Source organism: Allorhodopirellula solitaria (genome assembly GCF_007859855.1).
GTDB lineage: Bacteria > Planctomycetota > Planctomycetia > Pirellulales > Pirellulaceae > Rhodopirellula > Rhodopirellula solitaria.
The window spans coordinates 173,015-230,685 of sequence record NZ_SJPK01000004.1 but is presented as its reverse complement, the minus strand read 5'-3'; the positions used below and the strand labels follow the sequence as shown (position 1 = coordinate 230,685).

Annotated in this window: 36 protein-coding genes (1 of these 36 cut by a window edge); 19 read left to right on the top strand and 17 right to left on the bottom strand. The window is 59.2% G+C overall.

All coding sequences use genetic code 11. The annotated features are described in order from the left end of the window. Nucleotides 1-275 precede the first annotated feature (275 nt). Nucleotides 276-3,647 carry a PVC-type heme-binding CxxCH protein gene (locus CA85_RS09675; protein ID WP_146391140.1) on the bottom strand — a complete coding sequence of 1,124 codons (3,372 nt, stop codon included), beginning with the start codon at nucleotides 3,645-3,647 and terminating at the stop codon, nucleotides 276-278. A gap of 991 nt (nucleotides 3,648-4,638) precedes the next feature. Then, nucleotides 4,639-4,839, bottom strand: coding sequence for a cold-shock protein (locus CA85_RS09670; protein ID WP_146391139.1), 201 nt, complete (start codon nucleotides 4,837-4,839; stop codon nucleotides 4,639-4,641). Between the two features lie 318 nt (nucleotides 4,840-5,157). Between CA85_RS09670 and CA85_RS09665 the strand changes: the two genes are divergently transcribed. Both CA85_RS09665 and CA85_RS09660 read left to right on the top strand, forming a co-directional pair. Then, nucleotides 5,158-6,447 carry a phosphotransferase gene (locus CA85_RS09665; protein WP_146391138.1) on the top strand — a complete coding sequence of 430 codons (1,290 nt, stop codon included), beginning with the start codon at nucleotides 5,158-5,160 and terminating at the stop codon, nucleotides 6,445-6,447. 97 nt (nucleotides 6,448-6,544) lie between these two features. Beyond that, a complete protein-coding gene (locus CA85_RS09660; protein WP_146391137.1) occupies nucleotides 6,545-9,283 on the top strand; it encodes a protein-disulfide reductase DsbD family protein in 2,739 nt (912 codons plus the stop codon). Nucleotides 9,284-9,362: 79 nt separating this feature from the next. On the opposite strand, the gene CA85_RS09655 is transcribed toward CA85_RS09660, so the two are convergent. Both CA85_RS09655 and CA85_RS09650 read right to left on the bottom strand, forming a co-directional pair. Beyond that, nucleotides 9,363-10,331 (bottom strand): peroxiredoxin family protein, encoded by a 969-nt coding sequence (locus CA85_RS09655; protein ID WP_186774842.1) that lies wholly within the window; start codon nucleotides 10,329-10,331, stop codon nucleotides 9,363-9,365. Nucleotides 10,332-10,541: 210 nt separating this feature from the next. Further along, the gene (locus CA85_RS09650) at nucleotides 10,542-13,124 is read right to left on the bottom strand and encodes a ComEC/Rec2 family competence protein (protein WP_146391135.1); all 2,583 of its coding nucleotides are present in this window, start codon (nucleotides 13,122-13,124) and stop codon (nucleotides 10,542-10,544) included. Nucleotides 13,125-13,338: 214 nt separating this feature from the next. Here CA85_RS09650 and CA85_RS09645 point away from each other — a divergent pair, with 214 nt between their 5' ends. Together CA85_RS09645 and CA85_RS09640 are read left to right on the top strand one after the other, a co-directional pair. After that, entirely contained in the window at nucleotides 13,339-13,680 is a 342-nt protein-coding gene (locus CA85_RS09645) for a hypothetical protein (protein ID WP_146391134.1), read from the top strand. A gap of 216 nt (nucleotides 13,681-13,896) precedes the next feature. Beyond that, complete coding sequence (locus CA85_RS09640; RefSeq protein ID WP_146391133.1) at nucleotides 13,897-15,324, top strand: sulfatase; 1,428 nt, start codon at nucleotides 13,897-13,899, stop codon at nucleotides 15,322-15,324. A 191-nt stretch (nucleotides 15,325-15,515) separates the two neighbouring features. On the opposite strand, the gene CA85_RS09635 is transcribed toward CA85_RS09640, so the two are convergent. The 4 genes from CA85_RS09635 to CA85_RS09620 form a co-directional block, all read right to left on the bottom strand. Continuing rightward, nucleotides 15,516-16,904, bottom strand: a complete 1,389-nt coding sequence (locus CA85_RS09635; protein ID WP_246112651.1) for a Gfo/Idh/MocA family protein — start codon at nucleotides 16,902-16,904, stop codon at nucleotides 15,516-15,518. A 17-nt stretch (nucleotides 16,905-16,921) separates the two neighbouring features. Next, nucleotides 16,922-18,094: a prolyl oligopeptidase family serine peptidase gene (locus CA85_RS09630; protein ID WP_246112650.1), complete on the bottom strand. Its 1,173-nt coding sequence runs from the start codon at nucleotides 18,092-18,094 to the stop codon at nucleotides 16,922-16,924. Nucleotides 18,095-18,170: 76 nt separating this feature from the next. Beyond that, nucleotides 18,171-19,379, bottom strand: coding sequence for a galactokinase (gene galK / locus CA85_RS09625; RefSeq protein WP_146391131.1), 1,209 nt, complete (start codon nucleotides 19,377-19,379; stop codon nucleotides 18,171-18,173). A 138-nt stretch (nucleotides 19,380-19,517) separates the two neighbouring features. Further along, nucleotides 19,518-21,632, bottom strand: coding sequence for a c-type cytochrome domain-containing protein (locus CA85_RS09620; protein WP_146391130.1), 2,115 nt, complete (start codon nucleotides 21,630-21,632; stop codon nucleotides 19,518-19,520). A 193-nt stretch (nucleotides 21,633-21,825) separates the two neighbouring features. Between CA85_RS09620 and guaA the strand changes: the two genes are divergently transcribed. The 3 genes from guaA to ettA are packed head-to-tail and all read left to right on the top strand — an operon-like array spanning nucleotide 21,826 to nucleotide 25,772. Beyond that, nucleotides 21,826-23,475, top strand: a complete 1,650-nt coding sequence (guaA, locus tag CA85_RS09615) for a glutamine-hydrolyzing GMP synthase (protein ID WP_456236670.1) — start codon at nucleotides 21,826-21,828, stop codon at nucleotides 23,473-23,475. A 34-nt stretch (nucleotides 23,476-23,509) separates the two neighbouring features. Then, nucleotides 23,510-24,043: a Uma2 family endonuclease gene (locus CA85_RS09610; RefSeq protein ID WP_186774841.1), complete on the top strand. Its 534-nt coding sequence runs from the start codon at nucleotides 23,510-23,512 to the stop codon at nucleotides 24,041-24,043. Nucleotides 24,044-24,092: 49 nt separating this feature from the next. Continuing rightward, nucleotides 24,093-25,772 carry an energy-dependent translational throttle protein EttA gene (gene ettA, locus CA85_RS09605; RefSeq protein WP_146391128.1) on the top strand — a complete coding sequence of 560 codons (1,680 nt, stop codon included), beginning with the start codon at nucleotides 24,093-24,095 and terminating at the stop codon, nucleotides 25,770-25,772. Between the two features lie 132 nt (nucleotides 25,773-25,904). On the opposite strand, the gene CA85_RS24820 is transcribed toward ettA, so the two are convergent. Continuing rightward, nucleotides 25,905-26,294, bottom strand: a complete 390-nt coding sequence (locus CA85_RS24820) for a hypothetical protein (protein ID WP_186774840.1) — start codon at nucleotides 26,292-26,294, stop codon at nucleotides 25,905-25,907. Between CA85_RS24820 and CA85_RS09595 the strand changes: the two genes are divergently transcribed. Then, entirely contained in the window at nucleotides 26,293-30,594 is a 4,302-nt protein-coding gene (locus CA85_RS09595) for a hypothetical protein (protein ID WP_146391126.1), read from the top strand. The two genes, CA85_RS24820 and CA85_RS09595, sit on opposite strands and share 2 nt — an antisense overlap. A 42-nt stretch (nucleotides 30,595-30,636) precedes the next feature. Here the strand turns inward: CA85_RS09595 and CA85_RS09590 are convergent, their stop codons facing one another. Then, a complete protein-coding gene (locus CA85_RS09590; RefSeq protein ID WP_146391125.1) occupies nucleotides 30,637-31,059 on the bottom strand; it encodes an RrF2 family transcriptional regulator in 423 nt (140 codons plus the stop codon). A gap of 280 nt (nucleotides 31,060-31,339) precedes the next feature. Between CA85_RS09590 and CA85_RS09585 the strand changes: the two genes are divergently transcribed. From CA85_RS09585 to CA85_RS09570, 4 genes are all read left to right on the top strand, one after another. After that, nucleotides 31,340-32,662, top strand: a complete 1,323-nt coding sequence (locus tag CA85_RS09585) for a GAT domain-containing protein (RefSeq protein WP_246112649.1) — start codon at nucleotides 31,340-31,342, stop codon at nucleotides 32,660-32,662. 398 nt (nucleotides 32,663-33,060) lie between these two features. Beyond that, a complete protein-coding gene (trpC, locus tag CA85_RS09580) occupies nucleotides 33,061-33,840 on the top strand; it encodes an indole-3-glycerol phosphate synthase TrpC (RefSeq protein WP_146391435.1) in 780 nt (259 codons plus the stop codon). A 33-nt stretch (nucleotides 33,841-33,873) separates the two neighbouring features. Next, nucleotides 33,874-35,556, top strand: coding sequence for a sugar ABC transporter ATP-binding protein (locus CA85_RS09575; RefSeq protein ID WP_146391124.1), 1,683 nt, complete (start codon nucleotides 33,874-33,876; stop codon nucleotides 35,554-35,556). A 215-nt stretch (nucleotides 35,557-35,771) separates the two neighbouring features. After that, on the top strand, nucleotides 35,772-36,758 hold the full coding sequence (locus CA85_RS09570; protein WP_146391123.1) for an alpha/beta hydrolase family protein: 987 nt from the start codon (nucleotides 35,772-35,774) through the stop codon (nucleotides 36,756-36,758). A 21-nt stretch (nucleotides 36,759-36,779) separates the two neighbouring features. Here CA85_RS09570 and CA85_RS09565 read toward each other — a convergent pair whose 3' ends face one another. Next, the gene (locus CA85_RS09565; protein ID WP_146391122.1) at nucleotides 36,780-37,553 is read right to left on the bottom strand and encodes a CAAX prenyl protease-related protein; all 774 of its coding nucleotides are present in this window, start codon (nucleotides 37,551-37,553) and stop codon (nucleotides 36,780-36,782) included. A gap of 173 nt (nucleotides 37,554-37,726) precedes the next feature. Between CA85_RS09565 and CA85_RS09560 the strand changes: the two genes are divergently transcribed. Then, complete coding sequence (locus tag CA85_RS09560; RefSeq protein ID WP_146391121.1) at nucleotides 37,727-38,809, top strand: endonuclease/exonuclease/phosphatase family protein; 1,083 nt, start codon at nucleotides 37,727-37,729, stop codon at nucleotides 38,807-38,809. A 277-nt stretch (nucleotides 38,810-39,086) separates the two neighbouring features. On the opposite strand, the gene CA85_RS09555 is transcribed toward CA85_RS09560, so the two are convergent. Together CA85_RS09555 and CA85_RS09550 are read right to left on the bottom strand one after the other, a co-directional pair. Further along, entirely contained in the window at nucleotides 39,087-42,236 is a 3,150-nt protein-coding gene (locus CA85_RS09555) for an efflux RND transporter permease subunit (protein WP_146391120.1), read from the bottom strand. A gap of 97 nt (nucleotides 42,237-42,333) precedes the next feature. Beyond that, on the bottom strand, nucleotides 42,334-43,701 hold the full coding sequence (locus tag CA85_RS09550) for an efflux RND transporter periplasmic adaptor subunit (protein ID WP_246112648.1): 1,368 nt from the start codon (nucleotides 43,699-43,701) through the stop codon (nucleotides 42,334-42,336). Nucleotides 43,702-43,984: 283 nt separating this feature from the next. Between CA85_RS09550 and CA85_RS09545 the strand changes: the two genes are divergently transcribed. The 3 genes from CA85_RS09545 to CA85_RS09535 all read left to right on the top strand — a co-directional run bounded on the left by CA85_RS09545 (nucleotide 43,985) and on the right by CA85_RS09535 (nucleotide 48,152). Next, on the top strand, nucleotides 43,985-45,817 hold the full coding sequence (locus tag CA85_RS09545) for a TolC family protein (protein ID WP_146391118.1): 1,833 nt from the start codon (nucleotides 43,985-43,987) through the stop codon (nucleotides 45,815-45,817). A 9-nt stretch (nucleotides 45,818-45,826) separates the two neighbouring features. After that, nucleotides 45,827-46,522, top strand: a complete 696-nt coding sequence (locus tag CA85_RS09540; RefSeq protein WP_146391117.1) for a phosphatase PAP2 family protein — start codon at nucleotides 45,827-45,829, stop codon at nucleotides 46,520-46,522. 232 nt (nucleotides 46,523-46,754) lie between these two features. After that, nucleotides 46,755-48,152 (top strand): outer membrane protein assembly factor BamB family protein, encoded by a 1,398-nt coding sequence (locus CA85_RS09535; RefSeq protein WP_146391116.1) that lies wholly within the window; start codon nucleotides 46,755-46,757, stop codon nucleotides 48,150-48,152. Nucleotides 48,153-48,174: 22 nt separating this feature from the next. Here CA85_RS09535 and prmC read toward each other — a convergent pair whose 3' ends face one another. The 3 genes from prmC to rpmE form a co-directional block, all read right to left on the bottom strand. Beyond that, nucleotides 48,175-49,068, bottom strand: a complete 894-nt coding sequence (gene prmC / locus CA85_RS09530) for a peptide chain release factor N(5)-glutamine methyltransferase (RefSeq protein ID WP_146391115.1) — start codon at nucleotides 49,066-49,068, stop codon at nucleotides 48,175-48,177. 242 nt (nucleotides 49,069-49,310) lie between these two features. Continuing rightward, nucleotides 49,311-50,393 (bottom strand): peptide chain release factor 1, encoded by a 1,083-nt coding sequence (prfA, locus tag CA85_RS09525; RefSeq protein WP_146391114.1) that lies wholly within the window; start codon nucleotides 50,391-50,393, stop codon nucleotides 49,311-49,313. Continuing rightward, the gene (gene rpmE, locus CA85_RS09520; protein WP_146391113.1) at nucleotides 50,390-50,638 is read right to left on the bottom strand and encodes a 50S ribosomal protein L31; all 249 of its coding nucleotides are present in this window, start codon (nucleotides 50,636-50,638) and stop codon (nucleotides 50,390-50,392) included. Before rpmE ends, prfA begins: the two co-directional genes overlap by 4 nt. Nucleotides 50,639-50,957: 319 nt before the next feature. Between rpmE and CA85_RS09515 the strand changes: the two genes are divergently transcribed. Continuing rightward, nucleotides 50,958-51,752: a 3-keto-disaccharide hydrolase gene (locus CA85_RS09515; protein WP_146391112.1), complete on the top strand. Its 795-nt coding sequence runs from the start codon at nucleotides 50,958-50,960 to the stop codon at nucleotides 51,750-51,752. Nucleotides 51,753-52,138: 386 nt separating this feature from the next. Here CA85_RS09515 and CA85_RS09510 read toward each other — a convergent pair whose 3' ends face one another. Further along, entirely contained in the window at nucleotides 52,139-52,963 is an 825-nt protein-coding gene (locus CA85_RS09510) for a PEP-CTERM sorting domain-containing protein (RefSeq protein WP_146391111.1), read from the bottom strand. 202 nt (nucleotides 52,964-53,165) lie between these two features. Between CA85_RS09510 and CA85_RS09505 the strand changes: the two genes are divergently transcribed. Next, nucleotides 53,166-55,520 (top strand): ATP-dependent helicase, encoded by a 2,355-nt coding sequence (locus CA85_RS09505; protein ID WP_146391110.1) that lies wholly within the window; start codon nucleotides 53,166-53,168, stop codon nucleotides 55,518-55,520. A 96-nt stretch (nucleotides 55,521-55,616) separates the two neighbouring features. After that, on the top strand, nucleotides 55,617-57,671 hold the 5' portion of the coding sequence (locus CA85_RS09500; RefSeq protein WP_146391109.1) for an NADP-dependent isocitrate dehydrogenase. 171 nt of this gene lie beyond the right edge of the window; only the first 2,055 of its 2,226 coding nucleotides appear in the window; it begins with the start codon at nucleotides 55,617-55,619; its stop codon lies beyond the right edge, outside the window.

The following is a 57,671-nucleotide window of genomic DNA, read 5'->3' as shown; positions in this document are numbered from 1 at the left end:
AAGGGGCGTGGAATTGGCCCGTTTGTTTAGTAGAGGTAGTTGTTGTTCCCGCGAAGTACGTCAAGATGAGAACAGCGGCGGTGCTCACGGCAGCGTACAGAATGAAGCTCACGAAGCTGGCCATGGTTTTTCTCCCGAAAGTGGAAATCAAATGTCTGATACCACTATCGCACGGGACCCTAAAGAACCGCTGAGTCTTCGATAAAGCTTTCTTTATTCTTTGTGGCACAGGCTAGAAGCCTATGCCACTGGGGGCCTGCCACGAATGAGAACAGCTAGCGAAGTGATCGTAGGTAGGCGACCACGTCACGTACCTGGCTCGCCGAGAGCACCTCGTCCATGGCGGGCATCAGGGATACTTTCTGCTCGACTTGAACTTCGATCTCCTCGGGATCGATCGTGATCAGCTTGCCCGCCGCATCGGCGATGACGATCTTATCATCTGCTTCCGACTGCACCACACCGCTCAACACGGTGCCGGAATCGAGCACAAAAGCAGAGGACTTGTACTTGGGATCAATATCAGCACTTGGCGAGACGATGGCACGCAGCAGGTAGTCGGCATCACGCTGCGAAGCAACATGCGTCAGCTCGGGGCCGATATCGCTGCCCTCTTTTCCAATCCGGTGGCAACGCACGCACTGGGCGGCAACGTTCGTATTGAAAATCCGCTTGCCGCTCGCAGCATCGCCGCCATCGCGTGAGTACACGTATTTCGCATTGGCCGGGTTGTCCTGGGATCGAGCGGCTGCGGCGTCTCGCAGTTGATCGGCTCGCTGCCGTAGGGCGAGCCCATCGTTGCTCTCACCGACGCCGCTGGCGATGGCCCTCTGTAGTGCGTCGACGACGTCTAGATGCAGTTGGGGATCGAGACTGCCACCGAGCACCTCGTCGGCCAAGCTAGTCAGCCATTGCCGACTACTGGGCTGTTCGAGCACGCCAAGTGCCTGGATGCTGGCCTGGCGAACTCGGAGGAACTTCGTCTGCTCGAACGCCTTCTTGATCGCGGCAGTCGCCTGCTGAGGAAACTCCTCTGTCAACAACTTCACACCTGCCAACTGCAGCTGCTGTTGCGACGACCCGATCGCTTCCAAGCACAGCGTTTCAGCATCATCACTAGCTGAACGGACGAGCGATCGCAGCGCTTCGATGCGCAACGGCGTGGCGAGTGACTCCGTGTGAAAAATACTCTGCAGCGCAACCGGTGACAGCGTGATGCGGAGCTTGCTCGCCGCAGCGATGCTGGCCGACTGCACGCGGTCATTGCCGCCGCTGGCGAGCTCGGCAAGTAGCGCTTCCGCAGTCTCGCTATCGATCGCGCGCTGCGTCACAGGGAGCTCTCGCCGGCGGCCTTCGACTCGGTCGAGCGCGGGCGGAAGCATCCAATTGGCAGCCGCGTCACAGGCCGCTACCCGCATCTCGGCGTTGACGTCGCCGCGTGATGCGAACTCGAGGACACGGCGGAAGCACTCTGCGGTCCCGATTCGATAATTCGCGTTAATGCTGCGTCGCCAGAACGCTTCGCTGCGTTTCGCGTTCGTTGACAGTGCCTCGGCGAGTGCGGGCAGCGCGTCCATGATCGAAAGGTCATCATGAATGGCGCGAGCCGCCGACGTGGCGATCCAGTCCGAGGGATCTGCGAGATAGACACTGACCAGCGGACTCGATTGACGGCGCAGTGCCAGCACAGCGCATAGCCGCTCCATCTCGTGATCACTGTCGTGTCGGTCGGCCAATGTGGGACTGGACGCACAGGCAGCCAACGCCGAGACAATCGCATGCCGCAAGTAGTGCTGATCCGCCTGCAAACGGCTGGCTGCGGAGAGCAGCTCTTCGGTCGCTGCCTCGACGGGGCATCTCGCCAGAGCGAGTGCCGCATGAACACGTACATGCAGATCATCATCGCCGAGTAGTGGAATCAATGGTTCCCCGCCGGTCTCATTGGTTTCGCCAAAAGTTTTCGCGGCCTGGCCTCGTACAACGGGAGAGATGTCCTTGAGGGCCGCCACGATACTGGCGAACGCTACCTGATGGTCCGCACGAGCAAGTTGCCCCATTCCCCAGACCGCATGCAGTTTGGCAAACACGTCGGAGTCCGGTGATTCGAGTACGGCCTGGAAGACATCAGTGTCCTCTCGCTTGACTAATTCAAACTGAGCGGCTTGGCGAATCCGCATATCGGGATGCGTCAACTGTTCACTCAGCTCAGCGATCGAGCGATCGCCCATGCCTCGGGCTAAGAGTGCAGCCACCTCTTGCCGCAGTGGATGCCGCAGCGACTTCTCAACATCGATTCGGATCACGGCCCCTTTTTGATCGAGTGGATAGCCGCCGTCCCAGTCCGCACCATACAGGGCTCCATCGGGACCAAAGGCAAGGCCGACAATCGCCGGCCCCTTGCCGATGAGATGGTCGTTGAACATCTCAAAGGAATCGCCTGCGGAGCGGACCTGGAACGCATACTGGTTCCCGTTGGGCGCCGACGTCAAAAAGAAGTAGTCCGCGTAGGCGGGACCCAGTGCTGTGCCGGGGTTGAATTTGAAACCAGCGGGACCGTCGACGTAATGACTGATAGGTGGAATGATGTACGCCGGATGGTGTTTTCGCGGCAGGTTCCAAAGGTTCTCGTCGGTCCACGGATTGTATTCTCCGCCGCGGAATTGGTAGTGCGACCGCCAGCCCGCATCCATGCCCTCGACGATGGCGACGAATCGTTCATGTTCGCCTTTTTGGTCGGCGTCGTTATCGACGCCGAAGAGATTGCCGTAGGAATCGAACGCGATCTCCTGCACGTTTCGCAATCCGTGCGCGAAGACTTCGAAATCGCTGCCATCGGGATTGCAGCGCATCACGCCGCCTTGGTTGGGATAGAAATAATGGCGCCCCTCACTGCTGGTGGCGTTGATGCCTTTGTCGCCGATTGACCAATAGATCTTGCCATCGGGGCCGACGGTCAGCCCATGCATGTCATGTCCGGCATAGGCGATGTGCAGTCCAAAACCGGTCGCGATGATATTTCGCTCATCGACAACACCGTCGTCATCGGTATCGGTCAACCGCCACAGGTCCGGTGCGACGGTAGCATAGACATCGTCACCCCAAGCCATCACGCCCGCAGCGATGCCGGTGACCTCCGTTTTGAAATCGTCATCGAAGACGACGATTTCGTCGGCTTTGCCATCGCCGTCCTCGTCACTGAGTCGGTAGATCACTTCCCCGATCACAGTCAGGTCACGCCAATCAAACTGGCCATCCTTGTTGACATCCGTCACGTGCTTTGCTTGCTCGGCTTGATCGCCTCCGATCCTCAGCCTGTCGTGATAGAACGCCAGCTTGTCTTCAATGCTCTGCAGTCCGATGTCGTCGGCAACCCAATCGCGATTGGCGCGAATATCGAGATCTTGGATCTTACGGCGACGGGTTTGCGTAACGAATACGCGCCCGCGGTGGTCCACACTGATCGCCACGGGATCGGGCACATTGATCTCACCGCTCCAGCGATCGTACTGCAGCGTGGGATGTTTGACGGCAGAGGATGGAGCCCCCGTTTTCCCATCGGCGGCAGGCAGGTCGGGGCCGCCCCATAGGACCGGTATGGTGATTGTCAGGGCGGCAAACAGGCGGGGTGAGATAAGTTGGCGTGACATGCGTACTTGTGAACGGAAGCGGGGCGGGGTCGCGACCGAGACTTCTGGGGCTCGGCGCAGACCGCTCAGTATAGATACTTGTCGATGCCCTTGGGTGGACTTTCGCGACCATGTTGATGCACCGGACCTAGCACGGGCTGTTAAGAAGTTGGTGTTGACAGCTTGTTTTCAAACGGCATTTTTATTGGCTCATCCGACGGAAGCGTGCGCGCGAGGTTTTCAAGGCATGGCTCCCGTATCGAAGGATTTATTTGTGGGATGTGATTATCAATGTTAGACTGGCACTGCCGGGAGAAACGGAGCCGAGCTTCTGCAGAGGTGCTGGCTTGGCAAGGGATATCTCGGTCGCCAGCGTTTCCCTGCAAAAGCCGTACGCCAATGGTGTTGTCGGTCCCTGGCGAGCGTTTGTGCGTCAGGGACGCATTTTTGAACGATCATCGGATACGAGAGCCAGGCCTCAAAAAACCTTCCGCTGTGCTCTGCGCACGCTTCCGTCGGATGAGCCTTTTTATTCCCCTATTGGGAAACCATGGAGTCTCTCCTCGCCCCCAGAGTTCGTGCGGCTTGGCGTTGGCTGACCGGGCTGTCGATTCATTGAGGTGAGACGCGTAAGCGGCCGGGTAGGCGACTGCCACAAAATTGGCATCAACACCCAGCTTTTAACATCGCAGCGACACGCACAATGCAGTTTTGATGTTTCCGCGCTCCAACGGCGGTCTCGATCCAAGAGAGAATGGATCGGGTTAGTGGGAAGGAGCGGTTCGCCGGTCGCGGATTCTGGTGAATCCACAGGAGGCGACTCGCTCCGCAACCACACGCGGCGAACTCAGAAGGCGTTCTACGAATAGACGCCGAGGGCGCCGCGTTGTTCTTTCGTCACTTCGGTATCTTCTTCAACGGCAGTACGTTTCATCATATCAATCACACAGAGGCGACTGTTCCGATTCACGGCCGCTGAGAATCCACCACTCGAATCGAATAATCGAGTCGACTACTCAGCGAGTGAGACGTTCTCAGCGCAAGGACCCTTGGGGCCCCGGCCTTCGGTGTAGGTCACTCGTTGTCCTTCGCGGAGGTCATCGAAATTAACTCCTTGAAGACTGGACGAGTGAAAAAACAAGTCTTTGCTACTTCCAGTGTCGATGAATCCAAATCCCTTATCGGTGACTCGTTTGATCGTACCCTCTGCCATCTGTTCATTCCTAAAAGGTGTCTTGTAGGCGAGCCCAAGGACAGTGCGCCCTCAGTACTCGACTACTGCGAGAGAGTATATCGCCGAACGAGCCCATTGGCGATGCTTGGCGGCGTCGGGAGACCATTCTGGTGCCCGGCAAACGCCGGTTCACCCCGCAATTCATGGCCAAAACGGGGCCTCAAGAAGTTTGACAAAATCTTGCTTTTCACGGTCGACATTGTGTATCTTGCCGCTCAATCGAGGTCGATTCCGTTATTTCGATAGTTTTCGAGTGGTCCCATCGATATTCCCTTCACCCCCAAACAACGATCCGCAGTGCTGGCGCATTGGGCGATGGCGGGTGAGATTGTTGGCCCAGACCGAGCGACGAGTGGATGCTCAGGCGTGCAAATCGGCCGAGCCGAATCGCGGCTTCGCACGACGCCCGTCGCATCAGGTTTCAGTGGCGGGAATATTTTTCGCGTCGACTCAGCCGTTAACGACGCAGCCGAGGACCTGTCCGGGCAGCGGGCAGCGTGTTCCCAGGGCCGTTGGGCATTGAAAGCCTGGCCAGCGTCCGTGACGGCTCCGAGAATATTGGGTGTGGCGGCGAGGATCCGGGCCGCCGCATCTGACTGCGACCTCCTGGCACCGCCGCTAGCCCGCGCAGATTTCGATTCCACCCTGGTCAGCGTCCACGGTCGTCACTGGGAACTGGCTCGCTGGATTCCCGGCGAGGCGTTGTCCGTCGACGCTCCCGAATCCGCGATCGCGAACGGGGCCGAGGCGATCGCGCTCGTTCACCAGGCGATGAATCCGACCGATTTCGTCGACCCCATGCCCGGGATTCCGGTCTCCTCCTCGGCTGCGGCCTGCTCGCCAATCTCGTTCTCGCCAACGGCAATGTCGACAGTGCCCCCGTCGATAGCGCCCCCGTCGACAACGCCACGCTGCCTGGCTGATCGAATCGAGCGGATCGAGCGGCTCAGCCCGCTGGTCAATCAAGCCGCTCAGTGCATGCCACCGGTGAGCGAACTGGCCGAACGATTGGCCGGGCAGCTTTCTGCTGAACAGACTGGCGACGCGGCCGTCTCTGCCGACCACTGCAACGAGCTCGCCAAACTGCTAGTTCACGCGTCCCAGTGGCTGGCTCGACAGTGGCCGGCAACCGCCCCGCTGCTGGTCGAGCGTCTCCGCCAGCACGCTGCTGAGAGATTGGCGTCGGCATGGGTGCTCCGGGACGTCCATCGAGCTCATGTGCTGTTCGATGTGGGGGGGCGTGTTCAGGGAATCCTGGATTACGATGCCGTCGATTGCGATTCTCCCGCAGCCGACCTGGCACGCTGGGCCGGGGACTTTGCCACTACGCCGCAATCGTCAGTCGGCGTCGCTGCGTCCCCGGATCACTCACCACTGCGTGCTGCCGTGGCGGGGTATCGCCGGATTCGACCATTTTCTCAGAGCGAATGGGAGCTTGCCCAAACCCTGATCGAGGTCAATCGATTGGGAGGGCTGGCGAACTGGGTCGTTTGGTTGGTTTTGGAAGGCCGACGCTTCCCTGTAGCAGCCCAGCAAATCGAAGGCCGGATTGCTCATTTAATCGCTTCGGATTGCCGAATCTGTTAAAATCGCTGGTCCCCTCGAAGGCATCCCTTTGGACCCCATTTCAACGACTCCATCCAATCTGCCCTTCTCTAAGCCCTTGTAGATGACGATTCCGCCGATGAAACGGACGAACTTGAAACGATTTCAACGCCCTCAATCCTCGCCGCGAGGCAGCGCAGTTGCACCGCGCGTCAGTTCTCCATTGCGTGCGCTCGGCACAGCATGGTTGGCTGCAACGATGGGGGTGGTGTTGTTGCTGGGCATGTCAGCCGGACCGCTGGTAACACCCACAAACGCTGATGAAGGTGATGCGGGGTTGTTCCCGTCTCTGTCTTTGGGGCGTTATGGGGAGTCCGATCCGGGCAGTTTCGGTCAACAAGATCCCGCCACGGCAAAGGCTTCGTTGCATTCGATCGCCGATCATCCGGACTCGGTTGTGATTGCCGTCGACGTGACTTTACAGTCGCCTTGGCACATCTATTCGCTGACGCAGCCAACCGGCGGGCCGCTGCCGACGAAGTTGAGCCTTGTCGACGCGGAGTCGCTGGAGATTGTCGGCGATTGGCGTAGCGACTCGGTGCCGAAGCGAAGCGTCTCGCAAGAGTTCGGTGGCATCACGATTGAGGAGCACGATGGAAACGTCCAGTTCTTTGCGTTGGCGAAGATCCAAGACGCCGATCTCACGGCCGAATCACTTCCCGAAATCCAAGTCGAGATCAACGCCCTGACTTGCTTAACCGGAGGGGCTTGCCAACCCTTTGATGAAACCTTGACGGCCACGTTCACCGGGCAAGCCGCTCCTGAATTACAAGCAGCCGCGCTGGCCAAAACAAGTGCTCAGGCAACTGCGAACCAGGTGACGGCGGCCGAGGTTGAGAAGGTCGACACGTCGGAAATGAAGTTGTTCCAAGAGGACGACTATGCCATTGAGTGGCGCGCCTACGTGACCCCGCCCACGCTGAGCCCTGGTCAGCAGGGGAAACTCGTTTTCACGGCGATCCCGGTGGGCGAGTATCACACATACCCCGGTGTGGCGGGCGATGATCCGCTCTCAACCAATTTCGCCATCGAAGACAAAGCGGGGCTCCGCATCGCTGCGCCAACTACCGATGCGGAAATTATCAAAGAGGAACCCATTCCAGGGCTCGTCAATCAATTCCACCACGGGGAAGTCACCTGGACGATGCCGATCGAGGTGCCGGCAGACGCGCAGTCGGGCGAACAGACTATCCGGGGAGCCATCGGCTACCAGGCCTGCACATCGGCGAGTTGCCTGGTACCGAAAGGTTTGCGGTTCGAAGCCATCGTCAACGTGCAGCCCGCTGGTGCGCCGGATAGCAGCGATGGTGCCAACGCGACGGAGATGAAGCTTGTCTCGGCGAAGTTCGGTGAAGTCAAATCGCTCGCAGGCAACACGAATTGGGTCGACACGATCGAGCCTGTCGCCCCACCCGCTCCCGACAGCGGTGCCGATAGCAACGCTGATACTGGAGTCGAGGCTACCGGTCCCGCAACGGTGGGCCAGAGCGATAGCGAGGCCGGCGTGTCGCCGATCGTGGTGGAAACATCCTCGGGTACGTCGATGACATTTCCCGTGATCCTGGCTTTCGCGTTGCTCGGTGGATTCATCTTGAATTTCATGCCTTGCGTCCTGCCGGTTGTCGGTCTGAAGGTGATGAGTTTTGTCCAACAAGCGGGCTCGGATCGGCGGAGGGCATTCCTTCTGAATTTCTCCTACGCCTCGGGCATCATGGCGATCTTCGTCTTGCTCGCCGTGTTGATGGTGATGTTCTCGATGGCGTGGGGTGAGATGTTCACGCACCCGGAGGTCCGCATCGCCATGATCGTGCTGATGTTCGCGATGGCGTTGAGCTACTTTGGCGTGTGGGAGTTACCCGCCCCCGGCATGGCGTCGAGCAAAGGGGCTCAAGATCTCCAGCAACGTGAGGGCTATACCGGAGCCTTTTTCAAGGGCATGTTCGCCACGGTGCTGTCAACGCCCTGTAGCGGTCCATTTCTCGGCGGGATCTTTGCTTTGATCGGCGGTAAACTGCCCCCACTGCAATCGACGATCGTGATTTTGGTCGTCGGCATCGGGATGTCGGTCCCCTACGTGATCATGGGGATTTGGCCCCGGTTGATGGCGTGGTTGCCCAAGCCCGGTCCCTGGATGGAGACGTTCAAAGAGTTCCTGGCGTTTCTATTCCTCGCCACGGTCGCCTTCTTTTTCTACACTTTCAATGACGCCGACAAGATGTGGGTCTTTGTGGCTCTGATGGGTGTCTGGTTCGGTTGCTGGATCATCGGCAAAACCCCGTCGTGGCAATCGGTCCAACGCCGGCTGATCGCTTGGGTATCTGGAATCGGTGTCGCGGTTGCGATCTCGGTGCTTGCCTTCAATTATCTGGGCCCCGTGCCCGCCGATCAGCAAGCCCAGGAGGAGTTGCTCGCGTGGGAACCGTACGATGAAGCCCGCTTGCAGGAACTGCAAGCCGAAGGCAAGACGGTCCTGCTCGACTTCACGGCTAAGTGGTGCGTCAACTGCATCATCAATCTAGGCGTTGCCATCGATACCCAACCGACGGCGGACCTCGTTGAAGAACTCGATGCCGTGGCGATGTACGCGGACTGGACCGACCGTAGCCCTGAAATCAAAGCAAAGCTCGACGAGCTGCAGAGCAAATCGATTCCCTTGTTGGCGATTTATCCGGGGGATAATCCAACGCAGCCCATCTTGCTCCGGGACCTTGTTACGCAGCAAAACGTGCTTACCGCCCTCCGCCAAGCCGGCCCGAGCCAGTCCAGTGGAATCGCCAATCGCAAGGTGTCCCAGCCCGAGACGCTCATCACCAGGTGAACTCTCCATAGCGGTCCAACCCCGCCCTGTGACGTCGATTGGATTGCGGAGATCCTTCGTCAATCCAATCGACACAGCACTACTTTTTCTCCTCGCCACGATCGCGGCCCGATTCAATCCGCTGCATCAGGTCCTTGGGCGGGTGTTGCTCGGTAAAGATCTTCACGTCGCTTGCCCTCGCGAATGGGGGAATCGCTGTTCGCTGCGTTTTGCCGCGATGCCCTCCACCGTCAGGTTCGTCAGCTGAATCGGTTTCTCCGGTGCTGTCTGATGCACTGGGTTGCCCGAGCGCCTGGGCGATAATCGCTCGCACCGCCTCGGCGTGGCGTCGATTTTCTGCTTCCAGCTTGCGAAGGATCTCGCTGCTTTGATCCTCAGTATCGGTGTCAGCAGTTCGCAGACTCCGCAACGCGTTGTTCCGCCTCCTGGCCGCCATTTGGAATTCGTACTCTTTCAAATAGGCGGGGCGATCCCAGTTTCCATCAACGATTGCTTTCAACGGTTTTGCCAGCTTCATCGGGTTTCCGATCCATTCGACGTTGCCCGTTTTGCCGACGATGAACGCACACGGGATGCTCGACTGCCGTGCTGCCATCAGGTAGTCCTTGCTAACTGAACCGTCGGGGTCACTCGTCAGGCAATAGTTGCTCGTCAATTCCTCATAGGTCTGGTCGTCTCTGCCGAGGACGGTTTTCTGAAGGAATTCCTGTACAGTTTCTGATGGCTCATCGCTGACACTGATGATCTGCACATTTCTGTCAGCATATTCGTCCTGGATTTCACTCAGGTGTGGCATCGCTACGAGACACGGGCCGCACCATGTCGCCCAGAATTCGATGACGTAGACTGATCCGGGTTGGAACTTGGTCGTGTGTTCGAGATTGCCATCCCCATCACTCCACCAGTTACTGATATCAATGTCGGGTGCTTTGGAGCCGGGTTTGAGGACGCCGTCGGCTGAAGCGTGGAGAACCAAGCACGTTGTCGTCAGTAGTGCAGCCGACAAAATCCGGTGCAGCGGAACTCGAAAGGGAGATGTGAATAGCATGTTATTCCTAAGGTTGAAGCACAGTGAATGCGAAGGAGCTCTCACGCCCATTGAGATAAGCCGGGGTCAACGGAGTACGGGCCGTGGGGGCGGTAGCACTGCAGTGCAGCCGGAGCGTGCTGGGCTGGAGTGTGAAGCTCGGGTTCCCGTTTGCGAGCGAGATACCGGCGAGTATAGCCGATCCACCGCGTCGCTGCGGTCGGCCGCCGCTCACCACGGATCCACCAACCACGAGCAAATCTCTACCTGCCCATTGGCATCGATCCGGACGCGAATAGCACCCTCGATCGCCGTGACGTGGACGGTCCCACCGGCAGCGGAGAGCATTTCAGTTACCTCGGGTTTGCCAGCCCGTTTACCCCCACTGACAATGCTCTGACGCGGTCGAGCCCATTGCAACACGGCATCGGCGTCCATCCGCAAGCTGCCGTGATGCGGCGCCATCATCACGCCGCCCGGTCGCGGTCGGGGCGTGGAGATCAAGACGGCGGTTCCAGGCGGTTCAAGATCGCCTGGCAATAGGAGCGAGCGATCACCATGTTCGATCGCCAGTACGAGCGAGTTGGCGTTGTCCGAGGCGTCGAGCAGTTCCGCAGGCGGATGCAACACACGCCCCTCTCGAAGCCAAGGTGCTGCGTGATCGGATTCCCGATTGCTGCCCCACCCTGAATCGCGGTCAACCTCGATGACCGGAATACCATGCTCAGCGATGACGTGGCGGGTGCGTCGCAGCATCGCGCCTTCTCCGGCCAACATGTCTGGCGGCGTGATGATGCAGCCGATCGAGAATCGTTCGACGAGCCCCGGGAGTGCGTTGAAGTGATCGGCGTCAGCGTGCGAGAGGATGATCCCCCGCAGCCGGGTGACCCCCATCGACCACAGTACGTCGTCGACCTTGCGGCTGCTCTGATGAAAATTGCCCATCCAACCACAATCGTACATCCAAATCTCGTCTTGGCTCGGACGTAGGATCGCTGCAGTACCGTGTCCGACATCCACGAACGTTGCCTCGTAAGTGTTGGCAGGTAGCGGGCTCGGCGTCGTCGCGGTCCACCATGCCGAGGTGAACCAAACCGTGAACCAGATCACCAGAGGAGTGCGGCGACGTCCCCTCGCAAGCACTGCCACGATCAACAACAGCCCGAGATAGAACGCGGCCACCCAAGCCGCCGTGGGACTCGGCAACCACCAGTGTCCGCCGGGTGTTCCCGCAGCAATATCGATGACCCATCGCATGACATTTAGAAACTGCGAACAGATCCAGCCGGGCAGAGCGGCCAAGGGGGCAAAGATCCATCCGGCTAGCACCGTGGATACGCCTGCCGATAGAGCGACCACCATCAGCGGCGACAGCACCACGTTGACGAGTACGCTGATGGGTGAGACCACATGGAATTGGTCCCAGACAATCGGCAGTGTGATCGCGGAGACACAACCGCTGTACCACAAGGCTGCCATGGCGGCCCCACCGCACCATCGCAACCACCGCTGCATCCGCCCCATCGACGCGAGTGCGAGCTGATCGAATTGGTTCTCAAGGTTGACGCTCTGGCTGGCCAAGGTCTGACCGCGACTGCGCGGACGGCCGCAGGTCAGTAAGGTCGCAACCGCGAGAAAAGACAGCTGCATCCCCACGCTAAAAACCGCTGCGGGCATCCACCACGCCAGCAGCAACGCCGCGAGCGAGAGCGAGTTGATCGGATGGTGAGGTCGGGCGGTCGCCGTCGATAGAATCACCGTCGCCAATAAAATGGCGGCCCGCAGAACCGGCGGGCGACCGCCGGTGATCGCAACATAGAACACCGTCACTGCCGCCAGAAAAATCCACTGCAGCGAAAGCGGTAGCCGCAACAACCCCGCGATGATGCGCGCCAGCACGAGGAGGATGCCGAGGTGCAGACCACTGACCGAGAGCAGGTGCGCCGTGCCCGTGACGAGCAGTGACTCGGACGTTTCGCGATCGAGCAAGTCGCGTTGGCCGAGTACGAGGGCGAGAGCGAGCCCCTGCTGCTCTGGGGCAATTTGTTGCAAAACCGACTCTCGCGCCGACGCCGCCAGTCCCGCGACTACTCGGCCGCCGCGCTGCCACCACGAGTACTCCAACGCTGCATCGGGGACCTCGAGCTGCGAGACATTCTCGAGATCATCAACGAGCAACGTGCAGTGCAGATCGTTGCGTGCGGCCCACTCCCTCAGATCGCGTTGACCGGGGTTCGTCGGCGGAGCAAAAAGCGAGATCTGACCTAGCAGTTTAACCGCGTCACCGGGGCGCAGATCGGCACAGTCCCCATCGACCCGCACCAAGACGCGGCCGCTGAATGGCTGGGGCTCGAAACCGATTCGCAGCGTCTCAATGGCCACTTGAAGAATCGTTTGGAAGGACCCCTCGGCGACGGCACGATTTCCCCCGCCACCGTTCCAGCCCTCCATCGCATCGAGCGGGTCACGCTGCAAACGCGACGGGCGATCGACCGTTCCGGTCAGGATCATCGGTTCGGCGTGATCGCTCAGCACATGGAGGACGCTGGCCTCCATGTAGGCCTCGGTGACGCGGTGATTTCGCAGCCCAAAGAGACTCAGCACCAATATGCCAGCCAGCGCGACGCGCCAGTGTCCCTCTCCGCGCTGTGGCAATCGCGCGCATACCAACAATCCGGCTGCCGATCCGACCAATAGCGTCAGCCACACGGAGGAGTCCAGGTCCATGGTCCGATCGATCCCCACGCCGGCCCAGGCGAACGCTGCGAGCAGTGTGAGCGGTTGTTGCCAGGTCAACGCGTGCAACTTCTTCATCACACCGATTCTGAGAAATCGACGCAATGCTGGAACGATGATCGCGAGAATCGCTACAAGCCGCAAGGTCGCCGCTCCCTCTCGGTTGATTCGCCGTCAAAGTCCACCAGCCTTACCTCATGCACACCATCGACATGCTAATTATTGATGACCCAGGAGTTTCGATCCGTCGGATCCTACTTCTCTATTCCATCCTATCGCACGAGGACCCCGCATGTCTGTTTCTACCATCGACGCCCCTTTCGCTGCCTCTTCGCCTGTCGCCAGCAATGGCACAATCGATCGTCGTCGCAAACCGCAACGCCGCCGGCACATCGATCCCACGACCTGCGAGCGTGACTATTCCGGTCAGGAAGTCGAATTCATGAAGGCGATGGACGAGTACAAGCAAGACTCGGGGCGAATGTTCCCCACCTGCAGCGAAGTGCTCGAGGTCCTCCGTGGTCTCGGCTACGTTCAACTCAGCGATCAACAGTTCTCTCAGCTCGGTCTCGACGACGAACTGTCCCTGCCAGCAGCCGATGATAACGCCGAAGAAGCTGACTGGATGGCTTAGAGTCGATCCGAAAGGAGACCAACGCTTTTGAAGGCAAGTCATTCATACGGAAGTCGTCGTCAGCTCGCACTGATTGCAAACCGCAACACGGGATTCAGTATCGCAGCGCCGCAGGCAATCTTTCTGTCGGATGAGCCATTTTTCTTCGTGAAATACCGTAGACTGTTGGGAGTAATCGTTCCTTGGGTCCACGCGTAGAGAATCGAAAGATAGAAAATGAGATATCCTTTTGCCTTGGTCTTGCTGCTCTTGGCAACGTGGTCGCAGCAGTCGATCGCAGCTCCTCCGGCGGTCGTTCTGATCTTGGTGGATGATTTAGGTTGGTCGGATCTGGGTTGCTATGGTCATCCTTACCACCGCACCCCCCATATCGACGCTCTTGCATCTCAAGGGATGAAGTTCACAGATGCGTATTCGCCGGCACCGATCTGTTCAGCCGCTCGGGCGAGCATCCTGACGGGCAAAACCGTACCGCGCAACCATTTCGAGTTTGTCACCAAGTCCAAACCGGGCGAACAGCGCATCGACGCGGTAGTGCCATTGCAGGCCCCGCCGCTGACGGTCAATCTGCCGTTGGAGGAGCGTACCATTGCCGAGCATTTAAAAGACCAGAACTATCTGACGGCGTTTTTTGGCAAGTGGCATGTCAGTCAGCATTTTGGCGGGCGGTATCTCGCATGGGATCCCGAGTATGGGCCGCGGAAACAGGGTTTTCAGGTTGCTGTCGAAGACTTTGGCGACCACCCTTACGCGTGGAGGAAGAAGGAGAAACCAGCGAGCTTACCCGCCGGAGTTTTTCCAACGGATTCTCTCATTGATTCGACAGCTGACTTTTTGCGGCAGCCCCATGAGCAGCCCTTCTTCGCCATGGTTTCGCTCTACCATGTTCATACACCTGTGAAGAACCGTTGTCGCTGGCTAGTCGATCAGCACAGAGACCGCATCCCGAGCGACGCCACGAATCGAAAGAAGCGACTCGAGTATGCCGCCTTCGTGGAAACTCTCGACCACCATGTGGGGACCCTGCTCGATGCTATTGAGTCCTCGGGAGAGGCTGACAACACCTTGGTGCTATTCATGTCCGATAACGGTGGGCATCCCGAGTTCTGCGCGAACGCTCCGCTGCGAGGCTCCAAATGGAACCTCTACGAAGGTGGGATCCGTGTGCCATTGATTGCCCGCTGGCCTGCCAAGATCGAGGCTGGATCTCAGTGTGATACACCCGTGATCGGATACGACCTGTTGCCAACCTTGACGGATGTTGCTGGCGCACAGGCCGACGGTGGCGATGGGACCAGCTTGGTACCTCTGCTGTCGGATCCTGAAACCGATTTCGATCGGGAGCTCGTTTGGTCGTTTCCCTACTATCATCCCGAAACCGGTTACGTCGCAGCGTTGGACGAGGTGGGCGTCAATGATTTTGCGGTTAGTAAAACACGACCCCAGTCAGCGGTCCGCCGCGGACAATACAAATTGTTGCAGTTCTACGAGGATCAGCGGATTGAACTGTACGATTTGAGTTCCGACGTCTCCGAGCAGCACGACCTCAGCGGCACTCAGCCCCAGTTGGCGGAGGAGTTAGCCAGACTGCTCCGGGCGACGCTCGATCAGATGAACGCGCGACTTGCGGTACGCAAAGAGTAGGTGTCGCCGATAAGGATGAGCACTGTCGCTTTCATCGAGGCTGACTCTCCCGAACCCGTGCTAAGGCTCTGCGCGTTCTCCCAAGTGGCAGCTTCGTCGCGAGAGCTTGCGGCGGTGACGGGGCGCGGCGATAACGGCTCGCATCGCGTTTCAATCCGCAAGGGAGGATCGTGGGCCAGGGAAGGGAGCGTTCACACCCAGGCCGGTTCCCAGCCCTTGCGGTATTTCTTCGTGATCCACTTCTGAGCATCGGGATGGTTGGTTACCTTCAGGGTCTTGGCGTCCCAGTGCAGTTCTTGATCGGGGAAACGAATCCCAATCGTGCCTAGCAGCACGGTCTCGGTGAGCGGTCCAGCATAGTCAAAATGAGAGGTCGTTTCGCCATTGCCTCGACATGCATCCGCCCACTGCGTGTAGTGGTTGACGCCGTCGATCGTCTCCTGTTCGGCTGCCGGGAACCGGTCTTCGGGGAACAGCCTTGGCATCGCAACGTGCGGAATGACCAAGGATCCCTGCTCGCCAACGAGCACCGATCCGGCACCGGGTAGTTGGTAGTCGTCGGGCACCTGGGCAAGTTTCTCGCGTGGAGGTCGGGCACCCACAGCGTCGTACCAAGTCAACTTCAGGGTCGAGCCCGCGGTCAGGTCGGTGCCGGGGAATTCATATTCCACCATCGCCCGATTCGTCCACGTTTCGGGCAGGAGCGGGGGCGCCTCGGCAGTCAATCGAGTGGGTGAGGTCAAACCCAGGGATTTGAAGACGGGGTCCATGATATGGCATCCGAAATCGCCGAGCTGTCCCGTGCCATAGGCCTGCCACCCACGCCACTGGAAGGGATGATACAGGTTGGCTTTATAGGGGCGTTCTTCCGCCACGCCTTGCCAAAGATCCCACCGCACGGATTCGGGAACCGGATCGCTGCCGGAGGGACGCTGGATATTTCGGGGCCAGGAAGGTGAGCCGCCCTGCCAGGAGTGAACCTCTTTCACCTTTCCAATTTTACCTTCGTGAACCCAGTGTACGGCAGTGCGATAGGCGGTATGCGATTGGATCTGATTGCACATCTGCGTCACCAGTTTGTATTTCGCCGCGGCTCGCTGCATCTGCCGCACTTCGTGGACTGAATGGGCGAGTGGCTTTTGACAGAACACATGTTTGCCCAAATGCATCGCGGCGAGAGAAATGGGGGCGTGCATGAAGTCGGGGGTGGAGACCAACACACCGTCGACGTTGCGAGATTCGTCAAGCAGTTTTCGCCAATCTGCATAGCGGCTCGCAGACTGATACTTCTCGGCAGCCCGACCGAGGTGCTCTGCTGAGCTATCGATATCGCAGAGTGCCACGACCTGCACGTCGGGGCTGGCGGCGACGCCGTTCAAATCACTCCAACCTTTTCCCCCTGTGCCGACGCTGGCGATTCTCAACCGGCTGTTGGCTCCGACGACCCGACTATACGACGCGGCATTGAGGCCGACTGCGGCCCCGGCAATCGAGGTCGTTCGCAAGAATGAGCGTCGGTTGTATTGCTTGGTCATTGTCTGTTCCTGGATAACGGGGTGCTCGTCGTGGTGGTCTGTCATCGCGTGTCAATTCGCGATCACAGCTCTAGAAAGTGTTCGAAGAACGCATAGATGATAGCATTGGACGCGTCGTTGGGTGAGTGTTCGGGGCGGTTCGTCATCCCCACGCGATTCTCATAGCCCAGAACGTTGTTGATTTTGATGAGGTGATTGAGGGCTTCCCACCGTTGAGGCGGATCTTCAGCCCCGCCCGAAACCAGTAGCGGACGGGGGGCCATCAAGGCATGGAGTTCGTGCAGATCACGGCCGGCTGCCCTGAGTTTGGGATAGAGTCCGTAGGCCGGATTCTCCGCTGTGATCAGACCGCGTTTGCGCCACGGTTGGGGGTGGTAGCCAAGATACCATGGCTCCCAATAGTTGATGCTTTCGCGCGACTCGTCGAACACGATTCCTGGGTCGGACCAGGCAGCGCAGGCGAATTTGTCAAACAAACAAGCTGCGAACATCGCCCATTTACCACCAAAGGAATGACCCACAATTCCGATTCGCTCCGCATCCACTTCCGGGCGATTGGCGAGAACGTGCCACGCGTTCGCGGCGGCGTAGCCGAGCATGGACAGGGGGGCGACCCGGGTATCCTCGATGCTGGGATAGTACAGCGAGTAGGTGCGTGCTTGGCTGGCTTTGGTCGTGCCGATGGAGAGGGTCACGAACCCGCGACGGGCAAGTTGCAAGGCGAAATCGCGATCAGGAGTGCCCTGTCCGATCGCAGTTTCCGGTTCGTAGAAGACAGTCACAACCGCTGGCATCGGCTTGTCGCTATCTGGGATCATCAGGTACCCGGTCGTGAATTCGTTCGGCGTCCAGCGGAATCGAATGCGATGCTGCGTGAAATTTTCGCGCCGGATCGTATCGAGGATCTCGACTTGGGGATCGCTGATCAGGTCAGGCCACGTACCCAGTTGCGACTCCCATTGCTGCAGGATCTCATCGCGCCGGCGGTTCCAGTCGGTGGCGGTTTGCACTCGCGTGCCGTCGTCAAATTCGAGGGGCGATCGATAGGTTCCCAGTTCACCCCGCCACTGTTCGGGCGGTGAAAAGTAGGGTGAGATCGTCTTCCAAGGATCTTCCTCCGCGCGATCCTGGTCGACTTGCCGGCTGGGTTGATGCTGGGGAGCGGGCCGCTGCTGGGCATAGCTGGAGTGGGTGACCGCCAGCGTGATCAGCAGTGCGCCAATTGTCGTTTGCATATCGCTATCTTGGCTCAGGAGGGTGAGGACTCTCGCCGAAACCGTCATTGTCGACGTGTCGCAAACCGGACTCGGCTCACTTCACGATATGAGCACCGGGAGCGGGGCAACTCGTAAAGCACGACGGCTTCACTCCGGTTTCGGACTCGTAGTTTTTGACCAGTGTATCGATCAAGGCGGCGGCTGTGTCGGTTTTGACGAGGGTGACGGTGCAGCCCCCGAAGCCGCCCCCGGTCATCCGCGATCCGATCACACCACCGGCGTCACCGACGTTGCGGGCGAGATCGACCAACAGATCCAGTTCGCTGCAACTGACTTCGAAATCATTGCTGAGCGAATCGTGGCTCGCGTACATCAGTTCTCCGACTTCGTCCATTCGGCCCGCCGAAATCGCTTCGGCGGCGCGGGTGGTCCGGTCGATCTCGCCGACGACGTGAGTGGCGCGTTGATATTCCGGGCCGGTGAGATGGTCGCGGTGTGACTCAACATCGTCCTGGCAAACATCACGCCACGATGACTTGCCAATCTTCTTCAGCGCCGAGTCGCACTGCGAACGTCGCTCGGCGTACTCGCCACCATTGAGTTCGTGCTTGACGTTGCTGTTGGTGATCAGCAGGGTGACGCCGTCGTCAGTAAACGGCACTGCCGTGATATCTTGCGAGCGGCAGTCCAGCAGCATCAGCTCGCCTGCATTCCCGAACACGCTGCTGAATTGATCCATGATCCCACAGGGGACGCCAGCAAAATCATGTTCGGCTTTCTGGCAGAGGAGCGCTTTCTGGCGCAGGTCGAGCGTCGTGCCGGTGGCGGCTTCGAGCAAGGTGGCGGTGGCCACCTCGAGCGCCGCGCTGCTGGACAATCCGCCCCCGAGAGGCACGGTGGAATCAAAACAAACGTCGAGGGCCGGCAATGGGTGGCCGGTTGCCGCGAAGCCTGCCAGCACACCTTGGACGTAACAGGCCCAGCCGGGAGTGTCTGGCAGGTCGAGAGGGCTGCCGTCGGTCGCGAGGAAGGCATCCGAATCCATGCTGATGCTGTGGAATCGGGATTGCACATGCTTGGCATCGGCTCGCGAGCCCGCCATGACGACGTACCGCTCGATGGCCATCGGCAGCACGAAACCATCGTTGTAGTCGATATGCTCTCCGATCAGGTTCACACGGCCTGGGGCAGCGACCACAAATTCGGGTGGTTTGCCGTAGATTTCTTCGTGGCTTTGGCGGACGCGAGTCACAAGCTGCGGCAGGGTCTCGGCAACGGTGTGAAGTTCGTCGGAAGAGTTCATTGTGGGGGTTTTTCTCAAGTATTCCGCGAGTTTTAGAACAGTGGCATTGCATAAAGCATAGCCAAACGGGGCGTCCTCCAGTGCCCGTTCGCCGTCGAATTTCTCGCGTGGGATTCAATTTTCCCCGTCAATGCGGTCCTATTTGACCCATTTCAGCCAAGCGTCGAAATACAGGGTGGGGGTCACACCCATCCCTGCCTGAAAAGCTGCGTCGAAGGGCATGCCTTGGCCGAGATTTCGGATGACGGCATCGAAGCCGCGTTTCCTCTCGCGAGTGAGAAAGGACTGGCAGACGGCGGCAGCGATGAGATCGGCGCGTTCCGGGGCCAGCTTTCCCGTCAAGAATTCTTTCCCCGAATCCATGGTGCCCACCGCAGTGACAAGCTCCGACTGCCGCTGGGCCAGTTCGGATCGATCGAGTTTTGTTTCCGAAGCGGCGACGACCTGGCCCAGTCCATCGGAGAACCAGCGGGGTACCGAATCGGCTCGGCTGGCGACGGCGAGGCTCGCCACGGGGGCGGCGAGCCGCTCGGCAACCTGTTCGGGCCCGTCACTGTCGGAGGCCACGACGGCGACATAGGCTTGGATGCCATCGTAGAACCAGTGGGCATTCCAGTCGGCTGGGAGGCTACGGCGTTCGACCATCTGAGCGAATTCGCTGTAGTCATAGCGGCGAGGCAAAACATAGATCGATGCTCGCCCGTTGAAGAAAGCTTCGCCTGCCGCCCCGCTGCTCGATAGAGATTTCGCGGGCAGGATTCGAGAGGTTGCTTGCAGCCCCGCTTCGGCTTGCTCGCCGACGAGCTGCAGCGTCTCTGGGGTGGCGTTTCCTCGGATTGAAAAGTGTGCGGTTTGGGCTGTGTTCATGTCCGCTGAAACGCCACCGGCTAACGCGAAATGCTCGCTCGCGATTTCCTCGCGGCGAGCGGTCACTTCGGCTGGGGTGGCTGCGGCGAGCCAAGCACGCTGGGTCATCACCTTGAGCGATTCATTGCGGGCGTTCTCCGGGACGGTGGCGCCCTCATCGATCCAGGTTGAAATCAATGCGATCTCGGCATCATCGAGTGGTGGACGCCCACCCGCTGGCATCCGCGCGCCCTCGCTACCCCGCAGCTTCTTCACGAGCAAGCTCGCCTCGCCGTTTCCGGGGTTGAGAACCGGTCCGCTGTCGCCTCCGCGGAACATTCTCGCGAGCGAATCCAATTGCAATCCGCCTCGGGTTTGCATGGCATCGATGTGGCACCCCGAGCAGTTGTCGACCAGCAGCGGCGCGATCTGGCTAGCGAAATCGACGGTTTCGTTCCCAGTCGGCGCTGTCATTTCGGGCGGCTCAGCGGGGGCGTCCATCTCCGCGGCGGCGGCCCCCGCAGGGCTTAGGCTGGTCAGGTTCATCGCTGGGTTGCTGCCGTCGAACTCGGCGCCTTCCATGATCCAGCGTTTGAGAGTGGCAAGTTCCTGCTCGCTGACTTTGCCACCGCCGCGAGGCATGTCACCGGTCTCGATCGTCTCGATCAAGCGACTGCCGATGGTGTCTCCCGGGAAGACAACCACACCTTCGCGTGGTCCTTTCATCAACACCTCGTAGCTCGACAGAGAGAACCCACCTTTTTGGCCGCGGATGTGGCATCCCCCACATTTGCTGGCGAGGATCGGTGCGACTTGCGAGGTGAAGCTGGTGCCGTTGTTGTCGCGACTGAACGGATCGGGCGTCGAGGCGGGCTCGCCGCCCGCCATTTCCTCGGGCTCCGGTTCCATCGTAGTTGTCTGCGCACTGGGCTCAGTTCCCGGCCGTGGTGGAGGGAGGAAGGGGGCAATGGCCACGCCTTCGAGCTCGATCATCACCCGGGCGTCGGTAATCCGTTGGATCTTGGGCAGCAAGGCGTCGTAGAGTTGTGGGGTGCCCGCCCGGACCGCTACATCGACTTGCTTCATCGCGTTCTCCAAGGCACGCGCCGAAGCATCAAATCGTTTCGCCGTGTATTCCGTCCCTGCCTTTTTGATGCTGTTGCCGACCGCGGCGATGGCCCGGCGTGAGCGTGTGTCCAGTCCGGTCGGTGGGTCCGCGGCGGTCGCTTGATGAGTGGTCAGCCCCGTAAACAACCCGCCCGATACGCTGAGGAACAAGCAGACCAGCACGACTGTCAGCTGGCGTGAGCTTCTGGCGAACGCCGGAAATGCCTTGCCTGAAGCCGAAGAACGCTCGTCTTGAGCAGGAAACAGCGGGCCTGGAGCGGGATGCGGAGCAACGATCATGGGATTAGGGCTATCCAAATGCCAAAGTGGGCGGGCACGGGGGATTCATTCTCATTATAAACCGCAAACGCTCGGGAATTCCAAATGAACCCGTCCGCCGTCGATCTCCGCGGAGATGCCGCCCCTTGGGAATTTCCGAGACTGCTTCTAAACTATTGAATTGGCCCGCACCGCAGATTTTTCGGCAGAACCGATGACGACCCAAGATACCAACCCTGATTCTCAGTCTCCTGTTCGTGGGAACACGCCTGACGGACGGAGTGGCCCTGGGACAATGCCCGCGACCGAATCGGCAGTGATGCTGACCGAACAACGGATCGTGGTGCTCGATTTCGGATCGCAGTACGCTCAACTGATCGCCCGGCGGGTGCGTGACCAGCACGTTTATTGCCAGATCGTTCGCCACGATATCACGGCCGAGCGAATGGCTGAGCTCGCCCCCCGCGGAATTATTCTGTCCGGTGGTCCATCGAGTGTCTACGAGGAAAACGCACCGCAGATCGATCCGGCGATCTTTGATCTCGGGATCCCTATCCTCGGAATTTGCTATGGCATGCAGGTCGCTTGCCAAGCACTCGGTGGCAAGGTCGATAACACACCCAGCCGCGAGTATGGGCGGGCGATGTGCGAATTCGTCGATCACGAATCGATCTTCCGCGGCATGCAGGCGTCCGAGCAGGTCTGGATGAGCCACGGCGATCAAGTCTCCCACATCGCCGACGACTTCACAGTGATGGCGCGGACGTCGACGTGTCCCTACGCAGCGATCCGGCACAACACGCGGCCAGTGTTCGCGATGCAGTTTCACCCCGAGGTCACCCACACGCCGCACGGTGGCCAGATCCTGCATAACTTTGTGCGTGACATCTGTGGCTGCGACGGCAGTTGGCGCTTAGGGGATTTCGCCGATGCCGCGATCACGCAGATCCGCGCTGCGGTCGGTAAGAAACGTGTGATCTGTGGTCTGTCCGGAGGCGTGGATTCCTCCGTCGTCGCCGCGCTGCTTTACAAAGCGATCGGGCCGCAGCTCTCCTGCATCTTGGTCGACAATGGGATGCTGCGGAAGAACGAACAGCGAATCGTGATCGACGAGTTCTCCAATCATTTCAAAGCTGACCTGCACGTTGTCGATGCTGAAGACCAATTCCTCGATGATCTCGCGGGGGTGGAAGAACCCCAGGAGAAACGCCGGCGGATTGGCTACGCGTTCATCGAGTGTTTTAAGGCCGAAGCGAAGAAGATCGAAGACGCTCACTTTCTCGCGCAGGGGACACTGTATCCCGATGTGATCGAGAGCGGTGCGGACAAGGACGGCCCCGCGGCGACGATCAAGCTGCATCACAACGTCGGCGGTCTACCCGAGGAGCTTGGCTTTGAGCTGATCGAGCCGTTGCGGGATCTGTTCAAAGACGAAGTCCGCCGGCTCGGCTTGGAACTCGGCTTGCCCGAGCAGCTCGTGTGGCGGCACCCCTTTCCCGGTCCGGGACTGGCCGTGCGCTGCCTCGGCGAAGTCACCCGTGAGAAACTCGCGGTGCTGCGGGAAGCCGATGCGATCGTTGTCGAAGAAATTGAGAACGCCGGGCTGTACCGCGAGACCTCGCAGGCCTTCGCGGTCTTGCTGCCCGTTCAAAGTGTCGGGGTCATGGGCGATGCCCGGACTTATGACAACGCAGTCGCCGTTCGTTGCGTCAATACGGATGATTTCATGACCGCAGACTGGAGTCACCTCCCTTACGACTTGCTCGCCCGGATCAGCACGCGGATCATTAACGAAGTCAAAGGCGTCAATCGCGTGTGCTACGACATCAGCAGCAAGCCGCCGGCCACGATCGAATGGGAGTGAGACAGTGAGCGAAGTTGTCCAATCAACGAAACCGATGACTCATCGCGAGTACCAGGTCGCCGAGGGTCTCGCTCCGTATACCGAACTGATTCACGGAAAGGTGGTTGAGTTGAACGCCCCATCGCGACTCCACGGCCTGGTTTGTGCCGAGATTGCCTTTCTGCTGACCGCCCATTCTAAAAAGCACGATTGCGGCGCCGTCTTCACGAATGATTCGGGCATCCTGGTCCAGCGGTCACCTGATACGGTTCGCGGGATGGATGTCGGCTATTGTTCCTATCAGCGAGTTGCCAAAGGGCAGCTACCCGAGGGCTACGGAGGCCCTGCTCCCGAAGTCGTGTTCGAAGTCTTGTCGAAGACCGATCGCTGGCCCGCCGTGCTCGCCAAGGTCGCCGACTACTTGCAGGCCGACGTGCTCGTGGTGTGCGTTGTCGATCCCGGGCAGCGTACCGCACGGATGTTTCGGCCCGATGGTACCGACATCACCCTGAGCGAAAACGACACGCTCGAAATCCCCGAAATCCAACCCACCTTGGAAGCCAAGGTAAGCGACATTTTTAGCTCCTAAGCTTTTAGCTACAACCTTCCCAACTCCCCTCTCCCCGCACTGATTTTTCATGGCTGGACAATTCATTTATCAAATCATCGACCTGACCAAGAAACACGGTCAGCGTAAGGTGCTCGAAAACGTCAACCTCGCCTTCTATCCCGGTGCCAAGATCGGTGTGCTCGGGCCCAACGGGGCCGGTAAATCGACACTGCTGAAAATCATGGCTGGCTACGACACCGAGTTCGAGGGCACGGCGCGGTTGGGCAAAGGGTTCACGGTGGGCTACCTCGAGCAGGAACCACCGCTCGACCCGACCAAAACCGTTTTCGAGAACGTGCAAGTCGCAGTGGCAGAGCGGCAGGCGATCATCGACCGCTTCAACGAGATCTCGGGGTTGCTCGGTGACGTCACCGACGACGACGAGATGACGAAGCTCTGCGATGAGATGGCCGAACTGCAAGACGTCATCGATGCCAACAATCTGTGGGAGCTCGATCGATTTGTCGAAATGTCGATGGCGGTGATGAACCTGCCGCCGGGCGATGCTGAGATCACGAACCTTTCGGGTGGCGAGAAACGCCGGGTCGCACTCTGCCAATTGTTGATCCGCCAACCCGACCTGTTGCTGCTCGACGAACCGACCAACCACCTCGACGCCGAGAGCGTGTCGTGGTTGGAGCAACACCTCGCCAAGTACCCGGGAACTGTCGTCGCGGTGACTCACGATCGCTACTTCCTCGACAACGTGGCTCAGTGGATTCTTGAGGTCGACCGCGGTAAGGGCATGCCGTTCGAAGGCAACTATTCGGCATGGCTGGAGAACCGGGCCAAGCGGATGGCGCTGGAAGAGCGTCAGCAGAAAGCGAGAGAAAAGAATCTCGCTCGCGAACTCGAGTGGATTCGCATGAGCCCCAAGGCGCGGCAGGCGAAGTCCAAGGCTCGGATCAAATCGTACGAGCAGATGTCTCAGGAGGTCTTCGAAGATCGGCCCGACGAGCTGGAAATTCAGATTCCTTCGGGCAAGCACCTGGGGTCGCTCGTGATCGAGGCGGACAAGGTCAACAAGGCGTTCGGTGACAAGGTGTTGATGAAGGACATGTCTTTTCGATTGCCGCCAGGCGGGATCGTCGGGATCATTGGTCCCAACGGTGCTGGCAAGACAACCCTGTTCAAAATGCTGACCGGGCACGAGCCCGTCGATTCGGGCAATATCAAGATCGGTGAGACCGTGGACCTTGGCTACGTCGACCAGTCCCGTGATGCCCTGGACCCGAACAAGACGATTTTCCAAGAGATCAGCGGCGGCCATGATTCGTTGGACATGGGCGGCCGTCCCATGCATGCACGTTCGTACGTGTCCCGGTTCAACTTCAAAGGCCCTGATCAAGAGAAGAAGGTTGGGATCCTGTCCGGTGGGGAACGCAACCGGGTTCACCTGGCATCGCTGCTCCGTAAGGGCTGCAACGTGCTGCTCTTGGACGAGCCGACAAACGATTTGGACGTCGATACGCTGCGGGCACTCGAGGAAGCGATCGAGAATTTCGCAGGCTGTGTGGTGGTGACATCACACGATCGCTGGTTCCTCGACCGCTTGGCAACGCACATTTTGGCGTTCGAAGGCAATGGCCAAGTCGTGTGGTGCGAAGGCAACTTCGACACCTACGAACGCAACCGCCGTGAGCGGATGGGCGAGGACCTCGAAGACGATTCCAAGAAGGCTCGTTACAAGAGCATTCATGCTGGATAAGTCACCCTCGCTGATACCGCTCGGTTAAGCCCCTCGTTAAATATCTCAGATGCGATAAAACATGGGTCACGATTGCGATGCGTCGTTGTTTGAAGCATCGCACATTCCCCCACACATTTATCACATCACACACTAGGCAATCGACACGATGACGATCCTACGAGTCGGCCCCAACGAGAAGTACACCGATGGCTGGGCAGCCGCTTTCGGCGGCGGTTCGACCGCGAGCAAAAAGAAAGCCGCCAAGAAGTCTGCTAAGAAATCGGTCAAGAAACGCACCGCCAAGGCTGCTGCGAGCAAGTCCGCGAAGAAGCCAGCGGCCAAGCCGGCTGCCGTGAAGAAAACTGCCAAGAAGTCGGTCAAACGATCGACCGCCAAGGCAGCCAAAAAGAGCGTCAAACGGTCCGCTAAGAAGTCCGTCAAGAAACCGTTGAAGAAGACGTCGAAGAAGACGTCGAAGAAGACGTCGAAGAAAACTTCCAAAAAGAGCTCGAAGAAGAGCGTCAAGAAAGCCTGAGCCATGTCAGCGAATCCTCCCAGCGAACGTCCGCAGGACTCGCCTCGCGGTGAGGATTCGGGGACGCAGAATCCGAATGCCTCGCCGCTCAATTCGATCCTATCGGACGATGATTTTGAGGCGACCTGGCGGGCCGCTCTCGACGGGCCGTCGCCCGCCGGACGCGATGCCCTGCACAGTCTCGTGGGGTATCTCACGTTCTCTTCCGGGTGCGCCGCGCCAGCGATTCTCAAGGCGTGGAACCGTGTGCATGACGAAGCCGCAGGCGGGGATGTCCTGTCTGGGCCACCGCCATTTCTGATCATCCGGCATTGGCTCGAAGAGACCACTGAGGAACTCCAGTCGGCTGACCCGTCTCCCTTTGGAGATATCAGCCGGGCGCGGACGGTGATCCGCGTGTTGTGGTCCAAGCTGCTGCCCGCCTACCTCGATTTTCACCGCGACCTGCTCTTTCATCTGGAGCCGGAGGTGATCTTCAATGGGTTCTTTCTGGCTCGTTGTGCCGAGGCAATGCTCGCTCACGTGGGTGAGACCGCCACGATCGAAGATGAGAGTGATCTCGTCCAGCGGGTGATCTCGCAGCTCAATGATTACGTGGGCTACCGCCCTGTCGCGGTTCTCGAAAATCGTGCTTGCCAGCCGTATGCTCACGAATTCGTGCGTCCGATTCCCATGATGGTTCATGGCGTCGGGATCACGGCCGGGCCGTATCGAGAGTTGATTCGCCGGGCGCTCAAGGCCATTACGGAAGCCCCGGAGGACATCCTCCGCGCCGCGGCGATGGACCCGAACCAAATTCGAGAGCTGTGCCTGGACCCGCGCGCTTACGATTTCGATCATCCCGTCAACCGCCGCCCGAATTATCATTTCGGCGGTTGGGATGAACGTTCCATCGATGGCGATGGACGCTATGACCGTTTCATTCTGCGGAGCGTCACGCTCGACGCGCTGCTCCGCCGGCTCAGCGAAACGCCCGATGCCCCTGCGGATGAATTGCTCGATGAGGCTGCGTCCGTCTTGGCGGGGACGATGTTGATGGCCTCAGGTGTTTCCGGGTGGGGGCCAGGCGCCTATTCGAGCGACGTGACGTTGCGATCACTGATGGTGCCGATCGCGAATTATCGCGATGAATTCTATCGCTGGCGGATTTCAGAGATCGGTGGCCCGCATGGCGAGCGGTTATTGGCCGAAGCTGAAAAGCGACATCAACCCTTCGGCGCTGCCCGGCAACATCTCAACGCATCACTCGCTCGTAGCCGGGCCGTGCAGTTGCAGCACGTGCAGTTGGCCCGTATCTACGCCCGCATGGGCTACGCCGACGCGGCGGCCAAGCAAGCCGACGTGGTGCCGGCGGCATCGGCAAGATTGATGTGCCGGATCGATTGTGGGATGACACTCGGTTTGCGAGCCCTCCGCGCCGGAGAGCTACAGCAAGCCACCGAGGTGCCTGCGGCCAGCTTCGATCTGATTCGCCGTGCGATCGAATGCGGTGGATTGATGGATCCATGGGACATCCTCGGCTTCACCGGTAACTTCAGCCTCTATCCGGGAATTGAAAATACGATTCACGATTCGCGGCTCGACGAGTTGCTGTCCATCATCGAGGGCCTCTTCGGGTACATCGCCCGGGTTTGGAGCGAAGCTGCCGCGCGAGACGACGAAGCCGCCTACGATCAAATGGATGCCCAGTACCGCGAAATCGCTCAGTGGTGGCGTACGTTTGCCGCACACACGGTGGAATCGGTCGACGCGGCCGATCCGTGGGAATCCTATGAGTCGGCAAGACTCGTCGCCCAGGCACTTCGGCTGTGGCACCGCGGGGGCGCCCGGCACGGCGATATCGCATTTTGGGCACCGCACGCTGAGCTGTTTGATTCACCTCGCGCGTACATGCTCGTGATCTCAGCGCTGCTCGAACGCAAGGACTTCATTCCCGCGCAGGCACTACTGATCCACTGGCTCGGACAAGCGGACCGGGTGGGTTTGCGGACCGGGGTGAGCTCATTGCCGCGGCTCGCCGAGCGATGGTTGCTGCAGCTCCGCGAGCACATGCGTGATGAACTCGTCGAGCTTTGGCCACGCGTCAACAAGTTCTTCGATTATCTCGAAGCGAATGCGGAATCGTATTGGTCGGCGCCGCACTTTGAGGTTGGCGATGCAGCCCTGGGTAACCATTCCGCCGACGATTGGAAACAAGAACTCGCCACGGCGACGGACGATCTGCTCGATCCCGAAGACGATCTCAACGACGACGAAGACGACATCTTCGCCGCGGCCTATGAGGGGATGAGTTACCAGGATACCACCGACGACGGCAACGAAGGGTCGATCTTCGACACCGGGGGGGACTCCGAGAGCGTCGATGAAATCGAATCGGAAGTGAAACGACTGGGCAGTCGTCTCGACTTCCTGCAAGCTCTCGCTCGGATGTGGGCCGTCGGAGCCGACGTGGCCATTACCCATCATTTGTGCCGTAGCACGCCCGGTCCCGCTGACGATTCGGCAGACGAATCCGAGGCCGCACGAATCGATCGCGAGCAGCAAGAAGAGCAGATCGAGTCTTTGCAGGCCTGGGCTCGTCGGGCCGTGAAGAATCGCATTGGACTGCTGCAGCTGCTCAGCGACGTGCGAGCTTACAAGATTAAACCTGTCGGCACCGACAAAGAATCGATGCGGTCTTACGATCGTCGTCGCGTCCTCCGCGATGGATTGATGGAGCGGATCATTGAAACCGCTGTCGAGATGTCCGATGCGAGAAGATTGATCAGCAGTGCTCTGTGTGCTCTCAATGGAGAGCTTTCATCGGATCTCGGCGAAGAGTTTGCTGAGGATGACGCCGGTGCGATCGAGTTGTTCGCCGCGTTGATCGCCGGCGATTCGGACTTAGCACGCTCGTCGTTTCCCGCCTTCGTCGAATCAATCATCCAACGCAACCTGCTCTATATCCCGCTTTCACGCGGCGGCGATCCCGTCAAAATTTACGTCGCTCGGCTCCGCGAACGCGTGCTGCGGCACCTGTTGCACTGGATGCCGCGGCGAGGGCTGATCGTGGAAACGTGCCGTCTGATCGAAACCGCCCGGCAGATGGAACAACGCAATCCCATTGGCGCCGGTGCGGTCACCGAATTCGATGGGCTGTATCGAGCGGGTTACCGTTCTCTCGTCGGCTCGTTCTCGGAATCGGTACTCGCCAGCACGGCCGCCCCCACGACCGCTGACGATGAACGATCCAACGATTGCCCCGAGCGGATCGATAGTCGCGATCTCACAGCCACGGATCAACAGGCGATCTCGCAAACGCTGATTCCGCTACTCGAGAAGCTGACCGAGGTGATGCTCGGCAGCTGGCTGGCGCACAGCCAAACGCTGCGGCTCTCGCCACTGGAGTCAGTGAGCGATGGGCCAAAATGGAAACGGCTTGTCGAATTTATCCAAGCCTTCGGCGACCCCCTGTTCACCCAGGGGTTCTTGCAGCTCAGCAATATCCGCGCGGTGCTGCACCAAGGGGTGGAAGATTGGCTCAAACGGGCGCTGCAAGATGGTGATGAGCTTCTCGATGATACCGAGCTGATGCAGGCGATTGCCGCCGATCGGATCGGGCTCGGCGAGGCATCGCGATGCATCACCTTGGTGTTTGAATCACTGATGGACCATCATGCTGAGTACCAAGACTACAACAGCACGACCACGCAGAGCGATCGTGGTGAGATGGTCTACACATTCCTCGATTTCCTGAGACTGCGGGCACGGTACGAACGTGTTGCGTGGAATCTCAAGCCGATCATGTGGACGCACCAAGTGCTCGTTCGTATGAATCTGGGAGAGGCCGCGACGGCATGGCGGCATAGCCTGAATGAGCGGATCGCGGCCGAAGCGGAACTCTATGTCAAACGATTGCGAGAACTGCAGCAGCGTTATTCGATGCGGATGCCGACCGTCGCTGATCGCTTGGAAGAACGCTTTGTGCAACCGATGACAATCGACCGCATGCGCGCCTTGATCGCGCCGGCGATGGCTGATGCAGAGGCCAATCAAGAGCACAGCCCCGCCTTCGAACAGCTCGAGTCCGAAGCCAACCTGCTCTCACGGACCCCCGTGGGAGTCGGCCTGGATCTGCCGCCGTGGTTGAGTGCGCTCGATCAGGAAGTGGAAAAGATCGGCAAACGCAATCTCGTCAGCGAAATTGACCTGCAGGATCTGATTACGATCCCCGTCAGCCCATTGAGTCTCGACGAGCTGCGTTCCCAGTTGACGATCGCTGCCTCGCAGGGACGCCGTTTACCTCATATGCGTGGTAAATCCTAGAACGCCGTCGCCCGCCCTCCCGAGACAGAAGCCGCGTCCGGCTCAGAGGCTCTCGCAGAGCGGCTTGATCGGACTGGCCGATTCCACCAGCTCCCGAATCGTTACACTAGCAAATGCCTTTTCGGTTGCTGCGTAAGCTTTGTCTAATTCCGCGTGCAGCGGACAAAGTGCCGTGTGAGATTTCAGGCCGAGCGGGCAATCGCGAATCCGCTCGATCGGAGCCACCGTGTTGACCACGTCAAGGATGGTGAGGGTGTTGATATCACTGCATAACTCGTATCCACCGCCCGGGCCAGGCCGGGATGTTACCAGCCCCGCAGCGGCGAGGTCCTGTAAAACACGGGTCAAATAGCGGCGCGGCACCTTGGTTTGGATGGCGAGTTGGTCCGCTGAAACCGAGTTGCCCACACTACTGCCCAGGCACGCGACGGCTCGCAACGCATATTCCGCTGTCTTTGAAAGCATATCAAACCAATGAGAAGGAGGGTCGACCTGAGCAGGACCTGACCCTGTCGACGCGTGTTATTTGGCATGATTCTCTACAACCGCTCAGAAAAGGGGCAGCCCCCCAAAACCAAAAAAGCTCTGCTCCCTTTCTGCCTAATCTGCACCTTGACGTGCAGGTAGCGATCCTATACCATGCCATGTAGTTATGATGATATCGTGAACTGTGTTTCAGAGCAATCGCGAAATCCTGTCATCCCGCCTGCCGAATCCAGCCCCGCCCATTCCACTGGAGCCCGCCATGCCGCGACGCCATGCCCCATTCCATCTGCTTGCGTTCTCTGTGGTGGGTCTACTGAGTGTGTCGTTGGTCCCGCAGGTGCCCGCTCAGATGAACTCCTACGAACGGGCCCCGATCAACTATCTTCACGCCGAGGTCCATGATCCGGTAGCCGAGTTGGCGGGCGAATTGAAGTCGGGCGCCGAGGAATTGGCCTATGATTCCGAGTTCGGTTATCTTCAGTCTGTTCTGCAGAAGCTTGATATTCCTGTTAGTTCGCAGACGTTGGTGTTCTCGAAAACCAGTCTCCAGATCAGCCGTATTTCGCCGCGCCGACCGCGTGCGTTGTACTTCAATGACGACGTCTATGTCGGCTACTGCCAACAGGGCAAAACGCTCGAACTGGCAGCAACGGACGCGCAGCAAGGTGCGATCTTTTACACGATCGATCAGTCCGACGATGGGGGCGCTCCGGCGATTGTTCGCGATCGAGGTCAATGCCTGTCCTGCCACGTTTCGACGCGCACTCAGCGAGTCCCTGGTTTCCTCGTTCGCAGCGTATTCGCCAATGCAGCGGGGCGTCCGCAATTGGGAAGTGGTACCTTCACAACAGATCAAACGAGTGATTTTCGTGATCGCTGGGGAGGCTGGTATGTCACCGGCCAGCACGGATCGATGCGACACATGGGCAATACGATTTCGGACGGTGATGAGGACACGTTCGATCGTGATCCCGGTGCCAACGAGGACGACTTGAGTGACCGGTTCCACACCGCAGCCTATCTGACGCCGCACAGTGATATTGTGGCGTTGATGGTGTTGGAGCATCAGACCCAGATGCACAATGCGATCACGGCCGCCAACTACGAAACCCGTCAGGCCCTGCACCAGTCCTATCAAATGAACGAGCTGCTCGAACGCCCTAAAGACTTTTTGAGCGATAGTGCTCAGCGAAGAATCTCGTCGGCTGCTGATCAGGTGCTCGAATACCTACTGTTCTGCGACGAATTCCAGCTCACCGATAGCGTGTCGGGCACGACGTCATTTGCCCGGGATTTTGAATCGCATGGCAAGCAAGATCCCACCGGTCGGTCGCTGCGAGAGCTGGACTTGCAGACACGGTTGTTCACCTATCCTTGCAGCTACCTCATCTACAGCGACGCCTTTGCAGGGCTGCCCGATGAAGTCCGTTCGAAGATTTTAACGCGGTTGTTTGATATCCTCGAAAACCGCGACGAATCCGAAAGGTACGCGCATCTCAGCGAAGATACGCGAGCTGAGATCCTCGCGATTCTCCGTGAGACGCATCCCGAGTTCCAGCGAATCGCAGTGGCGCAGCGGTAAATGTCGCCTGATCAAAAAGTGGCGAGGCGACGAGTAGTCGGTTACCTATCAGCATCCCGATAGGGATTCTAGAGAATAGCGGTAGGTCAGCGCAGCGCCACCTACGGTGCGGGGTTGAAGGAGTAGCATCGACCCCGAAGTCGTTCCCGGTGGTGTTCGCTCCGCTCAAACCACCGGCTATTTTCGATAACGCAGTTCGGCGTAGGAAACCATGCGAGTAAAGGACAGTTCGTCGCTTTCTCCATTTCAGAAAAGCTTCCGCAAAGTTTTGCCCTCATGGATCACGCGATGCGAAACAACTCTGGATGACAGCACGCTCCCCTGGACCGCTGCGTCTTGATAACATGTTGAGTCTTCCCAACCCAGCATGCACCATCCTGACATCCGAGGGATCTCCCTTGACGATTCTCGACGACATCCTTGTCAAAACACGCGCCACCATCGAGCGGGACCGAGAGCTCGTTTCTGCCGATCAACTCGCAGTGATCGCGGCGGCAATGCCGCCCTGTCGCGATTTCCACGCCGCCTTGGCGGCCGGAGAAGCAGTGCAGCTGATCGCGGAGGTCAAACGGGCCAGCCCATCGGCGGGACTGATCCGCGACGACTTTGATCCCGCCACCATTGCGGCGGCCTACGCCGAGGGTGGCGCAGCCTGTCTCAGCGTGCTGACGGACGAACCGTTCTTTCAAGGTTCGCTCGACTACCTGCGGGCGGTACGCCAAACGGTCGACCTACCGATGCTGCGTAAGGATTTCATTATCGATGAGTACCAGCTTTTGCAGGCCCGCGCAAACGGTGCCGACGCGGTCTTGCTGATTGCCGAATGCCTCACTCCCGAACAGCTGATCGAGCTCGACGAGCGGGCGAGTGCGCTCGGGATGCAAACACTGATCGAGCTCTTCGAGCCAGAGAATCTCCCCGCGGTACTGGCGACGAAGACCCGCTTAGTGGGTGTCAATAATCGCGATCTGCGGTCCTTTCACACCGATCTACACCACACCCTGCGAGTGGCAGAGCAGATTCCAGCGGATCGTTTGATCGTCGGCGAAAGCGGAATTGCCAGCCATGAGGACGTGCAGCTCCTGAAATCGGGGGGCGTCAAGGGTATCTTGGTGGGAGAATCCTTGATGCGTCAGGACGACATCGTCGCCGCGACACGGCGGTTGTTGGGGGCGTAGGATACAGCTCCTATCAATTCATCGACATTCATCATGACAGACCGGTTACAACTCACTCGCATCGGTAAATCCTTTGGTGCCACGCGGGCACTCGACTCCGTCGACCTCCATGTCGCTGCGGGCGAGGTCCACGCGATCATTGGTGAAAATGGTGCGGGCAAAAGTACGTTGATGAAGATTCTCAGCGGCGCGCATCGGCCCGACCAAGGAGAGGTCCGGCTTGACGGGCAACTCGTCGAATTCGCCGACCCACGCCAATCCCAAGCCGCTGGGGTGGCGATGATTTATCAAGAACTCAATCTGGCGCCGGAGCTCTCCGTTTGTCAGAACATCTTGCTCGGCCACGAAATCCGTCCCACCGGCACCGCCCTGAGATCGATCGCCCGTCGGATCGGTTGGATTGATGGCAAAGCTGAGCGGCGATGGGCGAGCGAAGCACTGGAGAAGCTCAATTGCGGGCATCTCGCGCTCGATCGTCCCGCAGGCGAACTACCGATCGCCGAACAACAGATGGTCGAGATCGCTCGGGCGATCGTCACTTCCCAGCACGACACGTCTCAATCGCTCCAACTGCTGATCCTCGACGAGCCCACCAGCAGTTTGACGCAGGTCGATACGCAGCGGCTCTTTGCCGTCATCGAACAGCTGGCGGCCACCGGGGTCAGCGTTCTCTATATCAGCCACTTTCTCGAAGAGTGCCAACGCATCGCGGATCGCTTTACCGTTCTTCGCGACGGGTGTAGCGTACGGAGCGGACCGATGCCCAAGGGCGAAACGCAACCCAATGATGCGCTCAGCCGCGTCCCGCCCCAGGCGGGAGCAACAGCCGGAGCCCCCAACGCAGAAGCACACGACAGGCAGTTACCCGGCCCACAAGTGCCCGACGCAGAAGCACCCGGCGCGGAGCCACCGGCATCCATGGACGAGATTATCCATAGCATGGTCGGTCGCGAACTCTCCAATCTGTACCCGCAATTCGCACATACCCGCGGCGAGGTGGCTTTGCAGGTCAGGCAACTCTCGAGCGATGCCGGCCCCGAGGCTGTCGATTTCGAGGTCCATCATGGAGAGATATTCGGAATGGCTGGACTGATCGGTGCCGGACGGACCGAGACTCTCCGCGCCCTCTTTGGGCTCGACCGCCTCGCCGGCGGGAAGATTACCGTCGAGGGCCGAGCGGCCAATCGTCGGCGCCCCGACCGAAGTTGGGCGCGCGATCGCATGGGAATGGTTTGCGAGGATCGCAAAAATGAAGGATTGTTTTTATCTCGCAGTCTCAGCGACAACCTGACGATCACCCGGGCACGATCCTATCGGCGTTTCGGATTGCTCGATGACTCTGCGATGGTCGAGGACACTCGGCGGTGGATGCAAAATCTCGACGTGAAGGCTGCTTCCCCGGACCAACTCATCGGCGAACTCTCGGGCGGCAATCAACAAAAGATCGCCCTCGCTCGATTGCTACTGCACGACTGCAACATCCTACTACTCGATGAACCCACACGCGGAATCGATATCGGCAGCAAGAGCACGATCTACGACCAGATCGGTCGGCTCGCCCGCGACGGAAAAGCTATCGTCCTGGTCAGCAGCTACCTTCCCGAGCTCCTCGGTGTCTGCGACCGCATTGGTGTCTTCTCGCGCGGCCGATTGGTTGACATTCGTGCCACAGCAGACTGGAGCGAACACCAGCTCCTCGAAGCAGCGATTGGCTGACGTCGATCGCGTCCAGAGCGACCAACGATCGTGAAGCAGGCTGGGAATGAGACTGTTTGGATTCCAAAGATTCGCTTTCCAATAGGCACTCGCTGTATCAATTTTGTACCAGACGCTCGTGCTCGATTGGCTGGCAGCTTACTCTGCGGTTGCCGACCAATCGTGTTGGTCGGATCGATCCGGATCTCCGAACACCCATTCCAGTTGAGACCGCTATGCCAACGCTCGCCTCTTTGACATTGCTTGTTCCGTTCTTCCTATTGTGTGCCGGCTCGGGAAACGCTGCCGACTATGATCCGCTGGCGAAGCTCGATCGAAGCGAAGTGAAAACGTTATATCTCGACCTTACGGATGCGGGCCGCGACCGGGTGATCCCGTTGAAAGTGTACTTGCCCGCATCGGAGTCTGCCGAGCCGGTCGTGTTGTTCAGCCACGGACTTGGCGGTGATCGCGAGGGTAGTTCCTATCTCGGCGAACACTGGTCGGCACGGGGTTATGTCGCGATCACGATCCAGCATCCCGGCAGCGACTCGTTGATCTGGAAGGACAAGCCGTTCGGCCAGCGTCTCGCTGGGCTGCGAGGGGCCGCGTCGCCTCAAAGTTTCATCCAGCGTATCGATGACGTGAAAGTGGTCATTGACCGACTCAGCGAATGGAACCGTGACAACGCTCATGTGCTCGCCGGCCGGCTCGATCTGAACCATCTCGGAATGTCTGGGCACTCGTTTGGGGCATTGACCACGCAGGCAGTCTCTGGCCAATCGGCGGGCTGGTTGAGTCAATCATGGACGGACACCCGCATCAACGCAGCGATCGCGATGAGCCCGAGCCCACCGCAACGAGGTGATGCCAAGAACGCTTTTGGAAGCGTGAAGATTCCCTGGTTACTGATGACCGGAAGCAAAGATGTCTCACGCTTCAGAAATCAATCAGCGGAATCTCGGCTGACTGTCTTCCCCGCTCTGCCGCCAGGCGACAAGTATGAGTTGCTGCTTCACAATGCGGAACACTCCGCGTTCAGCGACCGTGCCCTTCTCGGCGACACCGAGCCGCGAAATCCCAATCATCATCGCGCCATTCTAGCCTTCAGCACCGCGTTCTGGGATGCCTACCTGCGTGAAGATTCGTCCGCGAGAACCTGGCTCACGGGGCCGAACGCGCGAGAGGTGCTCGAGCAGCAAGACCGGCTTCAGATGAAATGAACGCTGTCAGTTAGCAACGCCCTACCACAATTGCCAATTGCCCGAGTACATGACGTAAAAGCCTAGTAGCAAATTGGTGACCATGTGGGCGGTGATGCAATCCCAGATGTTCCCTGTTCGCAGCATCAACCAACTGACGAGTGAGAACCAGACCATGGCGGCGAATAGTTCTCCGGGGTGCATCAGCATCGGAACTGCGGTGCCGGCGATGAGCGCCTGCCACCCGACCTGGCTTAACGACACGCTGTCCCATCGATCGGGATCCTCGACATAGCGGATCAAGAACCCACGTAGAAACATTTCCTCGGCCACTGCGATCACCACGGCCAAACCGAAGAAACGAACGGCGAGAAAACCGTAGGCCAGCAATGGTCGATGACTAAGTGCTTCGAGCGGGTTGTAAGCGACACGCTGCCCTCGCTCGGTGAGCCACCCGAGCCCCAGCATCCCTTCGATATCGAGGTTGACGAATCCTACCCAGAGAAACACACCGATCACGCCGACGCCGATCGCGATCGGATGGATTCGCATCGGGAAGACGCGGTAGGCTGGCCAGACGAGGATCAGGGCGAGTGTTGTCAGCAGAATCTTGGCTGTGTAGACCGCCGGATAGTACTCGGGGTGAATCAAACCAAAAAAGCTCGGTCCTCCCTGTGGGGTCGCTTCGAGCGATCCGACCAATAGGAACACCATCAGCGGCAGGACAAACGCTACCCACGGATGCTGCTTGAGCAGTCGTTGGCGAGCCGAAACATCGGCGGGACGATCATCCGAAATTTCTTTTGAAGAGCTCATGAAGGCGGTAGCGGCAAAACAGAGAAATAGGTGCTACGAAAACGGGCAGTGAGATGATATCAAGTGAACTCCATGGCTGCATGTGCATGCACGTCAGCTATACTCAACGAGAACAACGACAGGATACCTGATCACCTTCCCATCGGTTCCCGAATCAATCAGCCTTTGAGCGAATGTTTGCCGATGACGGAGCCTGCACGCGAACGTACCGACCGCTGCTAAGAGGTTCCCGCAACGCGTCACATGTCGTTGCTTCGATCCATTTCCCGAGAACACTCTACGCCGGTTTTCAGTTGCTCCAGACCAACGCATCTCGATTGTTACGGGCACTCTCGTTCGTACTGGTGATCGCAACGGTCGCTTCGATGCTGGCACCGTTCCACTGGGTGTTCGATACGGTGGCGAACCTGCGAGTCCAGGGGCTGATCGCGATCGCCGTCTTGTCAGGGGGGGCGCTGTTGCTGCGGAGTTGGTGGATTCTGGTTGTGGCGGCGATGTTGCTATTGATCAATCTATCGATGATGAATTTCGGAACGCTCGCCGATGCAGGAGATTTCGGCAGTCATTCGGGGCTGCGGATCGTCACGACGAATGTGTTGGCATCGAACCCTCGGCACGATGAGATCATTGACGAGCTGGAGTCGATCGATGCCGACGTGATTGTGGTGGTGGAACTCGGCGCGAAGCTGGCCGCCCGGGCGGGAGAGTTTTTTCGCGACTCGCATCCCTATCAGGTGTTCCATGAACGCGAGACGGGCGATTTCGGCATCGGGTTGATGTCACGATTGCCGCTGCGATCCGATCGAGCACTGCGGCTTGACGGTTGCCCGTTGACGCTCGAAGTGGTCTTGGACGATTATCGAATCATTGCGACCCATCCCCTGCCGCCGATTGGTCAGCATGGCTTCATCCATCGGAACCGCCAGCTTGCGATGATTGCTGAGCAGGTCCGGCCTGAATTGGCCCGGCCGACACAAACGATCATGGTCGGCGACTTCAACCTCACCCCTTGGAATGCAAACTTCACTCATTTTCTTTACGAATCGGGTTTGCGACGAGTAGGCCCGCGTTGGGATCTCCGCCCCACGTGGTACGCCCGCCTCGATCCTCCGCCGGGTCTCCGCACGTTGCTGGGTTTGCAAATCGATCATGTTCTGATCAGCGATGACCTTGTCGGTACCGACTACCATATCGGCCACTACTGCGGCTCCGATCACCGCAGCGTGAGTGTTCGGCTGCATCGCCGAGAGCCATAACAACGCGGTCGGACGCGACCCATTCCGGCGACGGTTCTCCGCCATTCGCCTTGCGGTAGGTCGCTGTGTCGCGTCATCTCGCGGGGACTGGCAGGAAATAGCCAGAGAGGACCAGACTCCAAATTGCCTACTTGGCTGGCGATCGGATTGTGAATCGTGACCAACTTGGCCTCATCGCGAATCCGCGCTAGGACGACCGTGGCAACCAGTGCTATCGCCACGGGGTAATTCAAGCGGAGCCTGGGGCCAGTCATCCGACACGCTGAGGGGGAAGACCCTACGCGGGTTGGTGCCTCTTGGTGTGGACGAGGGCATAGACACAAGGGACCAGTACCAGCGTCAAGACGGTGGAAACGATCATCCCGCCCATCAAGGCTCGGGCGAGCGGAATCATCGCTTCGTTACCCGGTGCCCATTGGATCGACAGTGGCAACATCGAGGCGACCAGCGTCAGCGAAGTCATCAAGATCGGACGGAGCCGGACCTGGGCAGCCGACATCGCTGCGTCGCGCGGAGCGAGTCCTTCCGCCCGCCGCTGGTTAGCAAACTCGACCAGCAGAATGGAGTTGTTGACCACGACGCCAATCATCATCAGTGTCCCCATCAGTGACTGAATGTTGATGTACGTATCGGTCAGATACAGAACCACGAGCACACCGCCGACACCCAAGGGGACTGCCAGCATGATGATGAGCGGATCGACGAAGGAGCGGAACTGGGCCATCAGGACGAGATACACCAACAGCGTCGCAACGGCGAGACCGACGCCGAGCATGCTCATCCCCGATCTCATCTTTTCAACGGGACCGCGGAGCGTGACGGCCACGCCGTTTTCGAATTCCATGCCAGCCAATTGGGTGTCGATGTCGGCTGCGACGCTGCCGAGATCGCGGCCGGAAATGTTGACATGCACATCGTTGACGCGGGAGATGTTGTAGTGCGCAATCTCGCCCGGAATCGTCACACGTTTGACAGTGGCAATGTTCGATAGCGGAATCGTGACGGGGCCATCGGGCGTGTTCAACGACAAGGGAATATTGCGAACCTCGTCCAATGATTCAAACTCGTTGGATTCGTACTGCACACCCATGAAGAAGTCGACACCGGTCTTGGGGTCGATCCAGATCGTCGGATCGTAGCCGACGCTTGACCCGAGTGCGGTCAGCACGGTCTTGGCGACTTCTTCCTGGTCGACACCCAAATACTTTGCCCGTGTCCGATCTACTTGCACGTCAAACTGTGGATATTCCAGCGACTGGGCGATCTGCACATCACGCGTGCCGGCAATCGGGCGGACTGCCTCGACAATCCGTTCCGCGGCGTCGCGACATTGCCCGAGCGTACCGGCCGATACCTGCACGCTGATTGGTGTCGGCACGCCTTCGTTGAGCGCCATGTTGACGATTCCACCCGAAACGAACATGAACTCCTCCAGGGGATACTCCGCCGCCAATACGCCCCGCAGATTCTCGATGTAGGACGCGGTCGTGACGCTCCGCTGCTCCTGCTTCAAGTTCACAATCACATACGCGGTATCAGGCCCCGAATTGGAACTCAGGACCGTGGAGAAACCGGCTCCCTTGCCCACCGGCAATCCGATGTTGGAGATAATGGTTTCGATCTCTTCTTCGGGGATCACCTGTTTGATGGATTCCTCCACGCGAGCAACCAGTTTTTCGGTATCGAGAAGTGACGTCCCGGGCAACGTTTTCAACCGCAGTTCAAAGGACCCCGCATCGACGGTGGGGAACAACTCGGTGCCGATCTTGGGTAGCAGCGCAAACGAAGCCCCGACGGCCACGACGATAACCAGCACGCTGATCGCGGGAGCCGCCATGGCGAGATGGAGCAGCCGGCCATAGAGTCCCTTCGGCTGTGCCGCTGGCTCGACCGTCTTCGCCACGGGCTGCTCGGCCGATTGCTTCTTGCGAATTCGCTCGCGGACAAACGTGGCGCAGTAGGCTGGCACGACCGTCAGGGCGAGAAAGTAGGAGGCGCCGATGGTCAGCGTTGCCGCCAAGGACAGTGGCAGGAAGAGGTACTTGATCATCCCGGTCAGGAACACGGCGGGCAGAAACACAGCCAGGGTCGTGGCGGTACCCGCCAGGATCGCGCCGGATACCTCTTGGGGCCCCTCTCGGGCGGCGTCCATCGGCGATTTCCCCAGTCGCGAGTGACGGATGATGTTCTCGACGACGACGATGCCAGCATCGACGACTGTTCCAATCGCCAACGCGATCCCGCCAAGGGTCATTACATTGATCGTTTGGCCGGAGAAGGCGAATCCGAGCGCGCCGATCAGGATCGCCAACAGAATCGTGGAGACGATGATGATCGTGGGCACAAAGCTGCGCAGGAATAGGAATACGACAATCGTCACCAGCAGCGCACCCAAGCCGACCTGGGTGAGCAGATTCGACATCGCTTTGCGGATGTAGTTGGACTGATCGGAGACGAGCGTGACCTCGGTCGCTTCGGGAATGTCCCCACGCTCCTTCATCTTGGGGATCTCGCGTTCAATCCCTTCGTAGATCCGGTCGACCACAGCGATCGTGTTCTCACCGGGTTCGCGCAGCAGTGGGCAATAGACGCTGCGATTCCCATTGACGCGTACGATGTTGTATTGCAAGGCGGCATCATCGACGACGCGACCGACGTCGCGGATGAAAATCGGGCGGTCATCGCGCACCGCGATTGGAATCGCTTCAATCTCCTCCACATCGGGAAGTGTGTTGCGTGGGTGGATTTGGTAGTCCGTGCCACCCATCGTCGCGGTTCCCCCGGCGAGTACCAAGTTTGACTTTTGCATGGCATCGACGACATCGGTAGCGCTGAGGTGATGTGCCTGCAGTTTGGCTGGATCGACATAGATCATCATCTGGCGAAATTTGCCACCGAAGGGGTGTGGGATCTGGACCCCTTTCAATCCGCCCATCTTGTTTCGGACGGCGTAGTATCCAATCGAATAGAGTTCGGATTCACTCAACCCTTCACCGGAGATTGCCGCCAACACCACGGGGAGGTTCGCTGGTTCGCTGCGCAGGGTAAACGGCCATTCGATTCCCGGGGGCAGGTGAAACATATCGCTCGCCTCGAGGTTGACGATATCATTCATCGCTGAACTGGCGTCGGCACCGGGTTGGAAGAAAACCTTGATCACGGTAGCCCCGGGGACGGTCCGTGATTCTTGGTGCTCGATTTTTCCCGCCAGGGTCAGGGCGCGTTCCACCCGGGAGGCCACCGATTTTTCCATGTCCAGGGTCGGGAGGCCCGGATAGGAGAAGAAGCTGACCACGACAGGCTTCTTGAAATCCGGCAGGATGTCGATCGTGATGCCCGGGATGACCGCAGCACCGAGTGTGCAGAGGGCGAGCACGACCGCCAGAACAGCAAACCGGTTTTTGAGCGAGAGTTGAATCAAGGACATCGGAATATCTAATAGCGAAAGACGCCCGGAGTGACGGTCGTTGTGCAGTCAGCGAACCGCCCGAACCACCAACGCCTCTCCACGCATGAGTGAGGGGTCAGTTGGGGAGGACGGCGACTTTTTGGCCATCGCTGAATCGCTTCAGGTGAGGCCCGACGACGCGTTGGCCTGGCTCGATCCCAGAAAGCACTTCGATCGAGTTGCCGTCGTCCAAGCCCGTCGTGATGTCGGCTCGCGCGATGGTCTCATCCTCGCCGACGACGTATACGTAGCCGTTGCCCTCTTCATCAAATCGAATCGCACGTGAGGGCAGAGTTTGAGCGGCCACTTTCGAATCCAAATGGATCGAAGCTTGTCCAAACATCCCGGGCAGGAGTTTGCCGTCTTGGTTATCGAGCTCGACCTCGACCAGCATCGTTCGCGTGCTGGGGTCGAGGCTGCCGCTGGTTCGTGTCACCGCAGCAACGATGGGCTGGGCAGCCGAGAAGGATGGAAATGTCAGTGTGACTTCATCACCAGGGTTGACCAAAGCCGCTTCGGCTTCGGGCACCGCGATGCGAACTCGCACGCGGTCCACTTGGCTGATCACGAAGAGCGGTTGACCACGGCCAACTTCGTTGGATTGGCGGACCAGGTCGCCGGGTTCGAGGTTACGCTGAGTCACGACTCCCGCGAACGGAGCTCGGAGGGTGGCGTAGTCGAGCAGGGCATCCATTTCCTGTCGCTGCGATCTCTCGATTTCCGTCTCGGCCTGGGCGGCATCCGAGGCTGCTTGGGCGGCGACGACTTGCGCCTCCGCCACCGCGACTTCCGCCTTGGCCGATTCGATCGATGATGCCATGGCATCGCGCCGCGCCGCTTCGGAATCACGCTTCATGCGTGATTCGTCCAGCATTCTGTTTTGCAAGGAGCCTCGTTCGACCAAATCTTCGGTACGATCAAACTCGGCTTGGGAAGCAGCCAGCGATGCTTCGGCGCCCGCCATCTGGGAGCTTGCCTCGGCGAGCAATGCCTGGGCAGAACGAACGCGGGCCTCCGCCAAGCGGACGCCCGCCTGGCCACGCTGCTCTTCGGCGATCAAGCGTTCAATTCGCTTGTCGATCACTTGCCGCTGCATCAGCATTTCGGGGACATCGATTTCGGCAAGCTTCGCGCCGGCCTCGACGTAGTCGCCGATGTCCGCCTGCAGATTCTTGACGAACCCGGACGCTTTGGCTCGGATCTCGGCCCGGTAGAACGCGTGAACGGTTGCCGGTTGCAGCGTCGACCGCTGCACCTGCGTCGTTTCGACTGCGACCGTTTTGACAGGAACCACATGCGTTGCCTTCTCTTTTTTTGCAATGGCTCGATCCGAAGTGCAGCCGCAGAGAGTGAGCAAACAAGCGGCCAGCAAGCCAGAAACCAGCAAATCGAATCCGCCGGTTCTGAGGGCGCGCGTTTGCATTGAAAAAGAGGGGTGTTTCATCAGAATTCTTGGGGTCGCTGGGGTTCAGTCCGCTCCTCGCTCGCCCCCTACGACCGGCAGGATCGTCACAGCCGTAACGGGCGGCAGGGTCTTGCCAGGCAGAGTGAGCAGTCTAGTTCGGACAACGAGATTTTTCGACAAGCAATCTGAGCAATCCGATCGTTTTCAAACGCTCTACCGTCACGACCGCGCCCGCCCCTTGCCGAAGCATCTTCGGTGGAACCGTCGCGATCGGAGCGACGCATGCAACCGGATGGATACGACAGCAACCAGGGAAGGCAGAATGCCCCGTTCACTCCTCACGATCGCCCTCATGGGCATGGTCGGATGCGCCAGCAATCCAGCCCTCCCGGATCCATTCTCATTTCCGGCGGCGTCCCCCGAGCCCGCCGCGGTGACGACAGCTCCGGAGGCCGAGCCCGCCGTGGCAACTCCGGAGGCGGAGGAATCGAGCGGGCCTGCAACCGCCGGTCGCTCCGTCGCCCCGGTCTCGCACGTCGATGAGGTTCCCCTGACGTCGAACCTGAGTGCACTCGGTGAAAGCACCAACGCGGTCGCCGGCACGCACTCGAGCCATGATGAACAAAATCGCGCAGCGATCGCTGCTGCGTCCGAGGGCGTGGCGGAGGTTGCGACGTTCGAGCAGGTGGCGATCCAGCATCCGGGGAGCGGCGTCGTTGGCGAGCCGGTTCAGGAGATCGTTCCCGCCCAGTTGGTTCAGGAGCCAGGTCTGATCGTCGATGAGATGATGGGGCCGGAAATCGAAGTCGATGCCCCGTCGATCGATGCCCTCTCCACCGATACCATCGATCTGAATCTACCATCGGTCTTGGCCATGGTCGGTGGCCAGCATCCCGTCGTGGGGCTGGCTCAATCGCGTGTCCGGGAAGCCTATGCGAGACTCGATCGCGCCAACGTCCTGTGGTTGCCGTCGATCCAAAGCGGGTTCAGTTTCTACCGTCACGACGGCAACTTCCAAGCGGTCGATGGGGAGATCGTGGACGTCAACCGCAACTCATTCCAATATGGCCTGGGTACCGAAGCGGTCGGGGCGGGTACGTACCCACGCCCCGGTCTGGTGGCGCAGTTCCACTTGGCTGACGCGATCTTCCAGCCCGAAATTGCAGAGAAAACCGCCTGGGCGCGAGGGCACGCGGCCAGCGCCACGTTCAATGAACAGCTGTTGCGGGCTGCTCTCGCCTACACCGAGCTACTCGATGCCCATCAGGACGCTCGGATCCTCGAGGAATCTCGCCAGCGGGCTGCCGAGGTTGCCAAAATCACTGCCGACTTCGCTGCCGCGGGCGAAGGCTTGCAGGCTGACGCCGATCGCATGCAAACGGAACTGAGCCTGATCGACAATCGCTTGATCGCCTCGCGTGAACGGGTCTCGGTGGCGTCGGCCCGTCTCGCTCAAGCGATCAGTATCGATGCGAGCAACCAGATTCTACCGATGGACGTCAATGCGGTACCGCTCGACCTAGTCGCCGCCCAGACCGACAAGTCGTCGTTGATCCGCACCGGTCTCTCCACTCGCCCAGAGCTAAAGGAATCGCAAGCACTCGTCGCCGCTGCCTGCGACGCCTACCAACGCGAAAAGTATGCTCCCTTCGTGCCCAGTGTCCTGCTCGGATATAGCGCAGGCGGGTTTGGCGGTGGACTCGGCAATGATCTTGCAGACGTGGCTGGCCGCTACGATTTCCAAGCCGCGATGACCTGGGAGGTGCGCAACCTTGGCTTCGGTGAAAAGGCCGCTCGCCGTGAATCGAGTGCTCGCGTCGAGCAGGCTAAGTTTGAAAAGCTGCGGGCCATGGATCAGGTCGCCCGGGAAGTTTCCGAAGCCTGCAGCCAGATTGATTTCCGCCGGCAACAGATCGCGATCACGCAACAAGCGATTCAAACCGCCCAGGACTCCTACGCTGCGAACTCCGAACGCATCCGCGACGGAGAGGGATTGCCGATCGAGGTCTTGCAAGCCGTCCAGGCATTGGAGTCGGCCAGACGCGCTTACCTCAGCGCCGTGATCGCTTACAACCGAGCTCAGTTTCAATTGCAATGGGCACTTGGATGGCCCGTCCACGCCCCACCGACTACCGCCATGATCACGGAGATGTGATAGGCTGTCATGAATCATCAACCGTCAATCGAGAGGCGTTTTTTGCTTTCCCCATCCCAGCGTCTTGTTTCTGCCGGTGTCTTGTTGATGCTCGGCATCCTGCTTGGTGCCGCCAGTATCGCGGTGCAGGGGCCATTGCCAGGTGATGTCGCCGCGACGAGGTTTCTTCAATCGGTTTTGGGGCCGGAACCGGCTTGGGCGGGACCGATCACACAATCTGCCAAACATCCCTATGTTTGGGGGATGCTCGCGGTGGGATGCCTCTTGGCTTGGATAAGAGCGGGATGGCGAGGTCCGACGGCCGTGATCGGCGTGTTCGCCGCAGTGAAGGTTCTCGATTTCGCGCTGCGTGCGACGATCTACACACCCAAGCCAATCGAGGAGTTCGTCGCGGTCGCTTCGGCCAGCGAGTCGTCGGGGTTTCCGTCCTCATTTGGACTCGTCTACGCCGCTCTCTTCGGCAGCGTGATTTTCGCTGTCAGCAGCGCTAGGAACTGGCAGTCAAACGTCGCCATCGTGATCTCTATTTTCATGATTACCGTGGGTTCGATTTCACGTATTGTCCTTGGCGGACATTGGACGAGCCAGCTCTTGGCGAGTCTCTGTATCGGCTTCAGCTTCGTGATCTTCGCAACCTATCTGTTGAACCGATCGGGTCAAACGCCTGGGGAGCAGCTTGCCAAGCAATCCCCCGAGCACCCCTGATCCCGCCGAACAACGATCTCGCACTTCTGCGCCATCGCCCCGCTCACACGCGTGGTTTAACCGGCGCATTTCACCAGTGGGAACCGGCCCTACATGTCTGGGCCGGAGGGGGACTTCTTGGGGGGGCGTGATGCTTGGACAAATCACCGATTTGGCTCCAAAGGGATGGTCATTTCACCTATAATCGAGGCGTCGTCACCGCCCGTTGCTCCCCTTCCCATTGAGACCACACATGCGTCGCTGGATCATTCCCAAACCGCTGAGAATCGAGTGGGCCTGTCTATTGCTCGGCATTGCCGCCAGCGGGTTGGCGACGACGCCAGCCGAGTCGCGGGAGCCTGCAACCGGCTCGCACGAGGCAGCGGCCGACGCAGCGACATGGCCGCAGTTTCATGGGCCGCAGGGGGCTGGCAAGGCTCCTCAGGGTCAGCTGCCGAAGGAGTGGACGACCGACGATTACGCATGGTCGTTTGACCTCGGTGGCACGGATGTGGGGTCGCCCGTGGCGACCGAGACGACTGTCTACTTGCTCGACGCGAAATCGGGCCAGCCGAATGCTCAGCCGGGGGAACCGACGGGCACGATTGATTTTGTCGCGGTGGATCTCGCCTCGGGGGAAGAGCTGTGGCGTCACAGCCACCCCTTCGTTGACATCGCGCGTCACACCCGCAACACACCCGCCTCGTCCACTCCTGCGATCGCTGACGGGCGCGTCTTCTTTGCGTATGCGGATGCCGAGGGGGCTTCTCTCCATGCATACACTCTCGATGGGAAACCGCTGTGGAATCGCAACCTCGGTCCCTGGTCCGGAGTGCATGGGTTCGGTGCCAGCCCGATGGTGATGGGCGATCAGGTGATCTTTTTTAATTCGCAGCAGGTCGATCGCCTCGAGTCATGGCAGAGGGCGGGGCAGAGCCGGATGCTATCGTTCGATGCTGCGACGGGAGCGGAACGATGGAGCACACCGCTGAAGTCAACCCGGCCCTGTTACGGTGTCCCCACGGTCTACCACCCCGCTTCTGGTGAAGGGAACGGTCACGCGGCAGCGACGCCTCAATTGATTGCTGCCAACAAGGGAAATGGGGTGTTCGGCATGGACCCGACCACGGGTGAGATCCTGTGGTCGCTATCCGTTTTCAACAAACGCTGCTGTTCGTCGCCGTTGATCGTCGGTGACCTCGCGATCGCCAGCTGTGGTAGCGGAGGCGGTGGCAACTACATCGCAGCGGTTCGAATCCCCCAACGTCCAGGCGAGTTGCCAGAAGAGGCTTTCCGGCTGACTCGCGCGGCGTCCTATGTCCCCACGCCCGTGGCCAAAGATGAGTTGTTGTTTACCGTCTCGGACAACGGCATCGCCAGTTGTTTCGATACGGCGGAGGGAGGCCGCCCAAGATGGAGTCAACGGATGGGTGGCAACTTTGGGGCCTCGCCGATCCTTATCGGCGATCAGCTCTTGCTGATCTCGCTCGGCGGCACGGCATACATCACGGAAGCTGCGGAAGCAAAACGCGACGTCAGTGAATTTGAGCTTGGTGGCCGCGTCGGTGCGACGCCAGCATTCGCTGCAGGCCGCTTGCTACTCCGCGTCGGTGCGAAACTGCATTGTCTCGATTGCCGGTCTGGAAATTGAGACAACGCGCTGGAGCGATCGTCTACTGCAGTTGTAGCGATAGGACGCGTTGATGTCCGGCGAGGTCGCGGATGCGTTTGATCTCGGTCCACTGGCCGCTCGCGTCCGCGATCGCTTTGCAGGCATCAGCGATCATGGGGCTGTATTCGAGGATAAGCTGCCCGTCGGGGAAAAGGTGAGCGGGAGCGTCGGCTAGAATCCGTGCGATGATCTCGGTACCGTCGGCACCGGAGAGGAGGGCGCCACGAGGTTCATGGTTGCGAACGGTCTCGGGCAGTTCGTCGTATTCGCTCTGGCTGATGTAGGGCGGGTTGCTGCAGATCACGTCAAAGCGAGCATCGGGTTGGAGCGCGTCGAACAGGTCGCTTTGCAGGAGCGTGATCCGGTCGCTGAGTTTCTGCTTGTCGACGTTCCAACGGGCGATATCGAGAGCGGGCAAGGAAACATCGACTGCGACGACTTCGGCGTCTTGCATGCTTTTGGCGACTGCGATGGCGATCGCACCGCTGCCGGTACCGATATCGAGGATTCGTAGCGGTCGATCGGTGAGGTTCGCAGCGATCCGTTTGGCTTGATCGATTGCCTCGACGACGAGGTGTTCGGTCTCGGGGCGGGGGACGAGCACGTTGTCATCGACACGAATCGGAATCGAATAGAATTCGCGAAAACCGACGAGTTGGGCGACGGGGGCGCCTTCGCCCCGGCGCCGGACGAGTTCACGGAAGGCGATCCGCTGCTCGTCGCTGGGGACTTCAGCAAAGGCTGTGTACAGTTCGATCCGTTCGCAGTCACGGGCATGGGCGAGTAGGATTTCGGCGTCGAGCCGGGGCGATTCGCTGCCTCGTGACTTGAAGAAATCCGACGTCCACTGCAGCAGCCGCAGCACGGTCCATGGTTCGGTGCTCGGGGTGGTCATATTGTGGGAGCGTCCGTTGCCTAACAGCCTCTCCGAAAAGGGGTCTGACCCTTTGGAGGTGAGTCAATTGATTGGTTTGGAACGGCCTTGCCGGCGAGGGTCAGACCCCTGTTCGGAAAGGCTCGAGAATCCGTGGTTGAAAAGGTGAACAGCGCCAAGGTCGGCGGATCTGCCGGCGGGCGCGACACGGGGCGTCTACCCAGATCGAACGTGCCCTTGCATTGGCGACATCTCTTGCGGTCTCAATCGATCATGTCGCCGCGAAGCTGATCGCGGTCGTACTCAATCAGTGCATCGGTGACCGGGTTGAGGTCGCCGGTAATGATCTGATCGAGTTTGTAGAGAGTGAGGTTGATGCGATGATCGGTCAAGCGATTTTGCGGGAAGTTGTAGGTGCGAATGCGTTGGCTACGGTCACCTGAGCCGATCAGTCCCTTGCGGGTTTCGGCTTGCTTGGCGGCTTCCTCTTCACGTTTCTTCTCGTAAATGCGAGCCTTGAGGACCCGCAGGGCTTTGGCCAAGTTTTTATGTTGGCTCTTTTCGTCTTGGCACTGCACGACCACACCGGTTTCGTAGTGCGTCAATCGGATCGCGGATTCGGTCTTGTTGACGTGCTGGCCCCCCGGGCCGCTGGCGCAAAACTTATCGACGCGATAGTCATCCGACTTGAGATTGACTTCCACGTCTTCCGGTTCGGCCATCACGGCAACGGTTGCCGCGGAGGTATGCACCCGGCCTTGGGTTTCAGTTTCGGGCACGCGTTGGACGCGGTGGCCACCGGATTCGTACTGCAAGTCGCGGAAGACGTTCTCGCCCTCAATGGTCAGCATGATCTCTTTGAAACCGCCCATCTCCGTGGGGCTGGCGTCCATGACCTCGGTCTTCCAACCGATTTGCTCGGCGTGCCGACGGTACATTTCGTAGAGGTCGCGAGCGAACAATGCGGCTTCGTCGCCGCCGGTGCCGGCGCGAATTTCCATCACGCAGCGAGTCCGGTGCGAGTCATCACCGCCAACGGTGAGGCTGAGTAGGTCTTCCCAGAGGATTTCCCGTTGCGACCGGAGCGATTTCATCTCCGTTTCGGCCATCTCGCGTTCTTCGAAATCGTCGGTTTCCTCGGCGATTTCTTGGCAGCCCTGGATCTCTTCGCTGAGTCGCTTGAATTCCCGGTACTTGCCGACAACGCGGGCCAAGCCCCCGTGTTCGCGTGCCGCCGCGCTCATTCGCGCACCGTCGCTGAGCACGTCCGGATCGGCCATGTCAGCTTCGAGTTTCAGGAATCGCGCGAGCTTGTCTTCGAGATTGTCGCGGATAGTCCCGCTCACTTGCTCGCTTTCTTCGCCTTCTTAGGCTTTTGAAGGCTACCGTAGGTACCGGCAGCAAACTTCTTCTGGAACTTATCGATCCGGCCTGCCGTGTCGACGTATTTCAGCTTGCCAGTATAAAATGGGTGGCAATCGCTGCAAATGTCGATCTTCAACTCAGGACGCACGCTTCGGGTTTGGAAGGTGTTTCCGCAACCACAGGTGACGGTGGTCTCTTGATAATTCGGGTGGATGCCGTCTTTCATGGCTGTTTACACAAAAAAATGGGCTGATTGGGACGCGTCGCTGTAAGCGGGACGCGGGATGTGTGCGATTCGAACCACAGATAGTACGCGAGAGCGGCCTTCCTGTTCAAGGGCTAGCACGCGGATTGTCGGTCGATTGAGCCGCAAAAGCCGGGTAAAGTGGTAGATCCCATTGCACCGGACAACCACCTCGGTCCGAATCTAGGTTATCGTCAGATTGTCGGTGATGCCGATGCCACGCTTTGGCGTTCACAGATTGACGTGCACCGACATCCCGATTTGTGCCTCTTGTCCCTCTACCACGTTTCAGAATCATTCCATGTTGCGAACCTTCTTGTCTTCGATCGGTCCCGTAATCCTCGTGTGCGCCGCCGTCTTCTCGACCGTGGCCGGTGACCACGCCAGTGCCGCGGAGATTGATCCGTCCCAGACCGCTTGGTACGAAAAGTACCGGAATCAACAGAACGCGCCCCAGCCCGATGAGATGTTGCTCAACACGGACCCGGAACCGAATGTGACCGATGGGTTCACACCGCTCTTCAACGGTAAGGACTTGACCGGATGGGCACCCAAGGGGGGCACCTGCACGTTCGAAGCCAAAGACGATCTCGTCGTTGGCCAATGCGTGCCGGGCTCTGACAGCACCTATCTGTCGACCGACAAGGACGACTACACCGACTTCGTATTTTCATGCGATATGAAATGGGAAGTCGATGGGAACTCGGGAGTCATGTTCCGGGCTCAGGCTAAAGACAATGAGAAAACGGACAAGGAAACCGTGTTCGGGCCGCAGGCGGAGATGGAAGGGATTTCGGGCGACCGCTATTGGAATGGCGGCATCTATGGCCAGAGCTGTGGTGGATACTTCTATCCACTCTGGCTGACCGACCACCAAGAGGCTCGCGCGGCCCTGGATCGATCGGGATGGAATCGACTCACGATCCAGGCCAAAGGGAACAACGTCAAGACCTGGGTCAACGGCGTCCCGGCAGCAAACTGGAACGACGACGGCACCTACTCCAAAGGCTTCTTCAGCCTACAGATCCACAAAGGGACTGCAGGCAAAGTATTGTGGAAGAACGTCCGCGTGAAAGAGCTGGATTCGGACGAGTAATCGCCTGCTGCAGGTAAATAGAAGCCAGTGGTTCGTTGGTCGTGGAACGTCGACCCCGAAGTGGGTCGCAGATCCCGTCGTGAATGATCTTCAACCCCATTCGGGGTTGGCAATTGCGTCTCGCGTTTTTTCCGGTGGTGTTCGCTTGCGCTCAAACCACCGGCTATTTTCTTCAACGCCTCCGGCGTAGGAAAACTTAAGGGGGGATCAACAGCTCGACGTCCCGTTCACCACAGAAAAGCTTTCGCAAAATTCGCCACTGATTGATCACGCGTTGCCAAACGCGCGCCTTCCGACCCTCCCAGCTTCGCCGGGCGGGTGAAGTCCATCGTTGATTCACACAATCACTTAAAAACGGCACGGCCTCTCTGACGGCCGACGAAGCCTCAGGACTGTGGTGAGGCCGCCCGGCGTCGGCGGCGACGGATGACGCCGTGGCCGCAGAAGAGGCAAGTGACCATCCCGGTCAGGATCACCGATGACGGTTCAGGGATGGCAGCGGAGGTGATTTCGCCAGCGTCGAAAGCGAGTCCGATTCCGGTGGTCTTGCTGCCGACGAAGCTGATTTTGATATGGTCGATGCCTTGATTGAAGCCACTGAAATCATATCTCCAGGGTCGCCCATCGAGCGAAGATGCATCGTTGCTGATGCCTTCCGGTGAGAGCTGCGACGCCAGCAGGGAGCCGTTGAGCCCATAAGCCTCCACCAGGTACTGCTCGGTATTCGTACTCGCGGTCCCGTCAATGTCCCAGATATCACCGAAGGTTCCTGTGACAACGTTTTGCGAGAACCCACCAAACTGAACCAAGAACGAGGAAGTGGCGCCCCCGACGCTTCCGTCAAGCGTGTCGGCACGCAGGAAAAAATCTCCCAACCGAGCGGTAGCGACCGCGCTGGCACCCGTGTCGTACACCGCTGGATCACCCCCCCCATCGAATCGAAACCCGTTGTCTGGATCGTCGTCTCCCGATTCTTCGAAGTAGACCTTGGGGTCGGCGTCGATATTGGCAACTCCATCGTCGCTGCTATCGATTCCAAACATCACGGTCACGCCGCTGGGGTCGATGTAGGGTGACGTCAACGGCGCATTGTCGGTCGAAGCGGCGCCCGTTGGGTCAGTATCAAAGTCGATGACCAGGTCAGCCTGGGCATGGCTCGAGAGAAAAGCAAACGCCATTAAAACTGGCAGTACAACGGGCTTCCACATCATCAGATCCTTTCGTTTTTTTCTGCCCCGTCGGAATCGACGGCAGCCATCTCATCGTCATCCTAGTGAGAACAGTAACGGTTGCAATCAAAAATCTGCAAATTTCTTCGCTGCCTGAGATCGGAATAGACCGAATTGCAGACCTGCGCGGGGGATTTCTCTGGCAAGTTGTCGAGAGTCGGCTGGGTCGGGTATCCTAAGCGGGATGGATGCCATCACAAACAATTTGACCCCGGCCCAGGCCGATGCGGTCACGCATATCGACGGACCGCTGCTCATCATCGCTGGCCCGGGCAGCGGGAAAACCCGGGTGGTCACGCACCGGGTGGCCCACATGCTCAGTCAGGGGGTGCAGCCCTGGCAAATTGCAGCGTTGACGTTCACCAACAAGGCCGCCGATGAAATGCGGACGCGTTTGGAGCGGCTCGCGCCCGGGCAAGCTGTATGGATGGGAACTTTTCACCGGTTTTGCGCCCAACAACTGCGCCGCTACGCCCCCTACGTGGGACTGTCCGAGAACTACTCGATCTACGACATGTCCGATTCTAAATCGGCGATGAAACGTGCGATTCAGGCCGCCGGTGTCTCGACTAGCCACGCGACACCCGAGCAGATTGCCTCAGCGATCTCGAAAGCCAAAAATCGGCTGATCACACCTGAGATCATGCAGCAGCAAACTGGACGGGCCGGCGATAGCGTCGCCGCTCGGGTTTACCCGGTGTATCAGCAGCAATTGCTGCTCGCCAATGCGGTCGATTTCGATGACCTGCTCTACCACTTCGCACGCCTGTTGCGTGAGAACCCTGAGATCCGGGGCGAACTCGACGCGAAGCTGAAGTACATCATGGTCGATGAATACCAGGACACGAACCTGGCCCAGTACGCGATCGTGCGGGCGATGTCCGTCGATCACCCCAACCTGGCCGTGACCGGCGATCCAGACCAATCGATTTATGGTTGGCGAGGCGCTGATCTGAACAACATTCTCGACTTCGAGAAAGACTACCCGAGCGTCAAAACGGTTCGTTTGGAGCAGAACTACCGCAGCACCCCGAACATTTTGGCCGTCGCCGACCAATTGATCCGGCACAATCGCCGCCGTAAAGCAAAAGAACTCTATACGGAGAACGCCGACGGCGACAACGTGATCCTGCGTCAATATGACGATGGCTACCAAGAGGCCGACGCAATCGCCGACGAGATTGCCGAGCAAATGATGGCCGGCACGGCCGAGCCACGTGACTTTGCGATTTTCTGTCGCATGAACGCGTTGACCCGGTCGCTCGAGCATGCCCTTCGCAGCCGCGGCTTGCCCTATCAAATCATCAACGGCGTCGAGTTCTACCAACGCAAGGAGGTCAAGGACCTGTTGGCGTATTTGCACTTGGTCAACAACCCCAATCACGACGTCGCGTTGCAGCGGATCATCAACACGCCGACGCGGAGCATTGGGGCGACGACACTCGGTCGCTTGCAAGCGTTTGCCGATGCCCAGCGAATTCCGATGCTCGAGGCTGCCCGCCGGGCGTCGGAGATCGACTCCATGTCCAAGCGGGCGCAAACGATGCTTTGGAATTTCGTCACGCTCTACGATCGTTTGCGCCGGATGGCAACCGCTCCGCTCGAAGAGTTGCTGCGGTTCCTCATCGAAGAAACCAAATACATTTCGTATCTTGAACGCACCGCCGTCGAAAAAGAAGATTCCAATCCGATCGCCAATGTCGATGAACTCGTCTCGGCGGCCGTGGAGTTCGATCGCATGCACCCCGATGACGGGTCACTCGAAGCGTTCTTGGAACAGGTCGCTTTGGTCTCCGACACGGACAAGTTCGAAGATGCGGGGAACCGGGTCACGCTGATGACGCTGCACGCGGCCAAGGGGCTCGAGTTCCCTCGCGTGTTTGTGATCGCGGTCGAGGATGACCTATTGCCTCATTACCGCAGCAAACAGGACGACCAGCAACTCGAGGAAGAACGCCGTCTGCTGTTCGTTGGGATCACGCGGGCACAGCAATGGTTGCAGCTCAGTTACGCGAAACGTCGCAGTGTCCGCGGCGACATCCGCGTCGTGATCCCGAGCATGTTTTTGAGCGAGTTACCGCGAGCAGATATGAATGTGATCGAGGCCCGTACGGATCGAGATTTCTTTGACGACGGGGCTGATGAATCGTACCCCGACTCATGGGATCTCGTACAGGAACCGGCGCCTCAGGACGACGCTGAGAAGGAATACACGGGCGACGCGGGTTCGGTCATCCCCGACGTCTATCGCGACCCGTCGGCGAGCCCAGCGAAGGTCAAAGCCAAGCGGACCACGCCGACCATCGCTGCGTCGCTCCAAACGGCGAGTGACCTGATGTCGTCCGACCGTGTGCCACTCGGGGCCTACCGCGAGGGCAGTTTGGTCCGGCATCCTGAATATGGAGACGGCACCATCACCGAGTTGACGGGCCGGGGGCCTAAACGGACCGCTAAGATACGTTTCTCCGACGACCAGAGCGAGCAGACCTTTCGGCTTGCCTTCGCCAAGCTCGAGTTAGTCGACGCGGAGAGCCGGTAGGGCATTGACAGATTTTCCTGGGATCTCCAGGCTTTTCATTATCCTTTGACATTCACCAGTGCGTTTCGCTGCATCACCTAAGAGTCGAATAATTCCATGGCAAAGATTGTATACACGATTACCGATGAAGCCCCCGCCCTGGCGACCCATTCGCTGTTGCCGATATTGCGTGCCTTCACAGCCGCATCGGGACTTGAGTTCGAAGCCGCCGATATTTCGCTGGCCGCTCGAGTGCTGGCGAGTTTCCCCGAGCGATTGACGGCCGAGCAACGCGTGCCTGATGCACTCGCCCAGCTCGGTGAGCTCGTCAAGGAGCCCGCCGCTAACATCATCAAGCTGCCGAACATTAGCGCGTCGATCCCCCAACTCTCCGCCACGATCAAGGAATTGCAGGCTCAAGGGTATGATGTCCCCGATTTCCCGTCGGATCCTCAGACCGATCAAGAGAAAGACATTCGGGCGAAGTACGCGAAGGTTCTCGGTAGCGCCGTCAATCCAGTCCTGCGTGAGGGCAACTCGGATCGCCGCGTGGCGGCCCCAGTCAAGAAGTACGCACAAAAGAATCCCCACTCGATGGGCGCGTGGTCGGCCGACTCGAAAACACGCGTGGCACACCTCCAAGAAGGCGATTTTTACGGCAGCGAAAAATCGGTCGTCATGCCTGCAGCTGATACGCTGCGTGTCGAGCACGTGGCGGCATCGGGGGATGTGACCGTGTTGAAGGACGCCATCGCGGTTGAGAAGGACGAAGTCGTCGACGCTGCCGTACTCAGCCGCAAGCAGTTGCAGGCCTTCGTGGCGGAGACTGCCGCAGCAGCGCAGGCGGATGACGTACTGCTGTCGCTGCACCTGAAGGCGACGATGATGAAAGTATCCGATCCGATTCTCTTTGGGCACGTCGTCCGTGTTCTGTATTCGGACCTGTTCGACGAGTTCGGCGAAACGCTCCAACAAGCCGGGGCGGATCCGAATCAAGGACTCGGCCAAGTCCTTGGCACAATCGAATCCTTGGACGCTGGCAAACGAGCGCCCGTGGAAGCGGCGATGGCTCGAATCGAATCGGAGTTGCCCTGTCTCGCGATGGTTGATTCGGATCGTGGGATCACGAATCTGCATGTCCCGAGCGACGTGATTATCGATGCGTCCATGCCTGCAGCGATCCGGGCGGGCGGCAAGATGTGGGGCAAAGACGGCGAGCTGCACGATACGATCGCGATGATTCCCGATCGCAGCTATGCGGGTGTCTACCAGGCCGTGATCGAGGACTGCAAAGCCAACGGCGCCTTCGACGTCGCCACCATGGGCAGCGTCGCCAACGTTGGCTTGATGGCCAAGAAGGCGGAAGAGTACGGGTCCCATGACAAAACGTTTGAAATGGCCGCGCCCGGAGAGGTCCGGGTCGTCAACGGTGATGGCAAGACCCTGCTCAGTCACACAGTGGCCGAGGGTGACCTGTGGCGAGCCTGCCAAACCAAGGACGTCGCCATCGTCGATTGGGTGCGTCTGGCCGTCGCGCGCGGCCGGGCGACCGGCGCCGCTGTCGTGTTCTGGCTCGATGCTAACCGCGCCCATGATCGCAACTTGATCACTAAGGTGGAAACCTATCTGAAGCAGCATGACACCGACGGGCTCGATATCCAGATCCTGGCGCCGGTCGACGCCACCAGGCACGCTTGTGCACGCTGCCGGCAGGGGCTCGATTCCATCTCCGTCACCGGCAACGTGCTGCGGGACTACCTGACCGACCTGTTTCCCATCCTGGAACTCGGCACGAGTGCCAAGATGCTCTCGATCGTGCCACTGTTGGCGGGCGGCGGGATGTTCGAAACCGGAGCAGGTGGATCGGCTCCGAAGCACGTCCAGCAGTTCCAGGCTGAGAATCACTTGCGTTGGGATTCACTCGGCGAGTTCCTCGCGATTGCCGTTTCGATCGAAGACCTCGCTGAGAAAAGCGGCGGAGGCGAACTCGCTGTCCTAGCCAAAACACTCGACTCAGCAACGGATCGCTTTTTGGAAGAAGACAAATCACCTTCGCGAAAAGTGAACGAACTCGATAACCGGGGAAGCCACTTTTATCTCGCACTGTACTGGGCGGAGGCGCTGGCCGCTCAAGACGACGATGCCAAACTCAAAGAACGCTTCACGCCGATT

Bases quoted from the DNA above. Each gene is read 5' to 3' on its own strand.
- CA85_RS09675 (WP_146391140.1), bottom strand. From the start codon at position 3,647: ATGTCACGCCAACTTATCTCACCCCGCCTGTTTGCCGCCCTGACAATC.
- CA85_RS09670 (WP_146391139.1), bottom strand. From the start codon at position 4,839: ATGGCAGAGGGTACGATCAAACGAGTCACCGATAAGGGATTTGGATTC.
- CA85_RS09660 (WP_146391137.1), top strand. From the start codon at position 6,545: ATGAAACGGACGAACTTGAAACGATTTCAACGCCCTCAATCCTCGCCG.
- CA85_RS09655 (WP_186774842.1), bottom strand. From the start codon at position 10,331: ATGCTATTCACATCTCCCTTTCGAGTTCCGCTGCACCGGATTTTGTCG.
- CA85_RS09650 (WP_146391135.1), bottom strand. From the start codon at position 13,124: ATGAAGAAGTTGCACGCGTTGACCTGGCAACAACCGCTCACACTGCTC.
- CA85_RS09645 (WP_146391134.1), top strand. From the start codon at position 13,339: ATGTCTGTTTCTACCATCGACGCCCCTTTCGCTGCCTCTTCGCCTGTC.
- CA85_RS09640 (WP_146391133.1), top strand. From the start codon at position 13,897: ATGAGATATCCTTTTGCCTTGGTCTTGCTGCTCTTGGCAACGTGGTCG.
- CA85_RS09635 (WP_246112651.1), bottom strand. From the start codon at position 16,904: ATGACAGACCACCACGACGAGCACCCCGTTATCCAGGAACAGACAATG.
- CA85_RS09630 (WP_246112650.1), bottom strand. From the start codon at position 18,094: ATGCAAACGACAATTGGCGCACTGCTGATCACGCTGGCGGTCACCCAC.
- galK (WP_146391131.1), bottom strand. From the start codon at position 19,379: ATGAACTCTTCCGACGAACTTCACACCGTTGCCGAGACCCTGCCGCAG.
- CA85_RS09620 (WP_146391130.1), bottom strand. From the start codon at position 21,632: ATGATCGTTGCTCCGCATCCCGCTCCAGGCCCGCTGTTTCCTGCTCAA.
- guaA (WP_456236670.1), top strand. From the start codon at position 21,826: ATGACGACCCAAGATACCAACCCTGATTCTCAGTCTCCTGTTCGTGGG.
- CA85_RS09610 (WP_186774841.1), top strand. From the start codon at position 23,510: ATGACTCATCGCGAGTACCAGGTCGCCGAGGGTCTCGCTCCGTATACC.
- ettA (WP_146391128.1), top strand. From the start codon at position 24,093: ATGGCTGGACAATTCATTTATCAAATCATCGACCTGACCAAGAAACAC.
- CA85_RS09595 (WP_146391126.1), top strand. From the start codon at position 26,293: ATGTCAGCGAATCCTCCCAGCGAACGTCCGCAGGACTCGCCTCGCGGT.
- CA85_RS24820 (WP_186774840.1), bottom strand. From the start codon at position 26,294: ATGGCTCAGGCTTTCTTGACGCTCTTCTTCGAGCTCTTTTTGGAAGTT.
- CA85_RS09590 (WP_146391125.1), bottom strand. From the start codon at position 31,059: ATGCTTTCAAAGACAGCGGAATATGCGTTGCGAGCCGTCGCGTGCCTG.
- CA85_RS09585 (WP_246112649.1), top strand. From the start codon at position 31,340: ATGCCGCGACGCCATGCCCCATTCCATCTGCTTGCGTTCTCTGTGGTG.
- CA85_RS09575 (WP_146391124.1), top strand. From the start codon at position 33,874: ATGACAGACCGGTTACAACTCACTCGCATCGGTAAATCCTTTGGTGCC.
- CA85_RS09570 (WP_146391123.1), top strand. From the start codon at position 35,772: ATGCCAACGCTCGCCTCTTTGACATTGCTTGTTCCGTTCTTCCTATTG.
- CA85_RS09565 (WP_146391122.1), bottom strand. From the start codon at position 37,553: ATGAGCTCTTCAAAAGAAATTTCGGATGATCGTCCCGCCGATGTTTCG.
- CA85_RS09560 (WP_146391121.1), top strand. From the start codon at position 37,727: ATGTTTGCCGATGACGGAGCCTGCACGCGAACGTACCGACCGCTGCTA.
- CA85_RS09555 (WP_146391120.1), bottom strand. From the start codon at position 42,236: ATGTCCTTGATTCAACTCTCGCTCAAAAACCGGTTTGCTGTTCTGGCG.
- CA85_RS09550 (WP_246112648.1), bottom strand. From the start codon at position 43,701: ATGAAACACCCCTCTTTTTCAATGCAAACGCGCGCCCTCAGAACCGGC.
- CA85_RS09545 (WP_146391118.1), top strand. From the start codon at position 43,985: ATGCCCCGTTCACTCCTCACGATCGCCCTCATGGGCATGGTCGGATGC.
- CA85_RS09540 (WP_146391117.1), top strand. From the start codon at position 45,827: ATGAATCATCAACCGTCAATCGAGAGGCGTTTTTTGCTTTCCCCATCC.
- CA85_RS09535 (WP_146391116.1), top strand. From the start codon at position 46,755: ATGCGTCGCTGGATCATTCCCAAACCGCTGAGAATCGAGTGGGCCTGT.
- prmC (WP_146391115.1), bottom strand. From the start codon at position 49,068: ATGACCACCCCGAGCACCGAACCATGGACCGTGCTGCGGCTGCTGCAG.
- rpmE (WP_146391113.1), bottom strand. From the start codon at position 50,638: ATGAAAGACGGCATCCACCCGAATTATCAAGAGACCACCGTCACCTGT.
- CA85_RS09515 (WP_146391112.1), top strand. From the start codon at position 50,958: ATGTTGCGAACCTTCTTGTCTTCGATCGGTCCCGTAATCCTCGTGTGC.
- CA85_RS09510 (WP_146391111.1), bottom strand. From the start codon at position 52,963: ATGATGTGGAAGCCCGTTGTACTGCCAGTTTTAATGGCGTTTGCTTTT.
- CA85_RS09505 (WP_146391110.1), top strand. From the start codon at position 53,166: ATGGATGCCATCACAAACAATTTGACCCCGGCCCAGGCCGATGCGGTC.